Origin of the sequence: Aeribacillus composti, from assembly GCF_031760945.1 — a bacterium.
Taxonomy (GTDB): Bacteria; Bacillota; Bacilli; order Bacillales; family Aeribacillaceae; genus Aeribacillus; species Aeribacillus composti.
In genome coordinates this window covers 325,687-382,849 of record NZ_CP134501.1, presented here as the reverse complement: position 1 = coordinate 382,849, position 57,163 = coordinate 325,687, and the positions used below count along the sequence as shown (strand labels likewise).

Below are 57,163 nucleotides of genomic sequence, written 5' to 3'. Positions count from 1 at the left end.
GGTACCGTCAAGGTACCGCCCTGTTCGAACGGTACTTGTTCTTCCCTGACAACAGAGCTTTACGATCCGAAGACCTTCTTCGCTCACGCGGCGTTGCTCCGTCAGACTTTCGTCCATTGCGGAAGATTCCCTACTGCTGCCTCCCGTAGGAGTCTGGGCCGTGTCTCAGTCCCAGTGTGGCCGGTCACCCTCTCAGGTCGGCTACGCATCGTCGCCTTGGTGAGCCGTTACCTCACCAACTAGCTAATGCGCCGCGGGCCCATCCTGCAGTGACAGCTAAAAGCCGCCTTTCAACCGAAAACCATGCGGTTTTCGGTGTTATCCGGTATTAGCTCCGGTTTCCCGAAGTTATCCCAGTCTGCAGGGCAGGTTGCCCACGTGTTACTCACCCGTCCGCCGCTAACCTAAAGGAGCAAGCTCCCTTCGGTCCGCTCGACTTGCATGTATTAGGCACGCCGCCAGCGTTCGTCCTGAGCCAGGATCAAACTCTCCAAAAAAAGTTTGTCACCAAATGCTCTTTTAGAATCAACAGGCACGCTTTTCGTTTTGTTCAGTTTTCAAAGATCATTTTGGAGCGGGTGATGGGAATCGAACCCACGACATCAGCTTGGAAGGCTGAGGTTTTACCACTAAACTACACCCGCGCGAAAATATTTGTTTTTCTATTTAGATGATAAACACGCATTTTCCATGCCTCTTCCTCTTCCAGCATTGTTCGAGGATGTAAATGCGTCGAGGCAACTCGCAGATTATTCATTGAAGTGTCGCTCGTGGCTGAGGTTTTACCACTAAACTACACCCGCATATCTTAATTTATTCATGCAATTTTGCTTTTAAGCCTTTATTGATCAAAATCGGGAAGACAGGATTCGAACCTGCGACCCCATGGTCCCAAACCATGTGCTCTACCAAGCTGAGCTACTTCCCGTATATGGCGCGCCCGAGAGGAGTCGAACCCCTAACCTTTTGATCCGTAGTCAAACGCTCTATCCAATTGAGCTACGGGCGCATTCCACAGGTTTTTTATTGTAACTCACTTAAAATATGATGTCAACACTTTTTTGGTGCGGTAGAGAGGACTCGAACCTCCACGGGGTCGCCCCCACTAGGCCCTCAACCTAGCGCGTCTGCCATTCCGCCACTACCGCGAATATGCGGGTGGAGGGACTTGAACCCCCACGCCGTAAGGCGCTAGATCCTAAGTCTAGTGCGTCTGCCAATTCCGCCACACCCGCATTAAATGGTGAGCCATGGAGGATTCGAACCTCCGACCCTCTGATTAAAAGTCAGATGCTCTACCGACTGAGCTAATGGCTCTTATTATTTTTATAATAAGTGGCTGGGCTAGCTGGATTCGAACCAGCGCATCACGGAGTCAAAGTCCGTTGCCTTACCGCTTGGCTATAGCCCATCAAAAAGTCACAAAATTTATTGTAACATTTTTTGAACGCTATGTAAAGACTTTTTGTTTTGGATTTTTTAAAGTTAGAAATAGGAAGTTTTTCAACTTCCTATTTCAGCGAATATGAATGACCCGTACGGGATTCGAACCCGTGTTACCGCCGTGAAAGGGCGGTGTCTTAACCACTTGACCAACGGGCCATTTTTCATGGCGGAGAAGGAGGGATTTGAACCCTCGCGCCGCTTACACGACCTACTCCCTTAGCAGGGGAGCCCCTTCAGCCACTTGGGTACTTCTCCAAATTGGCTCCGCAGGCAGGATTCGAACCTGCGACCGTTCGGTTAACAGCCGAATGCTCTACCACTGAGCTACTGCGGAATGAAGAAAAAATTGACGACTGTAACCATTGTAATGAGCATTTATAATTTTGTCAACAGTTCGTTACATATTGTTTTTCGCTGCCATCCAATTAGCGACGGCTTTTATACTTTATCATATCTTTCTCCTTTTCGTCAACCATTATTTTTATAAAATTGAATTTTTCCTCCGCACTTTCCGCATAAATATCGTTCTGGGTTCATTTTTCTACGGCGAATAAAAGTGCTCATACATGATAGGCATTTATAAATATAAATAATATTATTTTTATTTTTTTCTCTTAATGGTGTGCAAAATCTAGGTGCACCTACTTTTTTTAAAAGCATTTTAAAGTCAGAGTCCCGATGCCGAAAACCTTTTCCTTCGATATGAAGATGGTAGTGGCAAAGTTCATGCTTAATAATCCCTATTAATTCGTCCATTCCGTATTGTTCATAATATTTTTTATTCACTTCAATATCATGGCTGTTTAATAAATATCTTCCGCCTGTTGTTCGAAGACGGTGATTAAAATACGCTTTGTGAACAAATTTTTTCCCAAAAAAGGATAGTGAAATTTGCTCCACAAGTTTTTGAAGCTGGTCATCATTCAATGTACTGCACCTACTTTAAAAACATGTTGAACAGGACAACAACTTAACGCATACAATAAATATTACTACATCTAATCGGACTCACATATTTTATTTTAGCATATGCTTTTTTTCTTGACCATAAAATGGCAAGCCAAAAAGAACAATACATCCAAGGAGGTATTAACCAATGCCGAATTGGCTTATAAATCAAATGAAGAAAGCATATTATGAAAAAAACGTTTATCAAATCAAGTTATTAAATCAATGCTGGTATTTCTATAGAAAAAAGCACTGCTCATAATTCAACAGCTCTCAAAGAACAGACTAACTTTTTTTCAAAATTTTTGGTTGATAGATCGTTGTTTGCTTCCATCAGCATGCAATATAAGGTTGATAAAAAAATCAGCTGTCGACTTTGCCGACAGCCGTGATTTCTGTTGTTATTTATTTAACCATTGTTAAAGCGACTCTTCCTTTATCAACATCAACTTTTTCCACCCAGACTGTCACGATGTCCCCAACCGAAACAACGTCCAAAGGATGCTTTACATATTGTTTGCTTAATTTTGAAATGTGCACAAGTCCATCCTGTTTAACGCCGATATCAACAAATACACCAAAGTCTACTACGTTTCGAACCGTTCCTTGCAGCTCCATTCCTTCTTTCAAGTCTTCAAGCTGCAGCACATCTTTTTTCAAAAGAGGTTTTGGAACTTCATCACGAGGATCGCGCTCCGGTCTCATTAAAGCATCGCATATATCCTTCAATGTATATTCGCCAATATGCAAGGCTTTTGAAGTTTCTTGAATATTCAGCGATCTGATTTTATCTTTCAACAGTTCTGTACCGATATCATCGACTGTCAATGAAAGGCTTGACAGCAGTTTTCTAGCGTCTTCATAGCTTTCAGGATGAATGCTCGTCCTGTCAAGCGGATCGTCGCCGTCCAATATTCTTAAAAAGCCGATACATTGCTCATACGTTTTCTCCCCAAGCCGTGGGATGGATTTTAAATCGTTGCGATTCACAAATTTTCCAATTTCTTCTCTTCGTTTCACAATATTATGAGCCACTGTTTTTGATAATCCAGATACGTATTGCAACAGAGACGGCGAAGCAGTATTTACGTTGACACCGACTTGGTTGACAACTGTTTCCACAACAAACGTTAAAGAGTCATGCAATTTCTTTTGGGATACATCATGCTGGTATTGACCAACACCGATTGATTTAGGATCAATTTTCACCAATTCAGCAAGCGGATCTTGAAGCCTTCTAGCAATGGATACTGCGCTGCGTTCTTCGACTTCAAGATCTGGGAACTCTTCCCGGGCTAAATCAGAAGCTGAATAAACACTTGCTCCCGCCTCGTTAACAATTAAATAATAAATATCTTCTTTTAATTCTTTTATTACATCTGCAACAAATTGTTCTGTTTCTCTTGAAGCTGTTCCATTGCCGATAGCGATTACTTCAATTTGGAAGCGTTGAATAATATCGATCAGCTTTTGTTTTGATTTTTCTATTTCATTTTTTGGCGGATGAGGATAAATCACATCAATATAAAGAACTTTTCCAGTTTCATCGACTGCCGCAAGCTTGCATCCTGTACGGTAAGCCGGGTCGATTCCTAAAACGATCGTTCCTTTTAATGGAGGTTGAAGGAGCAGTTTTCTTAAATTTTCGGAAAAAACACGAATGGCCTGATCTTCAGCTTTTTCAGTCAATTCTTTTCTAATCTCCCGCTCAATCGAAGGCTGTATGAGCCGTCTATACGCATCCTCCAACGTTTCAATTAAAATATCAGCAGCAATTGTCCTTTGATCCGAAACAACTTTTTTCTTCAAATAGGCTACTATTTGTTCTGTCGGCGGCTCGATTGCCACCCTTAAAATCCCTTCCTTCTCCCCTCTGTTTAACGCCAAAACACGATGGGGAACGATTTTTTTGATCGGTTCTTCATATTGGTAATACATTTCGAATACTTTTTTCTCATCTTTTTCTTCGTCTTTACACGTTGAGACGACCATACCTTCTTTCAACGTTTGCTCCCTTATCCATTGCCGATAATTCGGATCGTCTGAAATCCATTCTGCAATAATATCTTTTGCACCAGAGAGAGCATCTTCAACCGTATGGATTTCTTTCTCTTCATTGATGTATTTTTCGGCTTCTTCTTCAATCGATCCCGCTAGCGGCAAGGAATATATCCATTTGGCTAAAGGCTCAAGCCCTCTTTCTTTTGCAATCGTTGCTTTCGTTCTTCTTTTTTGCCGGTATGGCCGATACAAGTCTTCAACTTGCTGCAATTTTTCAGCCGCCAGTATTTCATTTCGCAAAGATTCTGTTAGTTTTCCTTGTTCCTCAATTAACCGAATAACTTCTTCTTTTCTTTTTTCAAGGTTTTGTATGTATTGCCAGCGTTCACTAATGTTTCGTATTTCCACTTCATTTAAAGCGCCTGTTTGTTCTTTTCTGTACCGCGCAATAAAAGGAACGGTGTTGCCGTCTTCAAGCAATGCAATGACATTTTGAATTTGTTTGGTGGATATTGATAATTCGCTGCTTAACATTTGAAAAATTTTCTCATTATTTAACATTCTTTAGCCTCCACTACTATTTCCATCTACATAAACATTTTATCAAAAATTTTTTCAACATAAAAAGACAACCGTTATCCATCCGATTGTCCCAACAATTAAAAAAGCTGCCCGATTATATAAGTTAAATCATCTGTCCGATCGGAAAGAAATTTATTGAAGCCTTTCGCAATCTCGTGAATAGAAGAATGATCTTTTAACGCCGTTTTAATGTTTGAAGCAAAAAGGCCATCAGTGTGAATAATAAATTTTGACCCTTTTTCATATGAAAAAGTTCGGATGCGATATTTCTTCATTTTACCAGGTAAATATCCAGCGGTTGGAATTGGATAAATGTATTCCCCAGAAGGCAAATATAAGATGAAACGAACGTTTCCTACCGAGCCGTATGTAATAGTTTTGTCTACGAAATCCACTTTTAATATTCCGACTGTCGCGCCTCTTTTACCTTTTAATTTCTTATGGCACTGTTTAAAAATCTCATGTACAGTTTCCTGCTGGTATTGCTTCACCGTTTGGCATATGATTTCAGATGATTCACGCGCAGCTTGTCCACTTCCCAACCCATCTGCGACAACACAAACAAATCTATGCTCGTCCGTACAGGTGAAAAAACTGTCTCCACAATAAGCACTGCCTACTTTTCCAACCTGACATGTCAAAAATTGAATATGTTCAGTTTCTTGATATTGAATCATTGCCCTATCTCCATTGGATCAGCGTGAACAGCTTTTTTTAATTTTTTTAATGCTTGGCGCAATAGTCTGGAAACATGCATTTGGGAGATACCTAAAATTTCACCTATTTCTTTTTGACTGCGGTTATGATAAAAAGAATGTAGAATAATTTCTTTTTCTCTCTCAGTTAAAACGTGCATAATGTTTTCAATAGTCAGTTTTTGAAGAATGCGTTCAAAGCCCTCGTCTTTTTGTCCGACAAGATCTAAAATGGTGACCGCGGTTCCATCCGGTCCAGCTTCTATTGAGTGATCAACAGAAAGCGTATGATAGTTTTTGACCATTTCCATAGCTTCCAAAACTTCTTCCTCAGCTGCTCCTAAATATTCTGCTATTTCCTTGACCTTCGGAGAGCGCTCCAGCTGACTCGTCAACTGCTCCACCGCTGCATTTATTTTTGGTCCAAGTTCTTTCATTCTGCGGGGCACATGGACGCTCCACGTTTTATCCCGAAGATAGCGTTTGATTTCTCCAATAATCGTTGGAACAACAAACGCATCAAATGATTTCCCAACTGTTGGGTCGAAGCGATCAATCGCTCCCAATAAACCGATCATCCCGACCTGTACCAAATCCTCCTGATACATTTTCGAACTTGAGTACTTTTTTGCCAGTGCAACAACAATTGGCTGATAAAGTTCAATAATTTGTTCTTGTGCTTTTTCATCTTTATTTTCCTGAACTTGACGAATGAGTTCATGGATTTCGTTATTGCTTCGTTTTTGACCATGAGGTTTGTTCATTTCTCATTCGCTCCTCATTTAAAAGCTTGGACATCTTGACAGTTACTCCTGAGTTCATATCGATTGTCACTTCATCCATGAGCGTTTTAATTAGAAACAAACCTAAACCGCCCTCGCTCAATTTTTCAATCGGCATGGAAGGAGAATAAGGCCCGGTGTTTTCTTTCATTTTTGATAAATCGAAATTTTTTCCATCGTCTGAAACAGTGATCTCTAATCGATTTTCGAACAAGCTGAAGCCGATTCTCACTTCACCGTTTTCATCATGACCGTAGGCATGCTGCACCGCATTTGTACACGCTTCACTGACGGCAATCTTTAAATCTTCAATGTCATCATATGTGTACCCCATTCTATTGGCGATACCGGATAGAGTCAATCTGACAATCCCTATATACTCAGTTTTCGCAGGTATTTTCATTTCAATGTAATCAATACATTTATCCATTAATCCTCACCTTTTCTTGAAATCTCGATGATGCTGTCCAAACCGGTAATATGAAATAAGCGCTCCAGCCGCGGCGACAAATTTGTCAATTTCAGCTTTCCGCCTTGTTTTCTGACCGTTTTCAACAATCCGACAAAAACTCCTAATCCGGTTGAGTCCATATATTCAACATCTTTTAGGTTGACTTCAATAAAAGGTTCGCTTTCCTCAGAAATGGGCGCAAGTTTATTTTTTAGCGCTGGCGCAGTATAGGCATCAATCTCTCCTTTTAGATGCACATACGAAACCTTTTTTTCCCTTTTAATATCAATTTCAAGATTCATTCTGATCCCCCTCATAAAAGACAAAATCATCCATTCACTTATACCCTTTTTCGAAGCCGTTTAAACATTTTTTTTCATAATGATTAAGGTGAAATCATCCCGCAATTGAAAACCTTGCATTTTCTCAAAATCTTTATAAATATTTTCTACTATTTGCTGAGCAGGCAAATGTAAATGAGCTCGGATGGCGCTCGTCACTGCAGCTCTATCAATAAATCCTTCCTTCGTTCTTGTTTCAGTTACTCCATCTGACAAAAGAATAATCATATCGTTTTGGAAAAGATTTAATTCATATTGCTCATATTTCACTTGCCGGTCAACACCTAAAACAAGCCCTTTTGATTGAAGGTCATAAAAGTGATCCTCGCTGGCGCAATAATAAAAGCCCGGTTCATGTCCTGCAGATGCATATGTAATCTTATTCGTCCGAAAATCGTACTTACCAAAAAACATGGTAATAAACATATTGACATCGATGTTTTGTTCAACAACTCTATTTAAATTTTCTAATATGTAACTCGGATTTTGCCTTGATTCCAGGAGGCTGTCCATCGCATATTTAATCATTGATATACACAATGCTGCAGGTATGCCTTTGCCTATGACATCCGCAATCGCAACGCTCATTGTGTTTTCATGTTCTGCAAACTGGTAATAATCTCCGTTCATAATTTTGGCAGGAACGCTGATGACCCCTATGTCCAATTCTTCGACTTTTGGAATATTTGTTTGCAGCAGTGCCTGCTGTACGTTTGCTGCAATTTCAATTTCGGATTTCAGCTCAAGCTGCCTGCCCCTCAAAAATTGATGTTCTTGATAAGCCAGACCATAACCAACCATTACCTCCAATAAAAAGTCAAAGGAATCTAAAATCTTTTTTGGTATGTCTGGAAATAATTCTTTTAAAACTTTTAAATGGATGTTGATGATTTCCTCAGGCGGTATTTTATGTTCAATTGCTTTCCAACTGAAGCGCTGCCCTTCATATAAAGCTTGTTCGGTCAGTTCTTGAATGTAATTTGCTAACATCTCTTTATATTTCATTTGAATATCATCATCAAACGCCATAAAATCCTCCTAACGAAGCCATTTCACCACTTGTACAACGGTCCCTTCGCCTGTCTTTGAGTCGATATAAAATTCGTCCATTAAGCGCTTAACACCGGGCAATCCAGCCCCAAGTCCTCCTGACGTCGTAAATCCATCCTCCATTGCCTTGCGAATATCAGGAATTCCCGGCCCATGATCAGAGGCAGTAATTTTAATTCCTTTTTTTTCTTTTTCTTCAATTTTATCGATGTAAATTTTCCCACCATTTGCATAATGATAAATGTTCCTTGCTAATTCTGATATTGCGGTGGTAATCCGGGCTTGGTCCACTGCGCCGAATCCAAGTTCTTTCGCAGCATGACGACCCAATTGGCGGGCAGCCACAATATCCCATTCGTTCATAATCATTACACAGGATTGGCCATCCATTCTAATCCTCCAGCTCCTTAAGCAATTCCAGCCCTTTTTCCAAGTCAAGCGCAGTATGAATATCTTCCAGTTCAATGCCTAATTCGATCAGCGTAATAGCCACAGCAGGCTGAATACCTGTCAATACGACCGTCGCCCCCATTAACTTAGACATGTTGACACAGTCCCCTAAAATCTTGGCGATAAATGAATCAATGACATCAACGGAAGTTAAATCAATGACAACACCTGTTGCTCCTGTTTCATGAATTTTCTTTAATAAATCTTCCTGAAATTGCATCGCTGTTTTGTCGTCCAGCTCCCACTGTATTGAAATTAATAGATTATTATACAGTTTTAAAATAGGTATTTTCGACGTTTTCATCATCTGCGTTCACCCATTGAAACAATTTTTCGATTGGTCATTTCAAGCGCAGCTTCGATGCCTTTTTGAAGGGTATTTTTCGTTGTAATTTGACTTAAATCAATGCCTAGATTCACTATCGTTTGCGCAATTTCAGGGCGAATGCCGACAAGCAAACTTTTTGCTCCTACAAGACGAACTGCTTCTGCAGCTTGTATAATGTGATGGGCTACCATCGTATCCACAACAGGCACACCGGTTATATCAATCAGCACCACTTCAGAACGATATTTAACGACCCCTTTTAATAAATTTTCCATAATTCTTTTGGCACGGTCCGTATCAATCGTTCCAATCAATGGCATAACAGTGATGCTATCAAAAACTGGAATCAACGGCGCAGACAATTCTTGCAGAGCCATTTTTTGGAGATTAATGGTTCTTTCATATGAAGAGGTATATTGCAGAAATACTTCCCGATTAACCGGTGAGGTAACTTTCTCTATCTCCGATAATAATTCAAGCGGATCACCCGGTATTTGTTTCTCAAGCAATTTAGCAAATAATATTTTTTCAAAAGTATGTAAGCATTGAGCAATTTTGTCCATTGGCCAGTCAAGCTGGACAATCCGTTTTGAAAATTCATGAATTTTTCTGGAAAATTCATCTTCTTTGTTTTTGCTCCATTCGATGAGAATATTCACATATTCTGCAGCAATTGCTTGATCAATTTGATCAGACTCAGCGGAAATTGATTGGGCATCAGCCTTGTTGAAGCGATCAATCCAATCCTTCATAATCTCGTCTCGATGCATTCGGATAAATTCAACTATTTCAGAAATTTTCAGTGACATGTTGCATGTCTCCTTTCAAAAACTTTGCCTTTTCAACTTTTATAGAAAAATAAAAAAAATTATAGATATGTTCCCGTTTTTATCATTTTTCTTCCACAATATCTGCTAATGCTGTCGCATGCATTGCTTACAGCTATTTTATAAAGGGAATGCGGCAAATCTTCCTTTCACTTCTCGACTATGGAAGATGCTGTTTTTAAATGCTTCGTCGTTTAAAAAAGCGAATGCAGCTTGTCAGCACGTCTGTTCATTTTTGCGCAAAAATCAAAAATACCACAGTTTCGCAACTGTGGACATTTTTTCAATCTTATTTATTTTAAACATTCTACCTGCAGGCAGTCCTTTTGAAAAGATCGTTGAAATATACGTAAAAAATATTAGAAATCGATCAGCCCTAAACTGATTTGTAAGGCATCGTCCACTTTATCCATCATTTCATCATCAAGATGGGTAATTTTATCCGTTAACCGTTGTTTATCAATCGTTCTAATCTGCTCAAGCAAAATGACCGAATCCCGTTCAAATCCATATTTTTTCGCATCAATTTCAACATGAGTCGGCAATTTTGCTTTTTGAATTTGTGCTGTAATAGCGGCTACGATCACCGTTGGACTAAAACGATTCCCTATATCATTTTGGATAATTAAAACTGGACGAACGCCGCCTTGCTCTGAACCAACTACAGGGGATAAATCAGCAAAATAAACGTCGCCGCGTTTAACAATCAAAAGATTACCCCCCGCTAACTAAGCGTTCAACGGTGTGTTCAGCCTCATACTCTGCCAGAAAAGCCTCCGATGCAATATTTAGATTGATCTTCGCCATTTCCATATAACCGCGTCTCATTGACTCGCGAATTTGGCGTTTTTTACGCTCTCTCAAATACATTTTCATTGCTTGATAAATAAATTCACTTCTGTTTCCGTTTTCCTGTTTCACGATTCCATCTAATTCAGAAACAAGTGCTTGTGGCAATCGAACAATAATTTCCGTTGTTGAGCTGGATTCAGACACCAAAATACACCTCCACCGTTCCTACAAAGCCGAAATCATTTTATTCCAATATTAATATTAACATTTATATTCGTTGAAGCAAAGCCATTTTTCAAATAATTTCTTCAATATTATCGGCATTGATATGAATATTTTATTCAAGTTTCTTCATTTTTCAGTAAGCAGAGGATTTCTTATGTTTGTTTTGCCTCCATTTCTTATATAAATCCGAGGAACCCGCCAATTGATCATGCATGGAATTTCATAATTAATCGTTTCCAGCCGTTTAGCCACTTCATCAACTGAAATCATGTCATTGCCTTGTGAACCGATAAGTGTCACTTTTGTCCCGACAGGTTTTTTTTCCGGAAGCTTAATCATCAGTTGATCCATGCAAATGCGCCCGATAATAGGAACGCGCCTTCCATCGACAAGAACTTCCGAACCAGTCAATTTTCGAATCCATCCATCAGCATAACCGATTGGAACCGTACCAATCCATTCCTCCTCTTTCGCTGCGTATGTTGCTCCGTAACTTACTTTTTCCCCTTTTTTTATTTTTTTAATATGAACAATCTTTGAATGTAAAGAAAAGGCTTCATATAACGGAAAAGGCAGCGTGCTTTTGATAAATTCCGATGGCGCCAAACCATACATGGAAATGCCAAAGCGAACCGCATTAAAAGTTTTTGTTGGAAAGCGAAGAGTCGCAGCACTGTTTGCACAATGAATAATCAAACCGTCTGTATCCACGATTTGCAATAATTCCAGGAAACGTTCATATTGCTGTTCAAAATATTCTGTATCGTGTTCGTCTGCTGTGGCAAAATGAGTGAATATGCCTTCTAATCGAAATAACTGCTGTCCCTTTATGAGCGAAATGGCTTGTTCGAGTTCTTTTTTATCTCTTATTCCGATCCGTCCCATACCTGTGTCTAATTTCAAGTGGATGTTGACTGATGTTTTTCCTAAATATTTTCCCGCACTTTCCAGCCATTCAGCTGAATAGGCAGTCACACTTATCCCATTTTCTCCTGCAACTGTAACATCTTCTGGTCTTACCGCTCCTAAAACGAGGATAGGGGCCTTTATTCCTGCTTGTCTCAATTTCAATGCTTCATCTAGAAAAGCGACTGCTAATTTAGCCGCACCTGCTGACAATGCTGCTTGGGCAACTTCCACATCTCCATGACCATAAGCATTAGCCTTCACAACAGCAATAATTTCAGTTTCATTCGGCAAATGTTCTTTTAATCCATGAATGTTCGCTTCAATATGATCTAAATTAATTTCTGCCCATGTATCTCGGAAATAGTTCTGCATCTTAATTTCATCTCCAACGATATCGTTTTGTTTATTTTATATCACTGTTTCTTTTTAAACAATAGTACATAAAAAAGGCGGCAGAAGATCGTTTCTTTTGCCGCTCAATTTTACTACTTCCCTGATTGGCTTTGTACAGAACGAGCAACTGCAATCATTTCTTTTTGCGTCAGTTCGTTTGAAGCGAGCATATAATCCACACCATTATAGGTCCATGTTAAAGAATTGTCGGTCAGCGCCCCAACTGCAAACCCTAAATCGACCAGCTCTCCACTGACAAATTCTGAAGAGGTAACTGGTGAAACTTCCGCAAGCTCCTCAATAAGAGTAAATGATTTTTCGCCTCCGTAAGTTAATACTACTCGTTTTCCACTATCTGTATTCAGCTCCTTTTCTTGGACGAGATCGACACCTTCCGGCAAGTCTTCCTTAAGCGGATAAAGAACAGCAAATTGTTTGTTCGCTGATTGAGCCAAAACAGGAATATCCACTTGGGCATTGGACATCGTTTTTTCTATTTCAAAGGCATTTTTATCAAATTTTGGATTCGATTCAAAATTGGAAAATTCAACAGAAACGAGCGCATTCCGATCAACATCCATCACTTTCACATATGAAGGTGTCAAATTTTTCTTATGAAATGCAATTTTTTGGTATGGGAGCATTTGATTGTTTTGATAATTGGTTTTTGTTTCAAATACATAGTTCTTTTCCCCGACTTCGAATTTCGCTTCTTTATCCTTCAATATATCTTGGACAAGCGATTCATACAGGTAAGCTTGACTCGAATTTTGCGGCCAATTGCTTTGGAAACGGAAGCTTTTGTTCAAAGCAGGAGTCAGAACAAATACCCCATCATCATTTCTTAAAATAATCTGGCTTTGATCCCTGTCATCATTTTTTAATAGCACTCGATAATAATGGGGCTTTTTGTGCCAAATTTCCACTTCATACACATGCGGCTCTTCCGCTGTTTTGATCGTCATTTTGGCGTTCACCTTATAGCCTTTTAATTCTTCAATTTTTTTGTTCAATGCACTTGAAACGTCTTCTTTTGATTTTACGCCACATGCAGATATTAATCCCACAAAAAGCAGACAGACAATCACGAGCTTTACGCCTCTCGTCAAATTTTTCAACCCCTTTGCCTCAATTAGCGTCACTAGGAAGTTTTGAAGAGTCAGTGAACAATTTCTGACTTGTCTCCCCTACCGCATTACAACTATATGAGGCAAGGTCAGCAAATATGCAGACTAGCTTGACAGGCTTTCAATGATTACTTGTGCAGCAGCAAAATTTTTTGAATGAGTGATTGTCACAAACACCCGGTCTGATGTAATATTTTGCACAATGATCGGTTTCCCTTTTTCATCATGTAAAATTTCAATATCTAAAAAGCCCACTGTCTTTCCGATTCCTGTCCCTAATGCTTTGCTAAATGCTTCTTTAGCGGCAAATCTGCCTGCCAAAAACTCCAATTGTCTTGAATCCCGCAATTTATTAAAGATTTCCTTTTCGCGAAACGATAAGATTCTGTCAATAATGTTGGATCTCCGCTCCATAATATCTTTCATCCTGTCCATTTCAACGATATCAAGTCCAATCCCAACGATCACACCATCACATCCCTTTAATTTTCTACTGTACTATTTATAAATTGAAAATCATACAAATGATTATAGAATACTTGTCCTGTTGAAAAGGAGAATTCACATGTTTCGCAGAACAGAAAGCCTTCACACTTTTATTCGCCTTTATCCTGCTGTCACGATCATAAGCTGCATACATGTTGTGTTATGGATTATGATGAAACTTTCTTTCCCAATTTTTACGCTTCTATTTTCTTTTTTAACCGGATACAATGCAGGGGTTCATTCAGGGGAATGGTGGCGGCTCATTACACCAATTTTTTTGCATACTAGCTTTTCCCATCTTTTGTTTAATACAATCACACTTATTATTTTTGCCCCGCCGCTGGAACGAATGGTAAAGTCAATTTATTTTCTGGTCATTTACAGTGCATCAGGCATTATAGCCAACATTGCAACCTATTTGATCATGCCAATGGATTATTCTCATGCAGGAGCTTCAGGGGCGATTTTTGGCATTTTGGGCACGTACATGTTCATCTGTTTTTTCCGAAAGGAATATATGGATCAAAAAAACTCTCAAATGATCTTAACGGTTACAGCCATAGCTCTCGTACTGTCCTTTATTGATGCCCATATCAATGTAGTTGCACATGTAACAGGACTTCTGGCTGGATTTTTGCTAGGTAAAGTGTTTGTCCGCAAAAAACCAAGCTTCATTCATTATACGTATTATCATCAACCGGTTCGGCAGGAAGGAATGAAATTATTTTTCAAAAAATGGTCGATATGGATTTTTGTTTTCGTTTTTATACTTGCGGCTATTTTATATGTGTTGTAAAAATTTAAATCACTCCCATCCACATGAGAGATGGGAGCTTCTAAACTTGTCCTTCACTTCTTCTTGAAAACCATTTATAAATTCCCATTCCGTCCTTTTCCTCGAGGTTTTTAACAGCAAAAAAGCTTCCAGTAGACTTGGAAATAATACTGCACTGAACAGAAGTCAGATCTTTTTGTCTCTGAAAATAGGATTGTTTCAATTCCAATGATTGAATCCGCTTTTTTTCGAAAAAGACGGTTGTCTTATTCAACACGCGGAAAGACAGCGTCAATTCTTTTCCATTTAAATACCAACCTGTATCTTTATATTGAAAATATCCGAGCACCAGTGCAAAAGGAATGAGAATAAGTGATAAGTAGCCCCATGGTTTAAAAAACAAGCATAAAGGGACGGCTATGAGAAGTGATAAAATCAGCATACGGAGCAAAAATCTGGACAGCGCACGCCGCGGAACCGGGTGCAGTGTCTCGTTTATCGTCAAATGAAAAAAGCTTTCAACCTTTTCTTTAACTTGTTTCTTCCGAATTAACGGAAACAAAATGGTCTCGACATCCTTGTCACTTCCGCCTCCCGCCGATTCAATATGTACAGTTGCATATCCAAAAGGCTGGCGCAGCCAATTTTCTGTTACTTTAATTGCTTGAATACGATCTATTGGTATAGAAATCTGTTTTTTTTCAAAAATGCCACTTGAAATAATAATCTGTCCGGCTTCTTCTCGAACTGTAAAATCTCCGTACTGGAGTAAAACCCCGATAAAGCTTATAATCCACGCAATGATCAAACCAATCAAACATAAGATGACAATCATCGTCACACTTGCATGGACAATCCATTCCAGCTTGTCAAATATTTTTTCGTACGGAATAATTTCATCAAATTGGCTTAAAAAGGCTACGATTGACAGAGCAACCCCTAAGCCGCTTGAAGTTGCTGCAGTAATAAGCAGTTCGTTAAAGCTTATTTTGTAAAGAACCCTTCCTTCTTCCAGTTTGTCTTGCTCTGCTTCTCCTTGTGCTATTTGTCTTTTTTGCTCCTTGATGATTGTCCGAATCTGTTCTGCCTCTTCTTTCCGTATGGCGCTAAGTTCAACCTCTGCTTCGCCCATGCCGCCCGCTGTTTCGATTTCAAGCTTCACTACACCGAAGAGGCGCTGGATGAAACCGGCGGTTACATTTATGGATTGAATTCTTTCAATCGGTATATATCGATTTTTTTTTAAAAAAACGCCCTGCTCAACACGAAATTCATTTTCTTCAATGCGATAAGTAAATTTCAACCAATTTAACACACTGGAAATGATCGTGAGTATAAGTGCTAGAATCGTTCCGATCAATAAAAACGACCGGATGTTTCCTATGTTTGTGACAAACAAGAAAATATTCGTTACTATAATTTCTTTAATCGCCTTCGCAATTTTCACTAAAACAGCTACGGGATGCAATCTTTTCTGATCATACATCATCCTTCGCCTCCCGTGCCAATTTCGAGATATAATCGCGAAGCTGATCCGCTTCTTCCATTTCCAGGGCAGGAATCTCGTGAACCGTTGCTGCAGTGGAAATAGTTACAGTCGCCAAGTTATATTTTCTTAAAATCGGTCCTTGTGAGGTATCTACATGCTGAACTCTCACCATTGGAACAAGCACACGGGTAACTGTAAACAATCCATGCTGCAAATCCAGTTCATTCTCATGAACTTCATATCGCCATATTTTCAACCGAATATTTGGAAAAATGAAAATGGAACAAATAGAAGACACCAACCAAATAATTGCCAATATAGGAATAATCCATTTCGGCCAGTTGAAAAAAAATATCAATAAGGATATGCCTATGATCACCAGCAACTCAACGATGCTCCAAATAGCCGCAGTGATCTTCCATACAGTAACAGCTTTAGGACTAATGCGATTTTGTGGTTCGCGCCGCAAGTTTTTCCCTCCCTTGTCTCCTTCTGTAAAAAATTACGTTTCATTTAGGCAAAAAGTTTCAAATATATAAAAAGGAGGCAGCTCCAAGTTTTGGAATGCCTCTTTTTCCATGTCTGATTATTCTTTTTCATTCCAATTATTTTGGGCTAGCCGATCCTTTTGTCGATCTTGCTGAATGAAAGGAGCGTTTCCGTCCAACCCGTTTGTTTTTTAAATCAAGCTTTCGTTTATTTCTGCTTTTTTCTTTCTTCATAGGGAGAGGAGGTTCCTCCGTCAATTTTACAGGTGTCGTATCCGGCTCCTTCGTTAACATTTTAATAGCTGCTGCAAGCAATGGGACGGAATCATATTTTTCCAATAGCTCCGCAGCAAAATTTTTATACTGATCTAAATTTTCAGTTTCCACTACAGAGCAAATTTTTTCGACCGTCATTTTTTGTTTTCCTACTAGTGCTTCATCTAAAGTAGGAGGACGCATTCGATCCATTTTTCTTTTTGTTGTATGCTCAATGGTTTCCAAAATACCGCGTTCCCTTGCGGTTATAAACGTCATCGCTTTTCCTGACTTCCCAGCCCGTCCTGTTCTTCCAATTCTATGCACATAGCTTTCAGGGTCTTGAGGTACATCAAAATTATATATATGGGTGATACCAGATATATCAAGCCCTCTGGCTGCTACGTCTGTTGCAACAAGTACATCAATGGCTCCATTTTTAAATTTGTTCAAAACAGATAAGCGTTTCGCTTGGCTTAAATCGCCATGAATTCCTTCTGCTGAATAGCCGCGGACATTTAATGCTTCAGAAAGTTCGTCCACTCGGCGCTTTGTCCTGCCAAACACAATCGCAAGCTCCGGTGATTGCAGATCAAGAAGTCTTGTCAAAACTTCAAATTTTTGTTTTTCAGGCACTTCTAAATAATATTGCTGCACATTTGGAACCGTTACTTCTTTCGCTTTTACACGGACATGAGTCGGATTTTTCATAAAGCGTTCTGCAATTGATTTAATTGGACCAGGCATTGTTGCCGAAAATAGAAGGGTTTGACGCTCCCTAGGAATATTTGAAAGAATGTGCTCAATATCATCAATAAACCCCATGTTGAGCATTTCATCCGCTTCATCTAAAACGACAGTGTGCACAGAATCAAGCCGCAGCGTATTGCGCCGTATGTGATCCAATAACCTTCCAGGTGTTCCAACAATGATGTGGGGAGGCTTCTTCAAAGCCCGAATCTGCCTGGAAATGTCCTGGCCTCCGTAAATCGGCAATACTCTTGTCCGTTTATCATAGCCGATTTTATATAACTCTTCTGATACTTGTATAGCAAGTTCCCGTGTTGGGGCTATCACAATCGCTTGAACAGCTGAATCATGAACATTAATTTTTTCTACTAAAGGGATGCCAAAAGCTGCTGTTTTTCCTGTCCCTGTTTGCGCTTGTCCAATGATGTCTTTATTGTTCAAGCCTAAAGGGATCGCCTGCATTTGAATGGGAGTCGCTTCTTCGAAGCCCATTCTTTTTATTGATTTTAACAGCTCCGGACTCAACCCGAACTGGTGAAACAAATTTGTCAATTTTTCCAAACTCCTTTAAGACTTTTATTAAGCGCTGCTGGATAAAAAGGCTCTTGTGCGTATTTTCTAGAAACTGTAAGCTTATCATAGTCGTGAGAATCAGTGTAAACTCCGATTTTTGCTGGAAAGTACGCATAGGGATTTTTATCCATTCACCGCAGGTGTTATCATACCATTTCCATCAATCTATTTCAACTTACCGCACTATAGCTAAAAAAGCATAAAAACAAAAGCACAAGCAAAATGATGTTTTATTTTATTCTTTCATTAATGCATGAACAACATCTTCCAGCTTCATTCCTCTGGACGCTTTCACTAACACAAGATCTTTTGAGCCTGCAGCTTTCTTTAATTCATGAATTAGTTCATCTTTGTCAAAAAACACATGAATTTTTCTTTCATCTATAACTTTCTTTGCACCAACGGCAATTTCTTTTCCGAGTTTTCCAAATGTAAAGAGGTGATCAATTTCTTGATCAGACAGCATCATTCCTACTTCTTGATGAAGTTCAACTTCTCTTTCGCCAAGCTCCAGCATATCCCCTAAGACAAGAATTTTTTGCGAATATCCTTTTAGACCATGGACTAGATCAATGGCTGCTTTCATCGCTGTAGGATTCGCGTTATATGCATCATTTATGATGGACAGACCGTTCTTCGTTTGAATCAATTCAAGTCTCATGTTTGTTATTTTCAAATCGCGAAGCCCTTTTTCAATACGATCCAGTCCGATCTTTAGCAGTTCTCCAACAGCGATCGCTGCCAATGCGTTTAAAACATTGTGACGGCCTAAAACAGGGATAAAAAAAGGCTGTTCAGCTATATTGGCGCGAAACCGTGTTCCTTCACCCAACTGCTCCATTGATGTCGGAAAAAGATTATTGTTTTTCTTTTCTCCAAACGTTACGGTTTGACATGAATAATCTTTTTTTAACAAAGGCTCATCACCATGATAAATGAGCGTTCCATTCTCTTTTAAACCCTTTATAATTTCAAGCTTTGCTTCCGCAATCCCTTCACGAGAGCCTAAATCTTGTAAATGAGCATCGCCGATATTGGTAATGACGGCTATATCAGGACGTGCAATTGATGATAATAATTCAATTTCTCCCTTAGCGTTCATGCCCATTTCTAATACAGCCACTTCTGTATCTTCAGGCATATCTAATATTGTTAAAGGCAGACCGATATGGTTGTTGAAATTCCCTTTCGTTTTATGCACGCGATACCGAGTGCCCACAACCGATGCGATCATATCTTTTGTCGTTGTTTTGCCATTAGAGCCTGTAATCCCTACTACTTTTGGGTTTACTGCCAACAAATAGTGAGAAGCAATCTGCTGCAATGCTGCCAAGGTGTCGTCGACAATGATAAATGGTTTGTCTTGCGGCGGATTCGGGACTGATCTAGACCATAAAGAGGCATGAGCACCATTTTCGAACGCTTTCTCGACAAAGTCATGTCCATTAAACTTTTCGCCAATAATGGGTACAAATAAGTTTCCTTTACGGACATTCCGCGAATCAGTCGTTACTCCTTCGATGGTAATCTTCTCAAATTCCTCTTTTAATTCTGCGTTGTTTGCCATCTGCTTAATTGCTGATAATTGCCGTTTTATCATGCTATTTTGTTCTCCTTTCAAAAGGCGGCTTTACACAGCCGCCCTAAGAACGATCTTTAAATAGTATACTTGATTCTCTGTTTTAGTTCATATCGCTCGATTCCAAGCTGAACCAATTTTTCAATCAACGCCGGATAATCGATGCCGCTGTGCTTCCATAAAAGAGGGAACATGCTAAACGGCGTAAATCCAGGCATTGTGTTCACTTCATTGATCAACGGTGTTCCGTCTTTTCTCAAGAAAAAGTCTGCCCGAACAAGTCCAGAACCATCGATAGCTTTAAATGCTTTCAGCGCCATTTTCTTGATTTGTTCATATTGCTCTTCCGTTATGTCAGCTGGAATAATGAGCTCCGTATCTCCGTCTTCATATTTCGCTTTATAATCGTAAAACTCTTTTTTCGGAGCAATTTCCCCAACAACAGAGCAGATCGGTTCGTCATTTCCAATTACTCCGATTTCAACTTCCCTTCCATCAATACTTTCTTCAATAATCAGCTTCCGATCATACAGAAACGCTTCTTCAATAGATTGAATGAGCGATTGCCGATCTTTTGCCTTGCTGATACCTACGCTTGAGCCGAGGTTGGCTGGCTTTACAAAGCAAGGATACCCGAGCTGCTCCTCGACTTTTTGAAAAACCTTCTCTTTATCTTTTTCCCAGTCTTTGTTCGTAAACCAAACGTACTTTGCCTGAGCAAGTCCTGCTTGGGCAAATAAATTTTTCATAATGATTTTATCCATTCCTGCTGCTGAAGCCAAAACTCCATTCCCAACATAAGGTATATTCAGCAATTCCAGCATTCCTTGTATCGTTCCATCTTCACCATTCGGTCCATGCAATAGCGGAAATACGACATGGACTGGATCAGCGCTTCCTGGAGCGTTAAATAGCTCTTGACTGAAAGGTACCGGCAAATGTTCACCTTTTTCTCCAGCTTCGGAATTTCCCGCTAGAAACTTCAAGTCTTCTACTCTTTCAACTGGACCGTTCAATTGCTTTCCTTTTACCCATTGCCCTTGCTCCGTAATGTAAATTGGATATATGTCAAATTTATTTTTATCGAGAGCGTTTATTACTGCCCGAGCTGTTTGTAATGATACTTGATGCTCGGCAGATTTGCCCCCATATACAAGCGCCAGTTTGATTGCCATTTATTTTTTCCTCCCGTTTTGAAAAAAATCATCTGTTTTATTTTATCATTATATAGGTTGTTTTTGTTATCATTGCCGAACAATTTATTTGCGGGAGAAAAAAATTCACTTCTTCTTTACCATGAATTAAAATAAATACGAAGGAAGGAGGGGTTATCCAATGAAGCCAATAGAGACAGCAGAACAGTTTGAACAAGTGATTCAGAGCAATCAAGAAACCATCATCAAGTTTTTTGCCGATTGGTGCCCTGATTGCAAAAGAATGGACATGTTTATCGGCGACATTTTAGAAGAATACGGTCAATATGAATGGTATGAGATCAATAAAGATCAATTCCCCGACCTAGCTGAAAAATATCAAGTAATGGGAATTCCAAGCATTTTAATTTTTAAAAACAACGAAAAAATCGCTCATCTGCACAGCGCATACGCAAAAACACCTGAGGAAGTGAAAGAATTTTTAGGCTCGCATCTTAAATAAAGAAAAAGCCGCTGGGGGTGTCTAATAAGTCGTTTTTACGGCTTATAGACGCCCCCATGAATGTTTTAGAAACGTTGATATATCGATGTTTATGATTTTTTGTTTTCAATGGCGATTTGATTTTCTAAGACAGCCCTTTCATAAAAAGCACGAATCTAAAAAAACTGGACTTCGGATGTTTTTTCATCCAGTCCAGCCTCATTCTTTTCCTATCAAAATATTTCTATTCCTTTTTTAAATTCTCTAAAACCGTCAATAAATCCCTTAATTGGCTGATTTCATAGTCTGGAGTGACTTCTCCGCTAAGCTCCAACTGCTTCCGATTAATCCAAACAGACCGGATATTTGTCCGTGATGCCCCAAGTATGTCAGTGCTCAGTTTGTCTCCAACCATTACCACTTCATTGCTTTGAACACCCATTAAGTTTAGTGCGTGTTCAAAAATTGACGGATCAGGCTTACCTTTGCCGAACTCACCTGAAATGACAATATGCTCAAAATACGATGAGAGAGCAGAAACACTAGCAATCTTTTCTTTTTGCAGGCTTGGATCCCCGTTTGTTAAAAGAAGCAAACGATAGTTTTGTTTCAGCCGTTCTAATACTTCAAATGTATCTTCATATACGAGCGGTCTTTTGCGCCGTTCTGCATGAAAAAGCTCAGCCAGCTTTTCCCCGAATTCAGCATCATTTATACCGACCGCCTTCAAACCGTTCGTCCAAGCATCTTTTCTGTAAACAGGCGCCAATTGATTAAGCTTCCCAAACTGTTCGTGCACGATTTCGCTAAAATTCGCCCAAAGGCCTTCAAACGGATTGATGCCAATCATTTTTGTAAATGGATATGTTTCATAAGATTCATACAATTTTCTCGCTTCTTGACGAACCGCTTCCTCAAGCTGTTTTGAATCAACCCCGTATTGTTCTTCTGCTGTGGTGCAAACATATTGGAATGTGTCGCTGACGCTTTTTTCATCCCAAAGAAGTGTATCATCTAAGTCAAAAAAAACAGCTTTAATCAATCATCTATCTCCTCTCCATTTTCTGTTCCATTCTTACCTAAAAACAATTTTTTGTCACTGCCAATATTTCTGATTCGAAAGCAAATAAAGATGGATGGCACCTTAATATATTTTATTTGAAATCAATATAAATTGAATTATACCTCTTTCGTCCAGCCGAACTTGTCTTCCGCTTTTCCGTATTGAATGTTCGTGATCGTTTCATAAAGCTTTTTAGAAAACTCGCCTGTTTCTGAATTATTCAATAGCATTTTATGCTCATTCCATTTCAGCTCTCCGACCGGCGAAATTACCGCTGCTGTTCCTGTTCCGAAAACTTCTTCCAATTCCCCGTTTTTGTAGGCATTGAAGATATCTTCTATTGAAATGCGTTCTTCATGCACCGGTACTCCCCAATCTTTCACTAGCTGGATAACGGAGTCTCTTGTTATACCGCTCAAAATGCTTCCGTTTAATTTTGGCGTGTACACTTCACCGTTGATTTTGAAGAAAATGTTCATGCTTCCAACTTCTTCAACATATTTATTTTCTTTTCCATCGAGCCAGAGCACCTGATCGTATCCTAATTCCTCCGCTTTTTTTTGGGCGTATAAGCTAGCTGCATAGTTTCCGGAAGTTTTAACATGACCAACTCCTCCCGGTACAGCGCGAACATATTCATCTTCAACATAAATTTTTACAGGAACGAGCTGACGGCCTGAATAGTAAGCTCCAACTGGCGACAGGATAATCATAAACTTGTATTCGCTTGCTGGTCTAACTCCTAAATATGGTTCCGTTGCAATGATGAACGGTCTGATATATAAAGAAGTGCCTTCTTTATTTGGAATCCAATCTCTTTCCACTTCAACAAGCCGCACAATGGCTTCCAATACTAGATCAGGGGCAATGGGCGGAATACACATTCGTTCGCAAGAGCGGTTCAATCGCTCTATATTTTTATCCGGTCTGAATAACAATGTGCGGCCGTCATTCGTTTTATAAGCTTTCAGCCCTTCAAAAATTGCTTGCCCGTAATGAAATACCATTGCTGACGGCGAGAGCACCAACGGTTCAAACGGCACTATACGAGGGGAATGCCACCCTTGCACCTTATTATAATCCAATATAAACATATGGTCTGTAAAATGTTTTCCAAATCCTAACGATTCAAGATCAGGCTTTTCTTTTAACCGGTCCGATTTAATAAATTCAATAACTTGATTCATGTTCATCCATCCTTTCTCATTATTTTAATTTTATTGTGCGCTGCTGACTAGACCTATTTGGTTGCCAATTTTTATTGAATGCTTGATTGGCTAAATCGGGCTTTTCTTTTAGCGGGCAGCATGGCGAAATAGCCAATTAAAAAAACATGCCCCAGCAATCACCAACGCATAAAACATCGGTTGATTGCTGGGGCGAGATGCTTCGCGGTACCACCCAGCTTCTCTGTATTCCTCACAGAATACAGACTCAGCAAGTCACACATAGATGACTTTCTTCGTAACGGAAGATCCGTTGTTTTATACTTTGGCAAAAAGCCATTTCTAAAACAAGGCTCCAAGGCGATCTTCAAAGAGAGATAACGGCTGGCCTTTCAGCCTATGGGTCAGCTCTCTAATACGTCATCGCTCTCTTCTACTGCTCCTTTTCCTCACCTTTTTCATATGAAATTATCAAAATAAAAACTCGCCTCAATCCAAAAAAGAAGTATTGGATTGTTGAGGCGAGTTATTCGCGGTACCACTCAACTTTTCTGTATTCCTCGCGAAATACAGACTCAGCAAGTCATATACATGACTTTTCTTGATAACGGAAGAACCGTTGCTTTATACTTTAGCTTGCGCTATTTCTAAAACAAAGCTCCAAGGTGACCTTCAAAGAGTGGTGGACGGCTGGCCTTTCAGCCTGAGGGTCAGCTCTCTATGCGCCACCGGCCTCTTTTACTGCTCCTTTTCTTTGCTTTTCTTATCTGAAAATAATTTATTTAGTAAATAATTTTGAAAATGATTATATAACCTCTTTCCTTCCAAGTCAATAAGAATTTAGTTTTTAACAAAAATTTGTTTCCGACACGTCTCGATTTCACCCAATTCATCACTTTTTCTCTATATCTGAATAAACTGACATAAGAAAAATGAAAGGTGGGATATTTACATGTATACGAATTCACATTATGTAAACTACTATTATCCAGTTTACGACCACAGCTTCATTAGACAAAATAGAAACAACAGCTCCATTGACAATATACTGAAGGCTATCTTAAACGGAATTTCTTCTGAAGCAAGTGCTATTGATTTTTACACAAGATTGGCAAAGGCGGCGGAAACTTCTGAACAGAGACAGGCAATTGAACATGCGCTAGAAGACGAAAAAATACATTTACGAACATTCACGCAGCTTTATCAAACATTAACAGGAAAAAAACCGGTTTATCAAACAAAAATAACTCGATTCCGAAATTTCCAAGAAGGTCTGCGGATCGCTTATGAACAAGAATTGGAAGCATATGAGACATACCGTGATAATTATTTATCTACACAAGATCCAATGATTCGAGATGCTTTCTTTAGAGCCATGACTGATGAAATTGAACATGCGTTAAGATTTAGCCACGTACTAAACAAGAAATAGTCGAAATCAATTTTTGCTTCCAGTCATATGAGCGGTCTCATTTGGGTCAAATGCTAAAGGGACTTTTGTAATTTTACTTGTTGTTTCATCAAGTGCGACAAGATCACTTTGGTTCACATCATGAACATTTGTTTTCCCTAAACCTTTGACAGCGACCTGTATTTCTTCCGAAAATGACGTTAAAAAATTAGATAAATAATATGCTGCCTCCTCTTTATTAAATTGATCCGCCATTCTTCCGCTATAAAAGGCCAATACCGTCGGTGGCTCAAATGGTATTGTTTTTACGACCTGTGTATGCGTCATTGCCCATAAAGCAGCAGTTCCCAAATAAACAGCGTCTGCTCCAAGCGCCAAAGCCTTCAATGCATCCCCGGGAGTATGGATTCCGCCGCCAATCAATAAGCTCACTTTTCCTTTCATTTCTCTTTTTGTTATATAGTGGACAGCCCTAGTCAATGCATAAATCGTCGGCAATCCGAAATCATCTTGTATGATCGGCGCCGATCCTTTTGTACCTGCCTGACCGCCATCAATCGAAATAAAATCCACACCTGCCAAAAGTCCGTATTCAATATCTTCTTCAAGCCTGTTGCTTGCACAAATTTTGATTCCGATCGGGACTCCTCCAGTGAGTTGTTTTAATTCTTTTACAACCTTTCTTAAATCGTTCGGACTGTTCCATTCATTGAATCTTCTTGGAATAACTGCGGTCTCATCCGGTTTTAAACCTAATATATCACGGGCTTTTCCTTGCAAAAATTCAGGTGAAATTCTTGACGGGACAGCAGCTGAAGCTCCTTGTCCAATATGGATTTCCACAGCATCTGCCTGTTTTAATACATCTGCATTTTTCCCCCAATTCGCAGTGTGGTATTGAACGATCAAATGCTTTGCCCGTTCACGTTCCTCTTGCAAAAATCCCCCTTCACCAATGTTACAGGCTGTTCCGACAACGGCCGTTCCCCAGGCTTGGGCAATTCGAACTTGTTCGCTTACGCCAAGACCGTATGCCATCCCGCCAAGCAAAACAGGCATATCAATTGTGAGAGGTTTTTTGGCCAAGGGACCAATAACCGTTTTCATTTCCACTTTTGCGTCCTCTTTTGCAGGAAAAATTGCAAGTTGAGCGGGTGAAAAGACGAGTCCGTCAAAATTAAGAAATTTTCGCGGGCTACCAAACGGGCGGTCAATAATTTTCCCTTCTGCAGCCCTCAAGCTGTTCTCAACGACAATCCTTGGACTTATCCGCGTAAAGGCACTGACCATTTCCCATACATTTTCCATATAGGGATCACCCATGAGAATTTTTGTAAACGATGAAGTAGCTCTTTTAATAAGAGGGCGAATAGTTAATAACACGATCACATATGTCAGCAAGGGACTTAATAATAATGCACCTATTACCAAAAATTCATTCATCCTTCATCGATCCTTTTGAATAAGGTTGTAGATGCTTTCTTTTTTGCCATTTGCCGCGAATGGCTATGATCACCAGCAATATACAAGGAATAATAATTAAAATCGGCAGCTCAATGAACAATGGAAGCTTTTCCTTAAAAAGCTCTTTTTTTTCAATCTCATTTTCCACACTTACAATTGCAATGACAAAAATCATAATCGCTGCAGGCAGTATAAAAGGCTGGTGCTTTTGTTTTTTAAACAGCTCCGCCATTCCTACAACTCCTGCATAAAAAAAAATATTTAATTTTACGAAAAGGCCGATAAATAAAGTTAAAATGACAATCGGATCCATTCTCTGAAAAAAGTCGCCGACATTGATTTTTTGGGCTGTATTAAGCAAAGGGAGATCGGCTAATTCCGTTCCGTACACCCCAAGCACTGCAATAGTTAATGCAAAAGTCCATGAGACGGCCAAACCGCTGAATAAAACCGATAACGTTCCAATTCGCACACCGTTCTGAGGTTTGTTTAAGTATGGAAGTATCATGAAAAAGACAACCATTTCGCTATAAGAAATGATAGACGGAAACACCGCTTTGATTAAAGGAAATAAGCCATCTTCTAAAATTGGCAAAAGATGTATTGGATCAACAATTCCGGAGGCAAACACTAAAAAATTTCCCATTATCCCTAGAGTGATCATGATAAAGAAAAGCAGCTGGGCAACTCTTGCGAACACTTCAATTCCTAAAAAGCATGAATAAGAAATAAGTAAAACTCCCATCAATAAAACCACTTCAATAGGCGTTTCAGGCAAAAGATATTTAATGATGTTATCCCCAGTATCCCGCAATATAAAGCCGGCGATTAAGATAAAATAAAAATTATATATGATTGAAAGCACTGTACCAACAATTTTCCCTGTGTTTTCCAAAAATATTCCTGTCAAGGTTAGGTTTGGAAAACGATTATAAATTGGACCGTAAATCATTAAAATAAGGAGAATGTTAATTCCGGAAACAACTAACACGGCGATCCAATTATTTTGCTTTACTTCCAATCCTAGCCCTGTGACAATCAGACTTCCAAATTGAAACAAAAATATAAATGAAAACATCTGTAACCCATCGATTTTTGCTTTTTCCATATAAAATTCCTTCCATTTCCCTGCTCTCAATCCTCCAGCTTGTTAAGCGGAGGATTGTTGATCGTGCCTGTTCTTCGTATTTTGACATCAACAGTAGTTTTTATTGGAAGTTCAGTGAACGTTTCCTTCCAATGTTTTTTTATTTTTTTCCAATTTTTATAATCGTCCCGATACAACGCTTTTCCAAAACCGAAAGCATCGACTCGGTAATCTTGCTGAACATTCGAAAGAACTTTTTCAACTTCTTGTTTTATTTCTTCTTCCGTCTTTTTTTCTATCTTTCTTATCGTTTTTGTATTTGTTATTGTGAGATGCTTGCATTGTACATCCGCTACATTTCCTTGAGCCTCTATATGAACTTCACCAACGGGATTGCCTTTATGCATTTTTGTTTTTAGCTGGCTTTTTGCAGAAAAAATGTCAATGCTTATCTTTCCGTCATTCTTGCATGAAATTTCTTCGATCGTCCGATGTACTTTGCCGATAATATAATGAAGTCCTCTGCTCTGTTGTTCATCCAGCCAGCCTATTAATCGGTCTTGGTGAAACAAAGCGATTCCTTTAAATTTTAATTTTGCTTCAGGGTCAATTTGTTCATAATTGGCTTTCGTTTCACCGACTTGCTGATTGCCTTCTACTGATATTCCTGTCAGTTTCACTTCGATCCCTTCGCTGCTTAAATCCGATAACAATTGATCAAGAGTTACAGATATTGTCGGCGCCCATTGCTTATCTGATAATTCAAGAGAATTAAAAAGCTGGTTCGCCGGGATATCTTCTAACGCTGTTAAAACTTTTAAAATATCCCCTGCCTTGGCATCCTTTGCAACAGTTATATAAAAATCTGTTCTCATTTCATGATCGCGTGACAAAAGATCAAGCACCTCCCCAATTCCCTCTTTTGCTAATTCCTCACCGATTACTAAAATCCGCAAATGAGACGAGTAAATTCTCCTTGGAACAGCAGTGGTCATTCGCCGTATAGCTTCAATGATGGTGTGACCTTTCTCTTGATAAGTCATAACAGGAGTTTTATCCCCTTTACTCATCAGCATGGCAATTTGACTAGGGTTTACTATTTGCGAGGTCACCACATACTGGTCTCCTTCTTTATCGATCCCTAAACCCACTTGAATGGCAATTGTGTTTAATTCTCTTCGGTTCCAGCAGCCGGATAACAACAACAAAACAACAGCAAATAAAAGCATCTTTTTGAATTTCATTTTTGCTTAACTCCAGCATTTTTATTTCTTGTTAATATTTGCATTTTTCGTTTTTTTATTCTTAATGCAAGAAAAATTTGCACAAAAAAAAAGACGCCAATGCGTCCATGTTCATGATCGATTTTTAATGAGCTGTCGATATTTCAATTTGATTTCCGGAAGGATCGATCGTGTATATTTTTCCATCTTTTTCAGTTATACGTGCATTTATTTCTTTTAATCTCTTGATCACCTGATCTTTTTCTTCCTTATTCGGCAAAATGATTGTGAACCATTTAAGCCCGACACTATTCTCAGGAGGCTTTGGAGCCCCTATACCATTCCAAGTATTTAACGCAATATGGTGATGGTATTTTCCGCTAGAAATAAATAATGCATGAGATCCATATTTTGATGTCATTTGAAAACCGAGGCCTTTACAATAAAATTGTTCTGCTTCATCTAAATAGGCAACATGCAAATGAACATGACCAATAATGGTTGCTTCAGGCATCCCTTGCCAGCCCTCTGGATCTCTTTCAGAAAATAAATCGTTTATATCTAACGGAATCGTGTCCATCACAACTTGATTTTGATTCCATTCCCAATTCGCCGACTTTCGATCAGCATAAATTTCAATGCCGTTTCCATCCGGGTCTGCCAAATAGACCGCTTCACTGACCAAATGATCGGAAGCACCCTGCAGCGGATAGTTCATTTGAATGAGATGATAAAGGGCATTAGCTAAATCTTTCCTTTCCGGCAATAAAATGGCAAAATGATATAACCCTGTCGTCCGGACTTGTTTTCTTATGACATTATCCGGTTGTTCGACAATCAATATCGGTTTCTTTCCATCAGCAGAAAAAACGACTTTATTTTCCTTTTGCTCTAATATTTTAAAACCCAATAAATTGTGGTAAAACGCAATAGATCTCTTAAGATCCTCCACTTTGATCGATACTCCCCCGATATATTTATTGGGCGAACGATGAAATGCAAGCTCCATGTATTATCCAATCCCTTCTACAAGATTCTTTAGCTTTTGACAGGCAGTTTAATCTCAAATTTCGTTCCTTTGCCTTTTTTACTTGTCACGTCGATTTCTCCTTGATGCAGGAGCACTAACTGCTTCACAATTGAGAGTCCTAACCCGAATTCCCCGTATTTATTGTTTGTTCTTGACAGATCTGCTTTGTAAAATCTCTGCCAAATGTTTTCAATTTCTTTTTCGTCCATTCCGATCCCGGTATCTTCGATTTCAATGATTGTTTCCTTATATCCAGGTTTCCCCCGCAAAAATATTTTTCCGTTTTGTGTAAACTGAATGCTATTTTTAACAATATTGATCAAAATTTGAATGAGGCGATCATAATCAGCATAAATGATTTCATTTTCATCCGCTTCAATGATCATAATGTTATTTTTCTCCTCCGCTTGTGAAAGAAGCTGTTCCTTCACAATTTCAAACACATCAATTAACTGTATAGGTTCTATATTTAGCTTTACTTGATTCGACCGAATTTTTTCATAGTCCAAATTTTCATTAACTAGCCGAATCAGCCTTTTTGCCTCTTGGCTTACTAATTGAATGCCTCTTTCTTTTTCTTCTTCAGGAATCATATCGCTTTTTAATCCTTCAATGACACCGCTGATCGTTGTAAGAGGAGTTTTCAACTCATGAGAAACATCTGCAATAAACTGTCTCCTTCTTTTTTCAAGCCTGCTTATTTCCTCCTGAGAAGCTTTAAGCTTTTTTACCATTTCATTAAAGTCGCTTGCCAGCTCACCAATTTCATCGATTTTGGAGGCATTCACCTGGACGTCATAGTTTCCAGATGACACCATTGACGTTGCTTCACGAATCCTCTGAATTCTCCGAACATGCAGCTTCGATAAAAGACCGCTTAGCAAAAATGAAACCGTCAACGAAATTAAAATTGTATAAAATAAAAACTGATTAATGTCGCTGATGGTCTCTCTTGAACCGCTTATCGGCGAAACTAGGAGAACTCCTCCCATCAGCTCCCCGTTCACGATGAATGGCAAAGAAACGAAGGATACCGCCTGATCAAACCGTTTTAAATCTTGCTTGACCACGACAATTTTGCCATCCTCCAAACTCTCCCATTCTTTTTCTGACATTGTGAACCGCGGGAAAAAGCCAGCTTCCGGATAAAAAATTTCGCCTTGTTGATTAAACACACTGAACATAATATTTCGTGTCCTCAGCACCTGCCGGTATTGATCCAAAATCCGGTTTCCGCCCCAATTATCGCGGCTATAATCATGTAAAATGTTTTGGCCGTAGGCAATCAATTCTTCTACTTTATTTTGATAAACATAGTTTTCAACATATTTTGCAAAGGAAAAGCTCAAAATCAAGAATGCAATGACTAAAACTCCTATATGGCTAATAAGCAGCTGATACATATATTTAAGTTTCATCGTGCTTCACCGATTCGTCGAATTTATATCCCACCCCCCAAACCGTGTGAAGGAAGTTTTGCGCTTCAGGCCCGAGCTTCTTTCTCAGCCTTTTCATGTGGACATCAACCGTTCTTTCATCCCCGTAAAATTGATACCCCCATATACTTTCCAGCAACTGCTCTCTCGTAAATACTTGGCGCGGATGTGTGAGAAAATGATAAAGGAGGTCAAACTCTTTTGGAGTTAGGTTATTAATCGATTGTCCTTTAAAATACGCTTCTCTTGCATCTTTGTCCACTTTAAAGTGTTTGGTTGTCACAATGTTTTTTTGACGAGGTTCTTGCTTGTTATATCTTCTCGCCACTGCCTTTATTCTCGCCATTAGTGCAATCGGGCTAAACGGTTTCGTGACATAATCATCGGCTCCCATTTCAAGTCCGATCACTTGATCGGATTCACTGTCTTTAGCGGTCAGCATGATGATCGGAACGGAGTGTTCTTCTTCTCTTAATTTTCTGCAAAGCGTGACTCCATCCATTCCGGGAAGCATCCAATCGATGATGAGCAAGTCCCAATTGCCACTCTTAGCGGATTGGTAGCCTTCAAGTCCATCATGGACAAATTCCCCTTCAATCCCTTCCTTTATAAAAAACATATTTAGCATCGAACAGACGCTTTCATTATCTTCGATCACTAAAATTTTCATTTCTCTTCCTCCCGCTAAAACAACTCTTATTTTCAAGATAAACGAGTAAAGAAAGGGAAGCAACTACTTCAACTTCTCTTTTAAAAAATTAAACTTTCGAACATAGATTTTTCATAAATTGTTCATATGTTTCCAATATGCTTATCGTTGACAATCACGAAGGAGGTAAGATTAGATGAATTTTTTTAAAAGGTCGTTGTTAAGCGTATGGGCTAGAAAAGGAAAGAGCCTTTTACAACTGTTTATTTTCACCATCATTTGCTTACTTGTCCTTTCCGGTCTGGCGATCGAAAGTGCAGCAAAGAAAGCCAGTGATTTAGCGAAGGAAAAGCTGGGAGGAGAAGTGACCTTGCAGATGGATATGGAAAAAATGCGGAATCAGCAGCAATCGGAAGGTGAACGGACGAGGTTTCAGCTTGAACCCATTCCGGTAAAATCGGCAGAAGAATTATCTACATACTCAGAAGTAAAAGGTTATAACTTATATTCGTCGACAAACGGAATTGCTGAAGACTTTGATCCAATTGAAAATGAAGACACAAGTGATTCGGATGAGGAAACAGAAAACAGAGGTCCCTTTGGGGAAAATGGAAATCCAATGTTTCAATCTGATATCAGTCTGCAAGGCGTCGTTTTTACTGATGCTGTCGAAGAATTTATGAACGGAGATTCTACATTGGTAGAAGGTGAACATATTACCGATCAATCATTAGGAAAAAATGTTGTGGTCATCGAAAAAACATTGGCGGATGAAAACGACTTAACTGTCGGTGATACGATTACGGTAAAAGGTGCCAATGAAGAGGAAAAAACGATTGAATTAAAAATCATTGGCATTTATGAGACAACCACAAACGAACAAGATCAAGGAATGAATTTTTCTTTTATGAACCCTTACAACAAATTGTACGTTCCATATACTGTCGCGAACACACTGAAAGGTGAAGACTATGAAAATACCATTGACCGCGCTGTTTATTACATGAAAGATCCCGCGGAAATAGACTCGTTTATTCAAAAAGCGAAGAAAAATTCGAGCATAGACTTCGATACATTCAAGCTTGATGCAAATGATCAGCTATACAATCAAATGGTCGGACCAATCAACAATGTCGCGTCATTTTCAAAAAATGTCGTTTACTTAGTGACGATTTCAGGGGCTGTCATTCTTGGACTGATTGTCATGCTGTCAATCCGCGAACGGAAATACGAGATGGGTGTTCTTCTTTCTCTTGGGGAGAAAAGATGGAAGCTCATCGGTCAATTTGTCGCAGAAATATTGATTGTAGCCGTTCTCGCCATCGGAATTTCAAGCGCATGCGGAAATGTGGTGGCCGGCAAGATCAGCGATCAATTATTAGCGCAAGAGCTGGCCCAGCAAGAGCAGATGAATACACCTCCATCCTTTCGACCAGGAATGGGAGGCAGTGTAGGAATGAGAGGGCAAGCAGCTAACGTGGAAACAATTGATGACTTAGAAATCGCAATAACACCGAAAGATTTAGGCATGCTGTCGTCTATCGGAATGTTAATTGCCGTTTTATCATCATTTATTCCATCGCTGTCCGTTTTGCGACTGCATCCGAAGGTGATTTTAACTAAACAAGACTAAGAAAAGAAGGGGATCAAATGAGTGCATTGTTGAAATTTCAAGATGTTAGCTATTGGTATAGCAGAGATCAAAAAAAAGTAGAAATCTTAAAAAAGATCAATATTGATTTTGAAAAAGGTACATTTTACACAATTACTGGTCCAAGCGGTGCGGGAAAATCCACATTTTTAGCTCTTGCCGGTGCTCTTGATTCTCCAAAAGAAGGGGCTATTTTATACGAGGGCAAGGATTTAAAAAAAATCGGCTATTCCAAATTTCGCAATCAATACGTCTCAATCGTCTTTCAATCATACAACCTGCTTCCTTATATGACAGCATTGCAAAACGTCGTTGCGGCAATGGAAATAACGAAATCCTCTAAAAAGCCATATAAACAAATTGCACTAAAAACATTAGAACAAATGGGGATTTCGCAGGACCAAGCAAAGCAAAAAGTACTGACACTAAGCGGAGGACAACAGCAAAGAGTTTCCATTGCCCGCGCTCTTTGCTGCGAGTCGCAGTTAATTGTCGCGGATGAACCAACAGGAAACTTGGATGAGCAAACATCTAAAGAAATCGTCCGCATTTTTCAAGATTTAGCACATCAAGAGGGAAAATGCGTCATCATGGTGACGCACGATTTAACAATTGCATCCATCGCCGATGTGAACATTCATTTATCAAATGGAACCTTCCAAATACAATAAAAAGCTTGGGCTTGTCCAAAAAGTCAATTCCCCATTGAAAACAAACAATCATAAACACCGATATATCAACGTTTCTAAAACATTAAAAGGGGCAGTCAATAAGCCGAAAAAACGACTTTGAACTGCCCCGTCTTTTTATTTAGTTTTTTTTTACACATACTTATTTCGTCCGGCATTCAATAGCTTCAGCCAAAGTTTGGAAAAGAGAAATCAATTGTAGTAAAGCCGTTTTAAAGTCCATCTCCTTTACTTCGTCACATAGAAACAAGAATAAGTTGCCCATGGTCTTTGGATCCTCTTCTTTCCGAAGTTGCCAAGCAATCAAGATATACCGAGTGAAGACAATGGTAGTATGGCTAATCATCATGTCATAGGAACGACCTTGAAACTCTTTGGCTAAATGTAAAAACGATTTACTGAATTTAACAAAGTTTCGATGTCCCAACGCATCCCATAGATTCGAACGATTTCTTCATTAGACAGCGTGGTATCTGTACTCAAAATGGCCAGCCATTCACTTTGGTTGTTTCGATTCCGCACAAACACGATTTTCACTGGTAAACCCGTATGAAAGGTTACGTGAATCGAGCCGAGTGTTTCTTTTTTGCCAATGTCTCGTTTCGCTTTTCGATACAGTTGTTCCAAGGTTAAACGTTCTCCGTTGAAGAGATACCGTTGTTTTAGCTGTTTGACCATGCCAATGACAAAAAGGCATGCCCTGTCTGAATTCAGGGTATGGTAAAAAAAGGTATACATATTCGCCCGTCATGGCAAGAGATGAGAGTCCAAAAGCGCTTACGGATGAAATTCAAAAAAATGGTTCGCTAACCTATGACTTACTTCTTTTTTCAGCGAATCAAAAAAGTTCCCACAAAGTCTTGACTGACTCATGTTATATAGAGGGGTTGAAAACAACATAATACTATAATAACATTAATGGAAATGTATCCCAATAGCTAAAAACCTACATAAAATTGGAAGTTTAAAGGAGGGATTTTATAGAACAGCTAAAAAGGTTGGAAAATCAAAAATATTTTTAACAATGCTGTTTTTTATCGGATATGTGATTTCTCTACCTGTTTAAACATTTTAAGAATGCTTTTTAAGAACCAAAAATTGAAAGGCAACGTTTGATATGAACCGCATGAAATGTATTTTAGTTTTGCTTTAATTTTTTCATCTGTAGGAACTGCAGGTATATCTACTGTAAAAGCTTCTCAATTTAAAGATGAGGAGATCATTTATAACCAAGATATTTCTAATTTTGAAGTTTTGGAAGATGGTGTTTTGATAGATGGCAAATTTTATAGTCCAGAGGAATTTGAGGAGTATTTAAAATCAGCTGAGATTGTTGTTTTAAGTGATGGTAATGGTGGTTCTTCTATTTAACCTTTCTTTGCATTAGCTCCCGCTATTTATTTTGTTCCTGATGTTGGTCAAGTTGCATTACTAGCGACTGGTGCAATAGTAGTTGGTGGGGTTACTATTAAGGCTGGAAGTTGGCTCTATAAAACTATTTCTAACTATTTTAATGATCCTAAAAGAGTAATTGCTTCTAATTATGGAATACCACAATCATTGTTAGATTCAAACGGAAAAGTGAAATTAGGTTCTTTTAAAGATAAACACGGGAATACACCTCTAACTAAAAATTCTGGTACTTTTAAAAATGGGAAGTGGTCAGTAGAAAAAGATACAGCAGGACGTGGTGGACGTGTATGGAAATTAAAGAAAGATGAAAAAAGAATAGCTTCTTTAGATAAAAATGGGAAAGTGTTATCCAAATAAAGAATAGGAGTAGATTTAGTTTATGAAGAAAATGACTTTTAACGGTTTTACACTTAATTATCATGAATCAATTAATGTTTATGTAAATGAAGAAACAAAGCAAGTTATTTTCATTTCTAAAAATAATGATGAAATACACGGGGTCCTAGAACTTGATGAAGAAAATAAAGTTAAAATACATCCTAGATGGAATGTAAACTTTTCAATTGAAAATACAGAGGTTACAATAGGTGTTAATTATGAGGAAGAATAATCAATATTATTAATCACTATCAACAAGCTGGAATGGGGCTGTCAAGAAAATCGTTTTTCACTGACTTTCTTGACAGCCCCTTCTTAAACATTGCATCCATCGCCGATGTGAACATTCATTTATCAAATGGAACCTTCCAAATACAATAAAAAGCTTGGGGTTGTCCAAAAAGTCAATTCCATTGAAAACAAAAAATCATAAACACCGATATTTCAACGTTTCTAAAACATTAAAAGGGGCAGTCAATAAGTCAAAAAAACGACTTTGAACTGCCCCGGCTTTTTATTTAGTTTCTTTTTACACATACTTATTTCGTCCGGCATTCAATCCAGCAATGATCATCAAAACACAGACAGCAATAAACAATAAAATGGGCACCACCCACGAATGAGTTTTGTCATACAAAACGCCAATTAAAATGGGCCCAAAAGCAGCAAGCAAATAACCAATTGATTGCGCCATTCCCGATAAAGCGGAAGCTTGCTCGGAGCTTTTTGTTCTTAAACCAAATAGCGCTAATACGAGCCCAATGCTTGCCCCTTGTCCAATACCGATTAAAATAATCCAAAAGACAATCAGTAAAAGAGGCCCGCCATACAATAATCCAACGAGACCCGCTAAATAAATAGCTCCTAAAACCGCTACAATTCGCCTTTGATCTGAATATTTGTCCGACAGTGCCGGAGCGACAAATGTTGCCGGCAAGCCAGCAATTTGCACAAGAAACAGCATCCAACCAGCTGTTGAAGCACTTAATCCGTCCGCCTGCAAAATTTCAGGAAGCCATGCAACCATACTATAAAATAAGAACGATTGAAGACCCATAAAAAATGTGACTTGCCATGCCAGCGGCGACCGGAGCAAAAAACCATTTGAAATATGTTCAATTGGCGGTTTCGCGGATCTCTGTTTTCCACTAATTAATGGAAACCATAAACATATCGCCACAATTGCTAAAATTGCCCAAAATAATAAGGCATTTCTCCATCCAAATTTTAATCCTTCCGACAACGGAATTGCTAAACCGGAAGCGATCCCTGCAAGCATACCCATAGCTGTTGAATAAACGCTTGTCATCAGTCCGATTTTATCCGGGAACCGTTCTTTTACAATACCCGGAAGAAGCACATTTCCAATGGCAATGCCTACTCCAATCAATACAGTTCCTAAAAGCAGACCGATCATCGCTCCGAATGTTCGAATAATCATTCCTGCAAGAAGCACGACTAACCCGGCAAAAATCGCCGTTTCATTTCCGTATCGGCTTGCAAATTTCGGAGCTAATGGCGAAAGAACCGCAAAAACGATTAACGGGATAGTCGTTAGTAAACCCACAACCCCGTTGGAGATTCCGAGATCTTCACGAATATAACCGATGAGCGGTCCGACCGAAGTAATAGCAGGACGCAAATTAAAAGCAGCAAAGATGATTCCAACTATCAAGAGCATTTTTTTAATAGAAATTTCTTTTTCTGCCCTTACCGTATAGCGTTCCATACTCACCCCTCCTTTACCCCCTTGAACATCTTAAAAGTCAATTATTAATATACTAATCCCCATCGATGGGAAAATCAACCACATACCATGTATCGATCATTTGAGAAAACAGCCAGCTTCTGGAATAATGTTAATAAACGATGTTTGAAAGGAGAGTCCGTTTATGGAAATTGTTGTAGTTGGCGCCAATGGAAAAATCGGAAAAATTCTTGTTCACTTATTAAAAGAAAGCAACGAGCACACAGTGAAAGCAATGATCCGCAACGAAAACCAAAAAGAATATTTTGACTCGATCGGAGTCAAGACGGTTTTAGCTGATTTGGAAGGCACAGTCGATCAGATTGCCGAGGCGATCAAAGGAGCGGAAGGGATCGTCTTTACCGCAGGTTCAGGCGGACATACAGGTGCAGATAAAACTCTTTTAGTAGATCTAGACGGTGCCGTAAAAACAATCGAAGCAGCAGAAAAGACAGGCGTTCAACGGTTTATAATGGTCAGCGCTCTGCAAGCCCATAATAGACAAAATTGGAACGAAAAGATTAAACATTATTATGTTGCCAAGCATTATGCCGACCGTTTCCTTGTCCAAAGCCGTTTAAACTATACAATTGTCCGGCCGGGGGCGCTATTGGATGAGAAAGGAACCGGAAAAATAAAAATTGCCGAAAATCTTGAAAGAGCCGCCATTCCAAGAGAAGATGTGGCTTCGGTTATTTTTGCATCAATAACGGAGAAAAACACTTTTCGCCGCTCATTTGACCTAGTCTCAGGAAACACCCCGATTCGCGAAGCATTAAAAAATTTTTAATATACGAAGAAAGGTTGGCGAATAATGCAGGTTAGCATTTTAGACCAAGCACCGATTTTGAACAACTCAACAGCAAAAGAGGCGTTGGAGCAATCCATTCAACTGGCCGTATTGGCGGAAAAACTAGGCTATACCCGCTACTGGATTGCGGAGCATCACAATCTTTCCGGACTTGCCTGCTCCGCTCCAGAAATTATGCTCCCAGTTATAGGAGCAAAAACAAAATCGATTCGCATCGGGTCAGGCGCAACGCTTCTCCCCCACTATAAGCCGTATAAAGTTGCGGAAATGTTTAATATGCTGGCAACATTATTTCCTAACCGCATTGATCTTGGGATCGGGCGGGCCCCCGGAGGAGACGCTCAATCAAGCATTGCGTTATCCGGCAATTATCTCGAAAATGTAAAAAAAATGCCGAAAACCGTTCAAGAGCTGCTTCATTTTTTATATAATGACTATCCAAAAAATGAATTATTTTCGAGCATCTCAGCCTCTCCTTTGCCAAATATTCCTCCTGAACCTTGGATCCTTGGCACAAGCATAAAGAGCGCCTTTTTAGCAGCTGAAAACGGCATTTCCTATGCATTTGGCCAATTTATGAGCAATGAAGACGGGCGGCAAATTATTCAAACATATAAAAATCAGTTCCAGAAAAAAAGAAAACAGCAGCCAAAGACAATTGTCACAGTCTCGGCAATATGCGCTGAAACTAACGAAAAAGCGAAGCAAATTGCCTTCAGCAGCTTTTTATGGAATCTTCAGCATCATAAAGGAAAAACACTTGATTTTCCATTAAAAGAAGAAGCAAAGCAGCAATTGCTGAATTCAGATGAGTTTCAACAGTTTCAAAAGAATATGATCATTGGCGATCCAAAATTTGTCGTTCACCGTTTATATGAATTAGAAAATTGGTATGAAGCAGATGAAATGATGATCATAACAATAACTGGAAGCTATGAAGAACGCACAAAATCGTATCAATTGATAGCAGAGGAAATAAATAGAAAGAAATCTTAACGTTAATATCATCAATATGACCATGGATAAAATCGGTTTAACCTATATGGGAACCGATTTTTTCTTTTGCCAATCCCCAATTTCATATTGTATCCTCCCCTTTTTTTAAAAATTCCCTAACTTACAACTGTTTCAAATATTATATATATATAATTTTATACTTTTAACAGTTGACGTTTTAATTATATTAAAATATTATTTAAAGAGCGGTGGGACGGTTATTTTTTTATTTTCGGACAATTCAAAACATCTTAAAAATTATATAAAAATAATGGAGGTTTATTTTTTATGATAACAAAGGAGCAGATTGTCCAAAGCCTTCCGCAAAAAGGTTTTTTTGGACATCCAAAAGGATTATTTACGCTGTTTTTTACGGAGTTTTGGGAACGTTTTTCCTATTACGGAATGAGAGCAATACTTCTTTATTATATGTATTATGAAGTTTCTAAAGGCGGTTTGGGAATAGATGAAGCTACCGCTGCATCGATTATGGCGATCTACGGTTCTCTCGTGTATATGTCGGGAACGATTGGAGGATGGATTGCAGACCGCCTGTTAGGGACAAGCAAAACTGTTTTTTACGGCGGAATTTTAATCATGCTCGGCCATATCGTCTTATCCTTCCCTGGAAATATTGAAGCTTTATTCATTTCCATGACGCTGATTGTTCTTGGTACTGGACTTTTAAAGCCGAATGTATCAAGTGTTGTCGGCGATCTTTATGCAGATAACGATGCCCGCCGCGATTCAGGGTTTAGTATTTTTTATATGGGTATTAATTTAGGTGGATTTTTAGCTCCCATTATTGTTGGAACTTTAGGACAAGGATATAATTTCCATCTTGGCTTTGCTCTTGCTGCTATTGGTATGTTTTTCGGGCTTTTGACATTTGTCCTAACAAAAAAGAAAAACCTTGGTCTCGCTGGAACACAGGTGCCTAACCCGTTACAACCGGAAGAACGAAAAAAAGTATTCACTATTTTCGGCATCGGCGCTTTAGTAATTATCGCCTTTTTAGCTGTCACCATCCCTGCAGGACTTTTGACTATAAATAGCTTTACTATGATTGTCAGCATCCTCGGAATTGTAATACCTGCATGTTATTTTATATTTATGTACCGGAGTCCTAAAACAACAGAAGTGGAGCGTTCGCGTGTAATTGCTTACATTCCGCTCTTTATTGCCGCAGTAGTTTTTTGGGCTATTCAAGAACAAGGGGCTATTATTTTAGCCACTTATGCAGATAAGCGCACCCAATTATCCTATGCAGGACTTGAACTGCAATCATCATGGTTTCAATCATTGAACCCTTTATTTATCATCTTTTTGGCGCCGGTTTTTGCATGGTTTTGGGTGAAGCTTGGAAAGCGTCAGCCATCAACACCGAGCAAGTTTGCATTCGGACTTATTTTTGGCGGTCTATCATTTCTAGTTATGATCATTCCTGCTTATGTAAACGGTACTGAGTCATTAGTTAGCCCTTTATGGCTCGTACTTAGCTTCTTCCTTGTTGTAATCGGAGAGCTGTGCTTGTCCCCAGTAGGACTTTCAGCAACTACAAAGCTTGCTCCAGCGGCTTTTTCAGCACAAACAATGAGCCTATGGTTTTTAACTAGTGCAGCCGCTCAAGCCATTAATGCCCAGCTTGTAAAATACTACACAGTTGAAACAGAAATTGTTTATTTTGGCATTATCGGCATGATTTCAATTATTCTTGGCCTTATTTTATTCTTCATGGCACCTATGATTAAACGTTTGATGAAAGATGTTCTATATTAAAGTCTTGCTGCATGATAAAAACCTGCCTGTTCAAACATAAACAGGCAGGTTTTTTGCCATATATGAAGTTTGTTTTTGCCAAGATCACTCAGCAAAAAATTTTGAATTTCTCACCGCTTACTTTGATACTTTATCCAAAAGCTTCAATGATTCTCTATTGAATGCTTCTAAGTCAGCAGGTGTGCGGCTTGTAACCAATTGGTTTTGGCATACGACAACTTCTTCATCATGATAATTGGCGCCTGCATACTCCATATCTACGCGAATTGATTTATAGCCAGTTGCATCCCGACCTTCCAATGCTTTTGCCGAAATTAGCAGCTGAGGTCCATGACAAATAGCAAATACCGGTTTTTTCGCATCCATCATAGCTTTTACAAAAGAAACAAAACGGTCATCCGCACGCAAAATGTCCGGCGAGAAACCTCCCGGCAAAAGAAGTGCATCAAAATCGTCCGGTTTTACATCATCAATCGAGTAGTCAATTCTAACTTCCGCTTCACCTTTTTTTCCTTTAACTTTTTTGCCAGCTTCTTTTTCAATTGTGACCACTTCATGACCTGCTGATTGAAATGCTTCTGCAGGACTTGTGAACTCACTGTCTTCGAACAAGTCTGTAATAAGAGTAGCTACTTTTGCCATGTGATCAACTCCTTTATTTTAGATTATCATAAAAAATTTTATGGAAACATTTATTTGCTTCATATATTATTATCAATTACCTATATTACTAATCAAACGTTTGTTTAACAATAAATATGATTGCCAAAATCAGCAGTCTCGCAATGCGGCTGCCTTCATCCGCGTTTAGAGGCGGAATTTTTCGGATAAATCGAATCAACCGAGACAAAATGGACCAAGCTATTATAGAAATGCTGTCAGCTTCAAGTCCTTGCCTTTTGATGCTGAGTTCAGCATTCCAACCTCTTTCAGCTAATAAACCGCATACGCCGGGCAGCGAAGCTTTGACATTACAGTTGAATTAGAAAATGAAAACGTTCGTTTATAAATTTATTTGAGAAGAGCGGGCTTTTAAATAAGAGTTTCGGGGAGGGACGACAACTATCCATTTCTTTCTGGAAGAAAAAATTTGATCGTTTGCACAATTAGGGAGCTGCAAGCTCTTAAAACGAAGGGAAACAGTTGTCTAAACCGAAAAAACTAACGGTTCTCAGTCCTCATCTTTTTTAAACATACATTTTTAATATGCGGTCTACTGCTCCACCATATGATTCCCCAAACAAATTCAGATGGACAAGCAAATAATAAAGCTGGTACAAAGGCTTGATTTCCTCATATCTTTCGGAAAGAGGGTAATATTCTTCATATGAGCGGTAAAAATCTTGGGAAAAGCCGCCAAATAATTCGGTAAAGGCAATTTCAAAATGGCGATCTCCATACATTACGGACGGATCAATTAAAAATGGTTCCCCATTCGGTCCAACTATCCAATTCCCTCCCCATAAATCGCCGTGTAAAAGAGAAGCCTCCACGTTTGCTGGAATCCATTCATGCAAGCGATTAAGGAGAGTTTCCAAACTTTTTCCACGTTCACCACGTATATAATTTTTCTTGATTCCTATTTCCATTTGTCCGCTTAAACGGTAGTCCCGATAGTATTCAAGCCAAGATGACATAAGGCGGTTTCTTTGAGGCAGCGTTCCAATATATGTGTTTTTCGAATATCCGTGATATACAAAATGGCTTTTGTGTAAAGCTGCCAGCTTTTGGCCTAACAGCTTTTCTGTATTATCATCTTTTTTACCGTTCACCCATTCCATGATCAAAAATCCCTCGTTGGAATTCTCGGAGTAAGCAAACACCTTCGGTACGCGCACGGTGTTAGTATCCCTAATCAGTTGAAGCCCTTCCGCTTCCAGACGGAAAAAATCTTCGGGAGCTTCTAAATTGTACTTTAAAAAATACGTTTGGTTTTCTGTCTGTACAAAATAGCTTTCGTTAATATCACCTCCGCTTACTTTCCGAATGTTTTCGATTACTCCAAAATCTCCAGCAGCCCTTAATGCTTCCGCTATAATTTTTTTCATCCTGCCTCCTCTTTTTCTTTTTTGTACTTATCTTTTCATAAATCATATATCTTTTGCAACGAAATCAACAAAGCAGCCTTTATTAATTGAAAAGTTATTTTTCTTTAGATTTCATTGTTCCAACAATAAAATATTCAAGAGCTTTTACATCTTCTATTAATTTTCTCCGTAATTGTTGATATGTTTCAAAAGATTGGTAGTCTAAATGATGATTTTCTTCAAACATTGTGCACAAATCGTTAAAGTTTTTGTAGATTCGGTCAAAATTTTTTTCCATCAGCACCAAAACATTTTTCATTCTCCTTTTCCTACTCCTTTTCCAAAAACCCCTTAAAAGAGACGGCGCAAAAATTCTCCTTATTTTATTTCGGAAAAAATAATTATATTTTCGACTCTTTCATAAATAATAGTTACTTCTCATACATTTTTAGTTGGAATCACTCATATCGTGTAAGGTGTCATTCCGACATTCATGATAAAATGGTAAAAAGGAAATCAGATACATTGGAGTGAATATTGATGACAAAACAAGAAATTGAACAAAGAATCGCCGAATTAAAATCTGACTATATCCGCATTCAAGGGGACATCGAAAAGCTTGAATCAGTCGGAGGAAATATAGAAAAAGCGGAACAGCAGCTTACGGAAATTGAAAACGAGTTGGCCAATCTTAGAACGGCGCTGAACAAGCAGCGTTAACACCAAGATCAAATTCCGCTGTCCGTTTCCTTTCATAATCATTTTCATTGATCCATTGGATGGGAAAAAAGAAGGTTCTGTGTGGTTTTATCCCCTCCAGGTGGAAAGTAAAAAAAGTGTTCTTAGGAGTCTGCCGGAGAGGGGATTTTTTATGGTGAAAAATCAAACATGTAACTCATATTCAGAAGATCTGAAGCGTGAATCGTTCGTTTGAAATGAAAGGAGGCTCCCTTATCGGCAACTTCATGAACATTTTGGAATTAAGCGGCATACGCAAAATTTAAGAAATGTCAAAATGTAGAGGCTTTTTGATGCGTTTTTACGATCAGCGGGAAGTATGAAAACACATGCAATTTAAAAGTTTAGAAGAAGAAAGCACAAGTCGATTTGCTTAAAAAGCGCCGTCCAAATCTATACGGGAAGAAGTGGCCCTAAAAGCCGATCGATTTCATATTATTGATAAAGCATTTATGTTTGTTGCGATCATTTTTTAGGATTTCGTAAATGCTTTCATTTTTTCTAAATCACAATGATGATGATAAATCAAAAAAAATTAGAACTGATTGCTGGATGAGATCAAATCGAACAGGTGGACACATCCCAATATGAAACGAAATCCATATGCTTTCATTTCCAGATCCTTTTTTATTTCTAATTTACACGGCTAAGAGTATGACAGACAATGTGAACGACACAACGCTGTACGTCGCCTTGCGGATAAAGCGCTCCTCCAGTCCTGGCAATCATCGAATACGCTTAAAGCACTTCTTGACACCTCTTGTGTAAAGGTTTTACAGAATTTTGTCCACCTACGAAAAAATCCAAAATTTTGCGATATCCTTTTTCGTTTACTCCTAACACTACATAAATGACTTTTTTTCAACCGTCGTAGTCCAAATATAAAACAGCATAACGCTTGGATAGTGGACAGTTGCGCCATTTTTGATGTCTTCTCTTTCTGGTCATACAACTGATCGTCAGGAGAATAGGGACTTTCCATCCACATGCTAATTTCCCGTGTCTTGATGATCGCTTCCTAAAGCGAGCCCGTATAATGTTTATAAAAGGGAAATTCGCGTTTGAAATTCCGAGTTTCGATCTTAGCACCAAAAGGGCATCAGTCTAATCGATCTCCGGGTAAAGAAAACGCATGGAAGTCGTTTCGGCAGTTTTCATCGGAATAATTGAGTAAATTTTAAAAGAGAAGCCCGATCTTGAGTCTCGCCTTCATGAACCTAAGCAGTAATCGAAGTGTGATGTACACGATAAATACCATCCAACGAGCGATCAAGGAGATTCGGAAACGTCTAAAGCCGATGAACAGTTTAAGCAGTTAAGAATCCGCTGAAAAAGCAGTATATTTGACCTTTCAAACTTTTAGCGAGAAATAGGCAGAACGAAAAGTTGTGAAGATTTGCAGAAGCGCAGGAAGCCCTCCAGCGAAAATTCGAAGAACGTAACAATTAATCATATATGGCAGATTCATTGCGTTTACTGCTTATTGATGCCTCTTTTTTATGGTTTAAAAACGTTAATATTTTTAGAATTTGACCCCCTAGACAGTCTCCCGCAAAGGAAATCGGTTCCCTATCAATTCCAAATTCATTCAGAAATATTGTATCTGCCCCGCATTACATAAAATTTTTTAACAGTATACTCATTTATACCATTCTCTACTTTTGTAAAAAAATATGACAAGGTTTTTTATTTGGTTTTTGTAATTTTTTGTAGATTTTCGTAGATTTAATTTAATATTAATTTAGAATTTGTTAAATATTTTAAAAATTATTTACATATAGAAAGGAGGGGGTTGATTAATGATCATTTTCCATGAAGTAAATAAACATTACGGAAAATTCCATGTTCTGCAAAATATCAATCTGCATATTAAACAAGGGGAAGTTGTCGTCATTATCGGTCCTTCAGGATCCGGGAAAAGTACACTCGTTCGTTGTATTAACAGGCTTGAAACAATTTCTAGTGGAGAATTAATAGTAGATAATGTAAAAGTTCATGACAAAAAAACAGATATAAATAAATTACGCCGCAACATCGGGATGGTATTTCAACATTTTCATCTTTATCCTCACAAAACCGTCCTACAAAACATTACGTTGGCTCCTATAAAAGTGTTAGGAATTGCAAAAGAAGAGGCTGAAAGAACTGCAATGTACTATTTAGAAAAAGTAGGAATACCTGATAAGGCAAATTCCTATCCATCCTCTCTATCCGGAGGACAACAACAGCGTGTTGCAATTGCCCGTGGTCTTGCAATGAAACCAAAAATCATGTTGTTTGATGAACCAACTTCTGCACTGGATCCAGAAACAATCGGAGAAGTGTTAGACGTCATGAAAAAGCTGGCGAAAGAAGGGATGACCATGGTGGTTGTAACACACGAAATGGGTTTTGCCCGAGAAGTTGCAGACCGAATTGTGTTTATTGATCAAGGGAAAATATTGGAGGTTTCAACACCTGAAGAATTTTTCTCCAATCCAAAAGAAGAGAGAGCAAAAAATTTCCTAAACAGAATATTAAATCATTAAATATGAAGGGGGATGTTATATATGAGCTTTCGATCATTCTGTAAGAAAATACTTTCCATTTCTTTAATTTCTATTTTATGTATATCTATTTTGTCAGCCTGCGGCGGAAAAACTACTACTAATACTACTGCAGAACAAGAAAAAACAGAAAATTCTTCCGACAATCAAAATACGTTAGAAAAAATAAAAGAAAGGGACAAATTGATTGTCGGCGTAAAATATGATTTAAATCTTTTCGGACTTAAGGATCCTAAAACCGGAAAGGTGGAAGGGTTTGATATCGATATTGCTAAAGGTTTAGCTAAAAAAATATTAGGAGATGAAAATAAAATCGAACTGAAAGAAGTAACTTCTAAAACCCGAATTCCTCTTTTAAACAATGGCGATATCGACTGTATCATTGCCACAATGACTATATCGGAAGAGCGCAAAAAAGAAGTAGATTTTTCAGATGTTTATTTTATGGCCGGACAATCTTTACTTGTGAAGAAAGACAGCAAAATCAACGGTATTTCTGACGTCAAAAAAGGTGTAACCGTTTTAACGGCAAAAGGATCTACTTCCGCTCAAAATATTCGTGAAAAAGCACCAGAAGCAACTGTATTAGAATTTGAAAATTATGCTGAAGCCTTTACTGCTTTAAAAGCTGGTCAAGGAGATGCTTTGACAACAGATAATGCTTTATTACTAGGAATGGCAAAGCAAGATCCTAATTTCCGAGTCGTTGATGAAACATTTACAGAAGAACCTTATGGAATTGCTGTCCGCAAAGGTGATACAGAATTTGTAAATACAATTAATGAATATTTAAAAGAAATTAAAGAAAACGGTGAATATGACAAAATTTATGAGAAATGGATCGGAGACGTACCAAAAAATGAAAAATAATTTAATAAACAGATGAGCGGTTTTTCACCCTCATCTGTTTCTTCCTGAAAGGAGTGATTATATTTGTTGAATTTTTCCATACTCATTGATCATTGGGATATGTATATAGAAGGCTTTTTTAATACAATAAAAGCTAGTGTATTCGCTATGATTGCAAGCTTAGTTGTAGGAACAATTATCGCTATTTTCCGTATAGCTCCCTTTCGACCACTCAATTGGCTTGGCACGATGTATGTGGAATTTATCCGAAACATCCCGTTGATGTTAATAGTATTTGTATTCTTTTTCGCTCCTTCCGCTTTGGGGTTACGCATTAATTCTTTTTTGGCAGGAACACTAGGTCTTACAACTTATACAGCCGCATTTATCGCCGAGTCGATACGTGCAGGTATTCAAGCAGTACCGAAAGGTCAAATGGAAGCTGCCCGTTCTTCCGGTTTAACATACGTACAAACGATGTGGTATATTATTTTGCCACAAGCAATTAAAATTGTTATCCCTCCATTAGGAAATCAATTTCTTAATCTTGTGAAAAACTCGTCTGTACTCGGTGTAATTGCTGGCTTAGATCTCATGTATTTCGGTGATTTAATATCTTCTGAAACATTCGTAACATTTGATGTATATATTTTTGTTGCTATGTTTTACTTGCTGTTAACTATTCCTTTAAGCTTAAGTGTCAGTTTTCTTGAACGCAGACTAGCAAAAAATAGATAAAGAGGATAGCCCTCTACCATGTAAATATATTGAATAAATTTAATTTGTATCCACTAACATGAGGTTAAGAATCTATAGGTGTTAAAGAATTGGGAGAATTTATAGAGGGAGGGGAAAACAAAATGGATTTTATTGGTGCTTATTCACCCAGTCATATCATATTTCTTTTGAAAGGATTTTCTGTCACCCTACTTGTTGCTTTTATATCCATTACCCTTAGTTTTATATTCGGCATCATGATCGGTGTATTGCGTTACACAAAAGTTCCGGTCATTAGTCACCTACTGGCCGTTTGGGTGGAAACGATTCGAAACTTACCGTTATTATTAATTATTTTCTTTACGTTTTTTGCTCTTCCAGAAATAGGATTAAAATTAGATAAAATGGCCGCTGCCATTTTAGCATTAGTAGTTTTTGAATCTACTATGTTGTCAGAAATTGTTCGAGGTGGATTAAATTCCATTGAAAAAGGTCAAATAGAAGCTGCTCGTTCTTCTGGATTAAATTATTTGCAAACTTTATGGTATATTATACTGCCGCAAGCTTTACGCCGGATGGTTCCGCCAATTGTCAGTCAATTCATTTCACTACTAAAGGATACTTCTTTTGCTGTCGTGATCTCTTTACCAGAATTAATGAATCATGCACAAATCATTAATGGCAAAAATATCAACTATGTCATTCCGATCTTTATTTTAGTTGCTCTCATGTATTTTACTGTAAATTATTTATTATCATTAGTTTCAAGACGGTTGGAAAACAAATATATCTAAATAGACGTTTCGTAGGTTTCTGGCCATAATGGTATTATAATTGTCTATGAAGGAGAATGCGATGAATAACCGCCTTTGGACACTTGTTGTCCTTGTTTTCACTACTGCACTTCTGGGAGAAATGAAAATCAATCCTTTTGATAATTTTTTTCGATTTTCATTAGGAAGTGCAATTTTCTTCTTTGGATTACTATCTTTTCGATCTGCTCCTATCCTTGTAACTGGATTTAGTACTGGCATTTTTGTTTTGCTGTTTCGGATGATGATCGATCTTATATTAGGGCGAGTCTTTTGGATCGACAGTTTCTTTATCCATTTACCCGCTGCCTTTTACTATTTTAATTTTACTTTACTCGTTTATGTTACAAAAATTCAAAAATATTTAAAAACTCCCATTCGTGTAGGAATCATTGGAGCATGCATTGATTTTTCATCTAATATGGTGGAATTATCTTTTCGCATACTAATACAAGAACAATTTACCCTCACGTTAGAAACTATTTGGATGCTACTTTTATTTGGGATTTTAAGAAGTTTTTGCGCAGTAGGGCTTTACAATATTTTAAATTTTTCTCAATTAAAAGCCATAAGCGAAGCGCGACAACATGAACTCGAACGTCTCGTTATGATCAATACAAGCCTTTATGAAGAAACATTTTTTTTGCGGAAATCAATGAGCCATCTAGAAGATATAACTAGAAAAAGCTATCAACTATATATGCGTTTAATGGAATTAGAAAATAAAGAGGCAAGTACAGCCCTTTATATTGCTGAACATGTTCATGAAGTGAAAAAAGATTCACAAAAGATTTTGGCAGGATTATCTAAACTAATGAGTCAAGAGCAACTAAACCTTCATATTTCCATTACAGATATTTGCGATTTAGTTATTAAAACAAATCAAAAATATGCAGAAGTTTTAGAAAAGCCAATTCAATTCCAAAAAAAATGTGATATTGACTTATGTACTAACCATGTATATGCTCTTCTATCTGTATTAAACAACCTTGTTTCAAACGCAGTCGAAGCAATACATCATTCAGGTTGGGTTGAACTGCGTGTAGTGGAAGATAATCACAGCATAAAATTTTTCGTAACCGACTCCGGTATTGGTATATCCGAGGAAGATCAAGACTGGATTTTTGAACCCGGATTTACAACAAAATTTGACAAAAACGGGAATCCATCAACAGGAATCGGTTTGACACACGCCCAAAAAATTGTACAAAATTTAAATGGTTCAATACAATTATCAAATGAAAAAGGACCACCTACTCAATTTATAGTAGCGATACCAAAAGATCAGCTGTTTAAAACGCTTACATAAGTATTCCATAATAAAGAAAGGGGGGGAACATGATGTACCTTCGCTTCTTCCTAATTGAAGACGATCCTGTTGTTAGAAGAATGTTGGAAAAAATAATAACAGACAGCGGGCTTGGAAAAGTTATCGGACAAGCAGATGATGGGATTAATGTTTCAATCGATCAACTCAAAAATGTGGATGTTATTCTAATTGATCTATTGATGCCTCGACTAGACGGCATTCAAACAATGAAAAAATTGAGAAGCGAAGGATTCCCCGGTCCCTTTATTATGATTTCTCAGGTTGAAAATAAAGAAATGGTCGGTGAAGCATACTTGCAGGGTGTCGACACATACATTCAAAAACCTATTAACAAATACGAAGTTGTTTCCGTTTTAAAACGAGTTGCCAACCATCTTGCCTTATCTTCTTCACTTATATCTATTCGCAATTTATTAGAAGTAATGGATGATAAAGATCAGCAACCATTTTTAAAAGCTTCTACATATTCTGCAAAGCATTCGATTGAGGAAAAAGCTTGCCATCTCCTTCTCACTTTAGGCATTGCTGGCGAGACGGGAACTTCTGACATATTAGCAGTGATAAAATGGCTAGAGGCTCGAGAACAGAATGGAAAAAATATACACGACCTTCCTCAATTAAAAGACTTATACAAACAAATTTTGCTGCAATCTGGCAATCATTTTGATGAAGAATCTCTACAAAAGGAATTGCGTGCCATGGAACAGCGTATTCGCCGAATAGTTTTACAAACATTCACCAATTTAGCTTCAATTGGATTAACTGATTATACAAATCCTAATTTCGAACATTACGCCCCTCGTTTATTTGATTTTGAAGAAATCCGCCAACGAATGGAGGAACTAAAAAATGGAGAAAAGACAACAAAATGCCGATTGAGCATAAAAAAATTTATAACTGCACTTTATTTAGAGACAAAAGAAGAAATGAATTTTCACTAGTTTCTTACATATATAGTAAAAATTATTTTTCATCAGCATCTCTTGTCCACCTCCACCGATGAATTGGAATCTATTCCCGGCAATCTGTTGACACATGTTATATCTTAGTCCTTTCTTTTATAAGGGAAATGATCCGCCGAATATAAAGTTGTAAGAAAGCAATGATCATCATACTATGTCTACTGCACAATAAAAAACTGAACCACCGCACGAATGATATAGTTGACCGAAAAAAGAAAGCTCATGGAAGGGATTTTTATGTGGAAAGCCTTCGATAACATATAATATAACAATCGGTTAAGTCCAAATTTTTTTGTAAATTTCCCTCTTTGATAGAAACATGGATCTGATGGCTTGACGTGGCAGGTAAATCCGGCAAGTCTTCCTGTCGGTCGTCTTCCCGAACAAATGATCATGTTGTCAAGGAACGTTGCGGCAGGGATCTTGCCCAGAATTCCACGTTCTCCTTGATACAGCGAATGAGTCATCGCCAGAGTTTTCGAATTCACCATTCGAGTTTCTTGCTCTTTCGTTTTCAACAACCGCCTTTAGCTCCTGTCACTTTTCTGCCCTGCTACGACTCTTTATTCAATGCCTAACAGATTGGGTTTACGCATTTCAACTGGCTCTTTTTTTTGACGGAAAAAAATTGATCGATCTTATTAGATCGATCTAAAAATATGTTTTCCATACCAATCATTTTACTTTTCTAATTTTTCCTGAGCAGTTGGTTTTGGACTCAATTTCGAACAAGGTCCTGCCTGAAGCATGTAGCTTCCTCCATCATGACCGAGCATGTTTTTTACATCTTTTGCAACGTCAATTATGCGATCTAAATGAATTCCAGTCTCAATCCCCATCTCTTCTAGTGAATGAACTAAATCCTCTGTTGCTATGTTACCCGTTGCTCCTGGTGCATATGGGCATCCGCCGAGACCTGCGACAGAACTGTCAAAATGGATGACACCTTGCTGCAAAGCGGCAACCACATTCGCCAACGCCATTCCGCGCGTATTATGGAAGTGCATGGAGAAAGTCATGTGAGGAAATTCCTTTTTTAATACGCCAAGATATTGATAGACTTGTTTTGGATTGGCCATTCCTGTCGTGTCAGCAAGCGAAACTTCAGTTATCCCCATTTTCTTATATCGATCTACAATTGTTACTATTTTTTCTAAAGGCACTTTTCCTTCGTACGGACATCCAAATGCAACGGAAATTGATCCTCCTACTTCAACATTATGTTTTTGCGCCAAATCGACAATAGGTTCAAATCCTCTTTGCGCTTCTTCCACAAGGCAGTTTGCATTTGATAAACTATGCGAATCTGTTGCCGAGAGCATAAGCTTCAATTTCTTTATTCCAGCCGCAATTGCTCTTTGGGCCCCTTTTACATTTGGCACTAAAGCCCGAAATTTAATATGCGTTAAATCTTCTATCCCTTTCACAACTTCCTCGGCGTCTTTCAACTGCGGAATTGCTTTCGGATGAACGAACGATGTCACTTCTATCGATTGAACTCCTGTGTTCGCAAGCGCACGGATAATTTTTATTTTTTGTTCAGTCGGAATCCATTGATCCTCTGATTGAAACCCGTCGCGCGGCGCAACTTCGCAAATGATGACCCTTGCAGGAAATATGGCATCACTCATTTAAATGACTCCTTTCTCTTTTAACTCGGCAAGCTCCTGTTTTGATAACCCTAATTTTCCGCCTAATATTTCTTCATTATGCTCTCCAAGCTCAGGAGCGCGGTAACGAATGGTTCCAGGAGTTTTTGAAAAATTAGGAACGACGCCCGGCACTTTTACTTTTCCAAGTCGAGGATGCTCAACTTCTACTATGTTTTTCCTAGCTTGATAATGTTCATTTTCAAAAATATCTTTAATACTTAAAATCGGACTGACAGGCACACCGTACAAATCCAATTTTTCCTGCAGCTCCTTCAGCGTAAACTGGCGTATCCAGTCAGAGACAATCTTTTGTACTTCATCGTCATGTTTTAAACGTTGTGAATTTGTATAATAACGTTCATCCTCAAGCATATCTGTTCGTTCCATTGCTTCTGCAAGCCGATTAAAAGTTGAATCAGTACTGCAAACAAGAACAACATATTTTCCATCCTTCGTTTCATATGTTCCTGCAGGACTTGAATGTCCGGCCAACCCGGGTGTTCTTTCTCTTACTATACCGTTTTGGTCATATTCAGCTACTAAAAATTCGAGCATTCGGAAAATCGATTCATATAATCCCATTTCGACTACTTGCCCTTCTGGATCATCAGTTTTATCACGGTAATATAATGCACTGACCGCAGCAAATGCAGTATATACACCAGTGATATAATCAAGCAATGAATAAGATGGGCTGACAGGCGGTCTGTCCGGATACCCTTGGATATAAGTATGGCCGCTGAAAGCGGTGCACGGAGTTCCGAACCCGGCTTTTTCGCGATACGGTCCTGTTTGACCGTAGCCGGAGATTCGAACCATAATCAATTTAGGATTTGCTTTTTTCAATTCTTCATACCCTAGCCCCCACTTTTCAAGAGTACCGGGGCGAAAGTTTTCAATTAAAATATCCGTATTTTTTATAAGTTTTTTTAAAATTTCTTTTCCTTCTTCTTTCCGTATATCTAAAGTAACTGATTTTTTGTTGCGGGCAAGCCCTGGCCATCTGAGCGGCTCATTCCCCTTCCAAGGGCCTACAGTCCGCAAAGTATCACCTTTATTGGGCAATTCAATTTTCGTCACTTCGGCGCCAAGGTCAGCTAACAGCGTTGCCCCAAAAGGAGCAGCGATCATAGTCGATATATCCAAAATATTTACTCCTGTTAACGGACCATATTTTCCTTTTTCCATCGTATCCCCCTCCAAAACATTAATTTTTCTCTGGCAGCATGCCTAATACATTGCTTCGCAAATTGCTTAAATGGACTTTCATCGCTTCCGATGCTTTTGCTTTATCTTTCTGTTTCACGGCTTCCAAAATCGCTTCATGTTCAAAAAAAGATTCAGAATAACGCGCTTGCGTCTGCAACGTTTGCTTTCGCACTTGCCGGTATAAATTCAAATTCGTATCCATAAATGAGATGAACACAAAATTATGTGTTGCTTGGGCGAGAGATAAATGAAAGTTGCTGTCTGCATCTATTTCCTCTTCCGGATTTTTTAACTTTTCTTCCATTAATTTCAATGCTTTTTCCATCTTTTCTATATCTTCTTTTGTTGCCCTTTCGCATGCTATTTCAGCAATTTTTGGCTCCAATGCTTCCCGGGCCTCCAAAAATTGAATCACTGTTGTTTTTTCGAGTACATCAATAGGGTTGATCTGATATTTCAAAATCAAGCTTTGATCGACTTTTTGAACGAACCGTCCGCCGCCTGGTTTTGAAATAATGATTCCTTCCGATTCTAAAACTCTGCATGCTTCCCGCAAAGAAGTCCTGCTGCACCCGAGAATTTTCGCCAATTCACGCTCCGGAGGCAGGCGGTCATTTGGTTTTAGTTTTCCTTCTTCTATCAGCTGCTTAATTTGATCAACAATTTTTTCGTAAACTCTCGTATTGGTGAGCTCATTAAATATATTGGATTTCATAAACATGTTCCTTTCATTTTTTTCGGACTGTTGGGCAGTCCAATTTTATTAAAATTATAATATTCTGTCATTAAATCGTCAAGCCGCTGCACCATCGAACATGTAAAACACCGTAAGATATGAAGAGAAAAGCGTTCAATGCAAGATGTAAGATGATTTTTCTTATCCAGGGCATTTCATTTCTCATGTGGAAACCTTTCATTACACTTCTAAAGCAAGTGTGTGTTAACATTCCATCTATTCCTAAATTTCTTGAAATATATTATAATTAATTAATAGCAATCAATCATTGATTCACTTTTCCGAAGGAGGAACGCAATGTATAAGCAATATTTGCCTTTTGCGATAAAGTTAGCTAAAGAGGCCGGTGAATTGATTCGGCCGTATGCAGGAAAAGCTGGGCAGCAAACATTAAAGTCAGCAAAAGATTTTGTGACTGAAATGGATTTGAAAGCTGAAAAGCTGATCATTGATCGCATTCAGGAGACATATCCTGATCACCGCATATTCAGTGAGGAAGCCGGCAGCATTGGGGGAAAGGATGAATTTGAATGGGTGATTGACCCTATTGACGGGACCATCAACTACAGTTTCGGCGTTCCGCTTTACGGAGTTTCCATCGCCCTAACCTATCAAAATGATCCAGTCGTCTCTGCTATATCATTGCCTGCTTTTGGGGAAACGTATTGGGCAGCAAAGGGAGAAGGAGCCTATTTAAATGGAAATGCTATAAACATTCGAAATGCCAGCCTGGCGGAAGCTTTTATTTCCATTGGCGATTTTGCAAAGGACGCCAATAAACAAACGAATAAAGAGCGCATTTCATTGCTTGAAAACATTGTAAACGACGTTTACCGAGTCAGAATGATCGGAACAGCTGCTGTCACTTTAGCCTACATTGCTTGCGGCAAACTTGATATCGCAGTCTACTATAAGCCTAATTTTTATGATATTGCTGCTGGACAGCTGCTTGTGTGCGAAGCGGGCGGAGCTATACAAACGATCGGAAATTATACTGTCATTGCTGATCAAAAAATAATAGACGAGATAGCACCTTTACTGCCTGTTCAGCACACAACGGCATAAAAGCAGTCCGCAAGTCTAGACTGCTTTTATGCTTTTCTGCTGCCATATAATACAACGACATTTCCGTTTTCATGATGCTGAGCCCGTTCGTGAAATAACGTTTTGCTAACAAAAACCGGAACGATGATTCAAAAGATAAATCATTTAGCGATTGATTGTCCAGCCTGCTGGCTTAAAAGACGAAAAGCTTTTAAAAATCTATTAATGAACTTGCCCCTTTGCAATGCTTTTCATTTGGAGGCCAGACAGAAAGGTCGAACGGAAAATCGGAGCCAGGCACTACTCGATCTTCTCCCACTATTCGCACTAAATAGTCAATGCTTGCTTGCTCCCACAAAACATTGTCATACCAAAAACGCTTTAAGTATTCTTTCGGAGAGGATGTTAATTTTTTTGAAACCGCTTCCCATTCTTCGTATCCTTTTTCAATTCTGCCGATTTGGTAAGGCAAAAATCCTCCGCCATGGGCAAATAATATTTTCACATTTGGAAATCGATCAATCAATCCGCTTAATAAAAGATCTGTAGCACAAATCGTTGTTTCCCACGGAACACCGATTAAATTTGGCATCATTCTTCTTTTCAAGCGAGGATCTTCGCTCAATAACGGATGAATGAAAACAATCGCTTTCAACCGATCGGCTTCTTCAAAAAATGGGATAAAAAATTCATCTGACAGCATATGATTAGCTGCCCCAGGACCGATAATGGCTCCTTTTAACCCTTTTCCCATCGCATCTGTCAAGATTTGTGCAGCTTTATCCGGGTTATTTAACGGAACCGTTGCCAGCGCAGACAATTTTTCCGGGAACGATTGCACAAGCCGCGCTAATGAATCATTATACACGCCGGATAGTTCAGCAGTGATTTCTTCCGGAAACTCGTACATAAAAAGCTGCGGTATCGGTGAAATGACGGAATGATGAACTCCCGCTTTCAATTGTTCGTTTAAAAAAAGGGTTAAATCTAAAAAAGATTTTTTTAATTCAAATCCCCATTTTTGATTAACAATCAAAAACTCTTCCTTATCCTTTTCTTTTTTCACCCATTCAGCATGAATAGTTTCTTTATGTTCTTTTACCCATTCCATCACGCCTTCAGGGATGAAATGTGTATGAAAATCATACATCTCTCCACTCTCCCACCAAAT

Annotated in this window: 57 protein-coding genes, 10 tRNA genes, 1 rRNA gene, 4 pseudogenes and 2 other annotated features (2 of these 74 running past the window's edge); of the genes and pseudogenes, 21 read left to right on the top strand and 51 right to left on the bottom strand. The window is 38.6% G+C overall.

The genetic code is table 11. The annotated features are described in order from the left end of the window. From RI196_RS02025 to RI196_RS01970, 12 genes are all read right to left on the bottom strand, one after another. A 16S ribosomal RNA gene (locus RI196_RS02025) occupies positions 1-497 on the bottom strand (it extends 1,057 nt beyond the left edge of the window). A 73-nt stretch (positions 498-570) separates the two neighbouring features. Continuing rightward, positions 571-644 (bottom strand) — tRNA-Gly (locus tag RI196_RS02020). Positions 645-854: 210 nt separating this feature from the next. Next, positions 855-928: transfer RNA gene (locus tag RI196_RS02015), tRNA-Pro, on the bottom strand. Positions 929-932: 4 nt separating this feature from the next. Continuing rightward, positions 933-1,009 (bottom strand) — tRNA-Arg (locus tag RI196_RS02010). 53 nt (positions 1,010-1,062) lie between these two features. Continuing rightward, a tRNA-Leu gene (locus tag RI196_RS02005) sits at positions 1,063-1,148 on the bottom strand. 5 nt (positions 1,149-1,153) lie between these two features. Next, a tRNA-Leu gene (locus tag RI196_RS02000) sits at positions 1,154-1,235 on the bottom strand. Between the two features lie 6 nt (positions 1,236-1,241). Further along, positions 1,242-1,317: transfer RNA gene (locus tag RI196_RS01995), tRNA-Lys, on the bottom strand. A gap of 19 nt (positions 1,318-1,336) precedes the next feature. Next, positions 1,337-1,411, bottom strand: a tRNA-Gln gene (locus tag RI196_RS01990). Positions 1,412-1,530: 119 nt separating this feature from the next. Further along, a tRNA-Glu gene (locus tag RI196_RS01985) sits at positions 1,531-1,602 on the bottom strand. An 8-nt stretch (positions 1,603-1,610) separates the two neighbouring features. Beyond that, positions 1,611-1,701, bottom strand: a tRNA-Ser gene (locus tag RI196_RS01980). Between the two features lie 4 nt (positions 1,702-1,705). After that, positions 1,706-1,780, bottom strand: a tRNA-Asn gene (locus RI196_RS01975). A gap of 134 nt (positions 1,781-1,914) precedes the next feature. Next, entirely contained in the window at positions 1,915-2,373 is a 459-nt protein-coding gene (locus RI196_RS01970; RefSeq protein WP_063388239.1) for a SprT family protein, read from the bottom strand. A 169-nt stretch (positions 2,374-2,542) separates the two neighbouring features. Here RI196_RS01970 and cmpA point away from each other — a divergent pair, with 169 nt between their 5' ends. Next, positions 2,543-2,656, top strand: coding sequence for a cortex morphogenetic protein CmpA (gene cmpA / locus RI196_RS01965; protein WP_094245000.1), 114 nt, complete (start codon positions 2,543-2,545; stop codon positions 2,654-2,656). Between the two features lie 143 nt (positions 2,657-2,799). Here the strand turns inward: cmpA and RI196_RS01960 are convergent, their stop codons facing one another. The 14 genes from RI196_RS01960 to acpS all read right to left on the bottom strand — a co-directional run bounded on the left by RI196_RS01960 (position 2,800) and on the right by acpS (position 13,815). Further along, a complete protein-coding gene (locus RI196_RS01960; RefSeq protein WP_066247056.1) occupies positions 2,800-4,956 on the bottom strand; it encodes a Tex family protein in 2,157 nt (718 codons plus the stop codon). Between the two features lie 98 nt (positions 4,957-5,054). Further along, on the bottom strand, positions 5,055-5,654 hold the full coding sequence (locus RI196_RS01955) for a PP2C family serine/threonine-protein phosphatase (RefSeq protein WP_311066800.1): 600 nt from the start codon (positions 5,652-5,654) through the stop codon (positions 5,055-5,057). Continuing rightward, on the bottom strand, positions 5,651-6,436 hold the full coding sequence (sigB, locus tag RI196_RS01950; protein ID WP_063388236.1) for an RNA polymerase sigma factor SigB: 786 nt from the start codon (positions 6,434-6,436) through the stop codon (positions 5,651-5,653). Before sigB ends, RI196_RS01955 begins: the two co-directional genes overlap by 4 nt. Further along, positions 6,402-6,884 (bottom strand): anti-sigma B factor RsbW, encoded by a 483-nt coding sequence (gene rsbW, locus RI196_RS01945; RefSeq protein ID WP_278342289.1) that lies wholly within the window; start codon positions 6,882-6,884, stop codon positions 6,402-6,404. The genes sigB and rsbW overlap by 35 nt, the downstream gene beginning before the upstream one ends. Further along, the gene (locus tag RI196_RS01940) at positions 6,884-7,207 is read right to left on the bottom strand and encodes an anti-sigma factor antagonist (RefSeq protein ID WP_063388234.1); all 324 of its coding nucleotides are present in this window, start codon (positions 7,205-7,207) and stop codon (positions 6,884-6,886) included. Before RI196_RS01940 ends, rsbW begins: the two co-directional genes overlap by 1 nt. Before the next feature lie 60 nt (positions 7,208-7,267). Beyond that, positions 7,268-8,275: a PP2C family protein-serine/threonine phosphatase gene (locus RI196_RS01935; protein ID WP_066247065.1), complete on the bottom strand. Its 1,008-nt coding sequence runs from the start codon at positions 8,273-8,275 to the stop codon at positions 7,268-7,270. 9 nt (positions 8,276-8,284) lie between these two features. Continuing rightward, positions 8,285-8,686 (bottom strand): anti-sigma regulatory factor, encoded by a 402-nt coding sequence (locus RI196_RS01930; RefSeq protein WP_063388232.1) that lies wholly within the window; start codon positions 8,684-8,686, stop codon positions 8,285-8,287. A gap of 1 nt (position 8,687) precedes the next feature. Further along, complete coding sequence (locus RI196_RS01925) at positions 8,688-9,050, bottom strand: STAS domain-containing protein (RefSeq protein WP_063388242.1); 363 nt, start codon at positions 9,048-9,050, stop codon at positions 8,688-8,690. Continuing rightward, complete coding sequence (gene rsbRA / locus RI196_RS01920; protein WP_130158217.1) at positions 9,050-9,883, bottom strand: RsbT co-antagonist protein RsbRA; 834 nt, start codon at positions 9,881-9,883, stop codon at positions 9,050-9,052. Before rsbRA ends, RI196_RS01925 begins: the two co-directional genes overlap by 1 nt. A 377-nt stretch (positions 9,884-10,260) precedes the next feature. Further along, on the bottom strand, positions 10,261-10,611 hold the full coding sequence (gene ndoA, locus RI196_RS01915; protein ID WP_063388230.1) for a type II toxin-antitoxin system endoribonuclease NdoA: 351 nt from the start codon (positions 10,609-10,611) through the stop codon (positions 10,261-10,263). Between the two features lie 4 nt (positions 10,612-10,615). Continuing rightward, positions 10,616-10,897 (bottom strand): CopG family ribbon-helix-helix protein, encoded by a 282-nt coding sequence (locus RI196_RS01910; RefSeq protein WP_063388229.1) that lies wholly within the window; start codon positions 10,895-10,897, stop codon positions 10,616-10,618. A gap of 147 nt (positions 10,898-11,044) precedes the next feature. Beyond that, positions 11,045-12,199, bottom strand: coding sequence for an alanine racemase (gene alr, locus RI196_RS01905; RefSeq protein ID WP_311066799.1), 1,155 nt, complete (start codon positions 12,197-12,199; stop codon positions 11,045-11,047). A 113-nt stretch (positions 12,200-12,312) separates the two neighbouring features. Further along, the gene (locus RI196_RS01900; RefSeq protein ID WP_201108609.1) at positions 12,313-13,329 is read right to left on the bottom strand and encodes a LolA family protein; all 1,017 of its coding nucleotides are present in this window, start codon (positions 13,327-13,329) and stop codon (positions 12,313-12,315) included. 123 nt (positions 13,330-13,452) lie between these two features. Next, positions 13,453-13,815, bottom strand: coding sequence for a holo-ACP synthase (gene acpS, locus RI196_RS01895; protein WP_063388226.1), 363 nt, complete (start codon positions 13,813-13,815; stop codon positions 13,453-13,455). 97 nt (positions 13,816-13,912) lie between these two features. Between acpS and RI196_RS01890 the strand changes: the two are divergent. After that, positions 13,913-14,497, top strand: a pseudogene (locus RI196_RS01890) (rhomboid family intramembrane serine protease); the annotation flags it as partial. A gap of 172 nt (positions 14,498-14,669) precedes the next feature. Here RI196_RS01890 and RI196_RS01885 read toward each other — a convergent pair. The 5 genes from RI196_RS01885 to RI196_RS01865 form a co-directional block, all read right to left on the bottom strand. After that, positions 14,670-16,097 carry a PH domain-containing protein gene (locus RI196_RS01885; RefSeq protein WP_066247079.1) on the bottom strand — a complete coding sequence of 476 codons (1,428 nt, stop codon included), beginning with the start codon at positions 16,095-16,097 and terminating at the stop codon, positions 14,670-14,672. Next, positions 16,087-16,566, bottom strand: a complete 480-nt coding sequence (locus RI196_RS01880; RefSeq protein WP_063388223.1) for a PH domain-containing protein — start codon at positions 16,564-16,566, stop codon at positions 16,087-16,089. The genes RI196_RS01885 and RI196_RS01880 overlap by 11 nt, the downstream gene beginning before the upstream one ends. Before the next feature lie 136 nt (positions 16,567-16,702). Beyond that, positions 16,703-18,142 carry a degradosome RNA helicase CshA gene (gene cshA, locus RI196_RS01875; RefSeq protein WP_375338776.1) on the bottom strand — a complete coding sequence of 480 codons (1,440 nt, stop codon included), beginning with the start codon at positions 18,140-18,142 and terminating at the stop codon, positions 16,703-16,705. Between the two features lie 256 nt (positions 18,143-18,398). Beyond that, complete coding sequence (locus RI196_RS01870; protein ID WP_311066798.1) at positions 18,399-19,763, bottom strand: UDP-N-acetylmuramoyl-tripeptide--D-alanyl-D-alanine ligase; 1,365 nt, start codon at positions 19,761-19,763, stop codon at positions 18,399-18,401. A 56-nt stretch (positions 19,764-19,819) separates the two neighbouring features. Continuing rightward, positions 19,820-20,917, bottom strand: coding sequence for a D-alanine--D-alanine ligase (locus tag RI196_RS01865; RefSeq protein WP_066247084.1), 1,098 nt, complete (start codon positions 20,915-20,917; stop codon positions 19,820-19,822). A 160-nt stretch (positions 20,918-21,077) separates the two neighbouring features. On the opposite strand from RI196_RS01865, the gene RI196_RS01860 reads away from it, so the two are divergent. Beyond that, positions 21,078-21,398 carry a thioredoxin family protein gene (locus RI196_RS01860; protein ID WP_063388220.1) on the top strand — a complete coding sequence of 107 codons (321 nt, stop codon included), beginning with the start codon at positions 21,078-21,080 and terminating at the stop codon, positions 21,396-21,398. 223 nt (positions 21,399-21,621) lie between these two features. On the opposite strand, the gene RI196_RS01855 is transcribed toward RI196_RS01860, so the two are convergent. Further along, a complete protein-coding gene (locus RI196_RS01855) occupies positions 21,622-22,416 on the bottom strand; it encodes an HAD family hydrolase (RefSeq protein WP_311067314.1) in 795 nt (264 codons plus the stop codon). Positions 22,417-22,556: 140 nt separating this feature from the next. Further along, on the bottom strand, positions 22,557-23,627 hold the full coding sequence (locus tag RI196_RS01850) for a branched-chain amino acid aminotransferase (RefSeq protein WP_311066797.1): 1,071 nt from the start codon (positions 23,625-23,627) through the stop codon (positions 22,557-22,559). 185 nt (positions 23,628-23,812) lie between these two features. Next, positions 23,813-24,065 (bottom strand) — a binding site (T-box leader). Between the two features lie 55 nt (positions 24,066-24,120). Then, positions 24,121-24,370, bottom strand: a binding site (T-box leader). 188 nt (positions 24,371-24,558) lie between these two features. Here RI196_RS01850 and RI196_RS01845 point away from each other — a divergent pair. Continuing rightward, positions 24,559-25,038 (top strand): ferritin family protein, encoded by a 480-nt coding sequence (locus RI196_RS01845; RefSeq protein WP_130158889.1) that lies wholly within the window; start codon positions 24,559-24,561, stop codon positions 25,036-25,038. A gap of 6 nt (positions 25,039-25,044) precedes the next feature. Here RI196_RS01845 and RI196_RS01840 read toward each other — a convergent pair whose 3' ends face one another. From RI196_RS01840 to RI196_RS01815, 6 genes are all read right to left on the bottom strand, one after another. Next, complete coding sequence (locus RI196_RS01840) at positions 25,045-26,460, bottom strand: FMN-binding glutamate synthase family protein (RefSeq protein WP_311066796.1); 1,416 nt, start codon at positions 26,458-26,460, stop codon at positions 25,045-25,047. Next, positions 26,453-27,589, bottom strand: a complete 1,137-nt coding sequence (locus RI196_RS01835; RefSeq protein WP_130158688.1) for a GerAB/ArcD/ProY family transporter — start codon at positions 27,587-27,589, stop codon at positions 26,453-26,455. The genes RI196_RS01840 and RI196_RS01835 overlap by 8 nt, the downstream gene beginning before the upstream one ends. A gap of 26 nt (positions 27,590-27,615) precedes the next feature. Beyond that, positions 27,616-28,812, bottom strand: coding sequence for a Ger(x)C family spore germination protein (locus tag RI196_RS01830; protein ID WP_130158686.1), 1,197 nt, complete (start codon positions 28,810-28,812; stop codon positions 27,616-27,618). A 124-nt stretch (positions 28,813-28,936) separates the two neighbouring features. Further along, positions 28,937-29,800: a VOC family protein gene (locus RI196_RS01825; RefSeq protein WP_311066795.1), complete on the bottom strand. Its 864-nt coding sequence runs from the start codon at positions 29,798-29,800 to the stop codon at positions 28,937-28,939. A gap of 29 nt (positions 29,801-29,829) precedes the next feature. Beyond that, positions 29,830-31,239 (bottom strand): sensor histidine kinase, encoded by a 1,410-nt coding sequence (locus RI196_RS01820; RefSeq protein WP_311066794.1) that lies wholly within the window; start codon positions 31,237-31,239, stop codon positions 29,830-29,832. Then, complete coding sequence (locus tag RI196_RS01815) at positions 31,229-31,927, bottom strand: response regulator transcription factor (RefSeq protein WP_063388212.1); 699 nt, start codon at positions 31,925-31,927, stop codon at positions 31,229-31,231. Before RI196_RS01815 ends, RI196_RS01820 begins: the two co-directional genes overlap by 11 nt. A gap of 175 nt (positions 31,928-32,102) precedes the next feature. On the opposite strand from RI196_RS01815, the gene RI196_RS01810 reads away from it, so the two are divergent. Then, complete coding sequence (locus RI196_RS01810; RefSeq protein WP_311066793.1) at positions 32,103-33,539, top strand: ABC transporter permease; 1,437 nt, start codon at positions 32,103-32,105, stop codon at positions 33,537-33,539. Positions 33,540-33,556: 17 nt separating this feature from the next. Next, the gene (locus RI196_RS01805; RefSeq protein WP_063388210.1) at positions 33,557-34,228 is read left to right on the top strand and encodes an ABC transporter ATP-binding protein; all 672 of its coding nucleotides are present in this window, start codon (positions 33,557-33,559) and stop codon (positions 34,226-34,228) included. 181 nt (positions 34,229-34,409) lie between these two features. Here RI196_RS01805 and RI196_RS18710 read toward each other — a convergent pair. After that, positions 34,410-34,939 (bottom strand): annotated as a pseudogene (locus RI196_RS18710) (IS4 family transposase); the annotation flags it as partial. A gap of 438 nt (positions 34,940-35,377) precedes the next feature. Between RI196_RS18710 and RI196_RS01795 the strand changes: the two are divergent. The 3 genes from RI196_RS01795 (at position 35,378) to RI196_RS01785 (ending at position 36,269) form a co-directional block, all read left to right on the top strand. Next, positions 35,378-35,617 (top strand): hypothetical protein, encoded by a 240-nt coding sequence (locus RI196_RS01795; protein WP_311066791.1) that lies wholly within the window; start codon positions 35,378-35,380, stop codon positions 35,615-35,617. Positions 35,618-35,806: 189 nt separating this feature from the next. Beyond that, positions 35,807-36,016 (top strand): hypothetical protein, encoded by a 210-nt coding sequence (locus tag RI196_RS01790; RefSeq protein WP_311066790.1) that lies wholly within the window; start codon positions 35,807-35,809, stop codon positions 36,014-36,016. A 22-nt stretch (positions 36,017-36,038) separates the two neighbouring features. After that, positions 36,039-36,269, top strand: a complete 231-nt coding sequence (locus RI196_RS01785) for a hypothetical protein (protein WP_066247105.1) — start codon at positions 36,039-36,041, stop codon at positions 36,267-36,269. A 297-nt stretch (positions 36,270-36,566) separates the two neighbouring features. Here RI196_RS01785 and RI196_RS01780 read toward each other — a convergent pair whose 3' ends face one another. Further along, the gene (locus tag RI196_RS01780) at positions 36,567-37,766 is read right to left on the bottom strand and encodes a CynX/NimT family MFS transporter (protein ID WP_311066789.1); all 1,200 of its coding nucleotides are present in this window, start codon (positions 37,764-37,766) and stop codon (positions 36,567-36,569) included. Positions 37,767-37,929: 163 nt separating this feature from the next. On the opposite strand from RI196_RS01780, the gene RI196_RS01775 reads away from it, so the two are divergent. The 3 genes from RI196_RS01775 (at position 37,930) to RI196_RS01765 (ending at position 41,370) form a co-directional block, all read left to right on the top strand. Further along, positions 37,930-38,574: an SDR family oxidoreductase gene (locus tag RI196_RS01775; protein ID WP_311066788.1), complete on the top strand. Its 645-nt coding sequence runs from the start codon at positions 37,930-37,932 to the stop codon at positions 38,572-38,574. A 24-nt stretch (positions 38,575-38,598) separates the two neighbouring features. Then, the gene (locus RI196_RS01770; protein ID WP_311066787.1) at positions 38,599-39,591 is read left to right on the top strand and encodes an LLM class flavin-dependent oxidoreductase; all 993 of its coding nucleotides are present in this window, start codon (positions 38,599-38,601) and stop codon (positions 39,589-39,591) included. A 288-nt stretch (positions 39,592-39,879) separates the two neighbouring features. Next, entirely contained in the window at positions 39,880-41,370 is a 1,491-nt protein-coding gene (locus tag RI196_RS01765; RefSeq protein WP_311066786.1) for a peptide MFS transporter, read from the top strand. Between the two features lie 117 nt (positions 41,371-41,487). Here the strand turns inward: RI196_RS01765 and RI196_RS01760 are convergent, their stop codons facing one another. The 3 genes from RI196_RS01760 to RI196_RS01750 form a co-directional block, all read right to left on the bottom strand. Beyond that, positions 41,488-42,012: a type 1 glutamine amidotransferase domain-containing protein gene (locus RI196_RS01760; RefSeq protein WP_063388741.1), complete on the bottom strand. Its 525-nt coding sequence runs from the start codon at positions 42,010-42,012 to the stop codon at positions 41,488-41,490. Positions 42,013-42,557: 545 nt separating this feature from the next. After that, positions 42,558-43,418, bottom strand: a complete 861-nt coding sequence (locus tag RI196_RS01755) for a fructosamine kinase family protein (RefSeq protein WP_066247112.1) — start codon at positions 43,416-43,418, stop codon at positions 42,558-42,560. Positions 43,419-43,512: 94 nt separating this feature from the next. Then, positions 43,513-43,716: a hypothetical protein gene (locus RI196_RS01750; protein WP_063388739.1), complete on the bottom strand. Its 204-nt coding sequence runs from the start codon at positions 43,714-43,716 to the stop codon at positions 43,513-43,515. A gap of 221 nt (positions 43,717-43,937) precedes the next feature. Between RI196_RS01750 and RI196_RS01745 the strand changes: the two genes are divergently transcribed. Beyond that, positions 43,938-44,117: an SE1832 family protein gene (locus RI196_RS01745; protein ID WP_063388738.1), complete on the top strand. Its 180-nt coding sequence runs from the start codon at positions 43,938-43,940 to the stop codon at positions 44,115-44,117. A gap of 657 nt (positions 44,118-44,774) precedes the next feature. Here the strand turns inward: RI196_RS01745 and RI196_RS18705 are convergent. Next, positions 44,775-45,217: pseudogene (locus tag RI196_RS18705) on the bottom strand (transposase); the annotation flags it as partial. Between the two features lie 120 nt (positions 45,218-45,337). Between RI196_RS18705 and RI196_RS01740 the strand changes: the two are divergent. The 7 genes and pseudogenes from RI196_RS01740 to RI196_RS01710 all read left to right on the top strand — a co-directional run. Further along, positions 45,338-45,584, top strand: a pseudogene (locus RI196_RS01740) (IS256 family transposase); the annotation flags it as partial. Positions 45,585-45,934: 350 nt separating this feature from the next. Next, positions 45,935-46,663 carry an amino acid ABC transporter ATP-binding protein gene (locus tag RI196_RS01735; RefSeq protein WP_066247113.1) on the top strand — a complete coding sequence of 243 codons (729 nt, stop codon included), beginning with the start codon at positions 45,935-45,937 and terminating at the stop codon, positions 46,661-46,663. Between the two features lie 21 nt (positions 46,664-46,684). Further along, the gene (locus tag RI196_RS01730; protein WP_066247116.1) at positions 46,685-47,551 is read left to right on the top strand and encodes a glutamate ABC transporter substrate-binding protein; all 867 of its coding nucleotides are present in this window, start codon (positions 46,685-46,687) and stop codon (positions 47,549-47,551) included. Between the two features lie 63 nt (positions 47,552-47,614). Beyond that, positions 47,615-48,268 (top strand): amino acid ABC transporter permease, encoded by a 654-nt coding sequence (locus RI196_RS01725; RefSeq protein ID WP_066247119.1) that lies wholly within the window; start codon positions 47,615-47,617, stop codon positions 48,266-48,268. A gap of 122 nt (positions 48,269-48,390) precedes the next feature. After that, positions 48,391-49,041 carry an amino acid ABC transporter permease gene (locus RI196_RS01720; protein WP_066247189.1) on the top strand — a complete coding sequence of 217 codons (651 nt, stop codon included), beginning with the start codon at positions 48,391-48,393 and terminating at the stop codon, positions 49,039-49,041. Between the two features lie 61 nt (positions 49,042-49,102). Next, positions 49,103-50,368: an ATP-binding protein gene (locus RI196_RS01715; RefSeq protein ID WP_311066785.1), complete on the top strand. Its 1,266-nt coding sequence runs from the start codon at positions 49,103-49,105 to the stop codon at positions 50,366-50,368. 32 nt (positions 50,369-50,400) lie between these two features. Further along, positions 50,401-51,330: a response regulator gene (locus RI196_RS01710; RefSeq protein WP_117017455.1), complete on the top strand. Its 930-nt coding sequence runs from the start codon at positions 50,401-50,403 to the stop codon at positions 51,328-51,330. Between the two features lie 179 nt (positions 51,331-51,509). Here RI196_RS01710 and RI196_RS01705 read toward each other — a convergent pair whose 3' ends face one another. The 4 genes from RI196_RS01705 to RI196_RS01690 form a co-directional block, all read right to left on the bottom strand. Continuing rightward, positions 51,510-51,872 carry a hypothetical protein gene (locus tag RI196_RS01705; protein ID WP_311066784.1) on the bottom strand — a complete coding sequence of 121 codons (363 nt, stop codon included), beginning with the start codon at positions 51,870-51,872 and terminating at the stop codon, positions 51,510-51,512. 159 nt (positions 51,873-52,031) lie between these two features. Next, positions 52,032-52,982, bottom strand: a complete 951-nt coding sequence (locus RI196_RS01700) for a hydroxymethylglutaryl-CoA lyase (protein ID WP_130157911.1) — start codon at positions 52,980-52,982, stop codon at positions 52,032-52,034. Next, a complete protein-coding gene (locus RI196_RS01695; protein WP_066247132.1) occupies positions 52,983-54,191 on the bottom strand; it encodes a CaiB/BaiF CoA transferase family protein in 1,209 nt (402 codons plus the stop codon). It lies immediately after the preceding gene. 19 nt (positions 54,192-54,210) lie between these two features. Next, positions 54,211-54,927 (bottom strand): FadR/GntR family transcriptional regulator, encoded by a 717-nt coding sequence (locus RI196_RS01690; RefSeq protein WP_158640150.1) that lies wholly within the window; start codon positions 54,925-54,927, stop codon positions 54,211-54,213. A gap of 318 nt (positions 54,928-55,245) precedes the next feature. Here RI196_RS01690 and RI196_RS01685 point away from each other — a divergent pair, with 318 nt between their 5' ends. Next, the gene (locus tag RI196_RS01685) at positions 55,246-56,013 is read left to right on the top strand and encodes an inositol monophosphatase family protein (protein ID WP_066247136.1); all 768 of its coding nucleotides are present in this window, start codon (positions 55,246-55,248) and stop codon (positions 56,011-56,013) included. A gap of 190 nt (positions 56,014-56,203) precedes the next feature. Here the strand turns inward: RI196_RS01685 and RI196_RS01680 are convergent, their stop codons facing one another. Both RI196_RS01680 and RI196_RS01675 read right to left on the bottom strand, forming a co-directional pair. Beyond that, positions 56,204-57,142 carry an amidohydrolase family protein gene (locus RI196_RS01680; protein WP_311066783.1) on the bottom strand — a complete coding sequence of 313 codons (939 nt, stop codon included), beginning with the start codon at positions 57,140-57,142 and terminating at the stop codon, positions 56,204-56,206. A 20-nt stretch (positions 57,143-57,162) separates the two neighbouring features. Next, position 57,163, bottom strand: a 1-nt sliver of a protein-coding gene (locus RI196_RS01675; protein WP_311066782.1) for an IclR family transcriptional regulator. It continues 779 nt past the right edge of the window; just 1 of its 780 coding nucleotides falls inside the window; the start codon falls outside the window, past its right edge — the gene reads right to left on this strand; its stop codon straddles the right edge of the window (only 1 of its three bases is visible, at position 57,163).

Excerpts from the sequence above, each read along its gene's own strand:
- cmpA (WP_094245000.1), top strand. The coding sequence starts at position 2,543 with ATGCCGAATTGGCTTATAAATCAAATGAAGAAAGCATATTATGAAAAA.
- RI196_RS01960 (WP_066247056.1), bottom strand. The coding sequence starts at position 4,956 with ATGTTAAATAATGAGAAAATTTTTCAAATGTTAAGCAGCGAATTATCA.
- RI196_RS01955 (WP_311066800.1), bottom strand. The coding sequence starts at position 5,654 with ATGATTCAATATCAAGAAACTGAACATATTCAATTTTTGACATGTCAG.
- sigB (WP_063388236.1), bottom strand. The coding sequence starts at position 6,436 with ATGAACAAACCTCATGGTCAAAAACGAAGCAATAACGAAATCCATGAA.
- rsbW (WP_278342289.1), bottom strand. The coding sequence starts at position 6,884 with ATGGATAAATGTATTGATTACATTGAAATGAAAATACCTGCGAAAACT.
- RI196_RS01940 (WP_063388234.1), bottom strand. The coding sequence starts at position 7,207 with ATGAATCTTGAAATTGATATTAAAAGGGAAAAAAAGGTTTCGTATGTG.
- RI196_RS01935 (WP_066247065.1), bottom strand. The coding sequence starts at position 8,275 with ATGGCGTTTGATGATGATATTCAAATGAAATATAAAGAGATGTTAGCA.
- RI196_RS01930 (WP_063388232.1), bottom strand. The coding sequence starts at position 8,686 with ATGGATGGCCAATCCTGTGTAATGATTATGAACGAATGGGATATTGTG.
- RI196_RS01925 (WP_063388242.1), bottom strand. The coding sequence starts at position 9,050 with ATGAAAACGTCGAAAATACCTATTTTAAAACTGTATAATAATCTATTA.
- rsbRA (WP_130158217.1), bottom strand. The coding sequence starts at position 9,883 with ATGTCACTGAAAATTTCTGAAATAGTTGAATTTATCCGAATGCATCGA.
- alr (WP_311066799.1), bottom strand. The coding sequence starts at position 12,199 with ATGCAGAACTATTTCCGAGATACATGGGCAGAAATTAATTTAGATCAT.
- RI196_RS01885 (WP_066247079.1), bottom strand. The coding sequence starts at position 16,097 with ATGATGTATGATCAGAAAAGATTGCATCCCGTAGCTGTTTTAGTGAAA.
- RI196_RS01870 (WP_311066798.1), bottom strand. The coding sequence starts at position 19,763 with ATGATAAAACGGCAATTATCAGCAATTAAGCAGATGGCAAACAACGCA.
- RI196_RS01865 (WP_066247084.1), bottom strand. The coding sequence starts at position 20,917 with ATGGCAATCAAACTGGCGCTTGTATATGGGGGCAAATCTGCCGAGCAT.
- RI196_RS01860 (WP_063388220.1), top strand. The coding sequence starts at position 21,078 with ATGAAGCCAATAGAGACAGCAGAACAGTTTGAACAAGTGATTCAGAGC.
- RI196_RS01850 (WP_311066797.1), bottom strand. The coding sequence starts at position 23,627 with ATGAATCAAGTTATTGAATTTATTAAATCGGACCGGTTAAAAGAAAAG.
- RI196_RS01845 (WP_130158889.1), top strand. The coding sequence starts at position 24,559 with ATGTATACGAATTCACATTATGTAAACTACTATTATCCAGTTTACGAC.
- RI196_RS01840 (WP_311066796.1), bottom strand. The coding sequence starts at position 26,460 with ATGAATGAATTTTTGGTAATAGGTGCATTATTATTAAGTCCCTTGCTG.
- RI196_RS01835 (WP_130158688.1), bottom strand. The coding sequence starts at position 27,589 with ATGGAAAAAGCAAAAATCGATGGGTTACAGATGTTTTCATTTATATTT.
- RI196_RS01830 (WP_130158686.1), bottom strand. The coding sequence starts at position 28,812 with ATGAAATTCAAAAAGATGCTTTTATTTGCTGTTGTTTTGTTGTTGTTA.
- RI196_RS01825 (WP_311066795.1), bottom strand. The coding sequence starts at position 29,800 with ATGGAGCTTGCATTTCATCGTTCGCCCAATAAATATATCGGGGGAGTA.
- RI196_RS01820 (WP_311066794.1), bottom strand. The coding sequence starts at position 31,239 with ATGAAACTTAAATATATGTATCAGCTGCTTATTAGCCATATAGGAGTT.
- RI196_RS01815 (WP_063388212.1), bottom strand. The coding sequence starts at position 31,927 with ATGAAAATTTTAGTGATCGAAGATAATGAAAGCGTCTGTTCGATGCTA.
- RI196_RS01810 (WP_311066793.1), top strand. The coding sequence starts at position 32,103 with ATGAATTTTTTTAAAAGGTCGTTGTTAAGCGTATGGGCTAGAAAAGGA.
- RI196_RS01805 (WP_063388210.1), top strand. The coding sequence starts at position 33,557 with ATGAGTGCATTGTTGAAATTTCAAGATGTTAGCTATTGGTATAGCAGA.
- RI196_RS01795 (WP_311066791.1), top strand. The coding sequence starts at position 35,378 with ATGTATTTTAGTTTTGCTTTAATTTTTTCATCTGTAGGAACTGCAGGT.
- RI196_RS01785 (WP_066247105.1), top strand. The coding sequence starts at position 36,039 with ATGAAGAAAATGACTTTTAACGGTTTTACACTTAATTATCATGAATCA.
- RI196_RS01780 (WP_311066789.1), bottom strand. The coding sequence starts at position 37,766 with ATGGAACGCTATACGGTAAGGGCAGAAAAAGAAATTTCTATTAAAAAA.
- RI196_RS01775 (WP_311066788.1), top strand. The coding sequence starts at position 37,930 with ATGGAAATTGTTGTAGTTGGCGCCAATGGAAAAATCGGAAAAATTCTT.
- RI196_RS01770 (WP_311066787.1), top strand. The coding sequence starts at position 38,599 with ATGCAGGTTAGCATTTTAGACCAAGCACCGATTTTGAACAACTCAACA.
- RI196_RS01765 (WP_311066786.1), top strand. The coding sequence starts at position 39,880 with ATGATAACAAAGGAGCAGATTGTCCAAAGCCTTCCGCAAAAAGGTTTT.
- RI196_RS01760 (WP_063388741.1), bottom strand. The coding sequence starts at position 42,012 with ATGGCAAAAGTAGCTACTCTTATTACAGACTTGTTCGAAGACAGTGAG.
- RI196_RS01755 (WP_066247112.1), bottom strand. The coding sequence starts at position 43,418 with ATGAAAAAAATTATAGCGGAAGCATTAAGGGCTGCTGGAGATTTTGGA.
- RI196_RS01750 (WP_063388739.1), bottom strand. The coding sequence starts at position 43,716 with ATGAAAAATGTTTTGGTGCTGATGGAAAAAAATTTTGACCGAATCTAC.
- RI196_RS01745 (WP_063388738.1), top strand. The coding sequence starts at position 43,938 with ATGACAAAACAAGAAATTGAACAAAGAATCGCCGAATTAAAATCTGAC.
- RI196_RS01735 (WP_066247113.1), top strand. The coding sequence starts at position 45,935 with ATGATCATTTTCCATGAAGTAAATAAACATTACGGAAAATTCCATGTT.
- RI196_RS01730 (WP_066247116.1), top strand. The coding sequence starts at position 46,685 with ATGAGCTTTCGATCATTCTGTAAGAAAATACTTTCCATTTCTTTAATT.
- RI196_RS01720 (WP_066247189.1), top strand. The coding sequence starts at position 48,391 with ATGGATTTTATTGGTGCTTATTCACCCAGTCATATCATATTTCTTTTG.
- RI196_RS01715 (WP_311066785.1), top strand. The coding sequence starts at position 49,103 with ATGAATAACCGCCTTTGGACACTTGTTGTCCTTGTTTTCACTACTGCA.
- RI196_RS01710 (WP_117017455.1), top strand. The coding sequence starts at position 50,401 with ATGTACCTTCGCTTCTTCCTAATTGAAGACGATCCTGTTGTTAGAAGA.
- RI196_RS01700 (WP_130157911.1), bottom strand. The coding sequence starts at position 52,982 with ATGAGTGATGCCATATTTCCTGCAAGGGTCATCATTTGCGAAGTTGCG.
- RI196_RS01695 (WP_066247132.1), bottom strand. The coding sequence starts at position 54,191 with ATGGAAAAAGGAAAATATGGTCCGTTAACAGGAGTAAATATTTTGGAT.
- RI196_RS01690 (WP_158640150.1), bottom strand. The coding sequence starts at position 54,927 with ATGAAATCCAATATATTTAATGAGCTCACCAATACGAGAGTTTACGAA.
- RI196_RS01685 (WP_066247136.1), top strand. The coding sequence starts at position 55,246 with ATGTATAAGCAATATTTGCCTTTTGCGATAAAGTTAGCTAAAGAGGCC.
- RI196_RS01680 (WP_311066783.1), bottom strand. The coding sequence starts at position 57,142 with ATGTATGATTTTCATACACATTTCATCCCTGAAGGCGTGATGGAATGG.